This window comes from Microbacterium sp., assembly GCF_052102115.1.
GTDB lineage: Bacteria > Actinomycetota > Actinomycetes > Actinomycetales > Microbacteriaceae > Microbacterium.
Genome location: NZ_JBQDVP010000013.1, coordinates 1 through 56,260, shown reverse-complemented (window position 1 = coordinate 56,260; position 56,260 = coordinate 1). Strand labels below are relative to the sequence as shown.

Annotated in this window: 56 protein-coding genes and 1 tRNA gene (1 of these 57 cut by a window edge); 29 read left to right on the top strand and 28 right to left on the bottom strand. The window is 66.5% G+C overall.

The window, feature by feature from the left end; genetic code table 11:
- The 3 genes in view from mscL to ACTICP_RS06335 are tightly spaced (at most 29 nt apart) and all read right to left on the bottom strand, a layout consistent with a single transcriptional unit that may run on beyond the window.
- Positions 1–360: the 5' portion of a large conductance mechanosensitive channel protein MscL gene (mscL, locus tag ACTICP_RS06345; RefSeq protein WP_441890624.1), read on the bottom strand. It extends 54 nt beyond the left edge of the window; only the first 360 of its 414 coding nucleotides appear in the window; its start codon is at positions 358–360; its stop codon lies off the left edge, out of view.
- A 29-nt stretch (positions 361–389) separates the two neighbouring features.
- Positions 390–662 carry an FmdB family zinc ribbon protein gene (locus ACTICP_RS06340; protein WP_441890622.1) on the bottom strand — a complete coding sequence of 91 codons (273 nt, stop codon included), beginning with the start codon at positions 660–662 and terminating at the stop codon, positions 390–392.
- A 15-nt stretch (positions 663–677) separates the two neighbouring features.
- Positions 678–1,274, bottom strand: a complete 597-nt coding sequence (locus ACTICP_RS06335) for a 5-formyltetrahydrofolate cyclo-ligase (RefSeq protein ID WP_441890620.1) — start codon at positions 1,272–1,274, stop codon at positions 678–680.
- A gap of 50 nt (positions 1,275–1,324) precedes the next feature.
- On the opposite strand from ACTICP_RS06335, the gene galU reads away from it, so the two are divergent.
- The 4 genes from galU (at position 1,325) to ACTICP_RS06315 (ending at position 3,938) form a co-directional block, all read left to right on the top strand.
- Positions 1,325–2,212 carry a UTP--glucose-1-phosphate uridylyltransferase GalU gene (gene galU, locus ACTICP_RS06330; RefSeq protein WP_441890618.1) on the top strand — a complete coding sequence of 296 codons (888 nt, stop codon included), beginning with the start codon at positions 1,325–1,327 and terminating at the stop codon, positions 2,210–2,212.
- A 22-nt stretch (positions 2,213–2,234) separates the two neighbouring features.
- Positions 2,235–2,864, top strand: a complete 630-nt coding sequence (locus ACTICP_RS06325) for a GNAT family N-acetyltransferase (RefSeq protein WP_441890616.1) — start codon at positions 2,235–2,237, stop codon at positions 2,862–2,864.
- A gap of 74 nt (positions 2,865–2,938) precedes the next feature.
- Positions 2,939–3,811: a hypothetical protein gene (locus ACTICP_RS06320; protein WP_441890615.1), complete on the top strand. Its 873-nt coding sequence runs from the start codon at positions 2,939–2,941 to the stop codon at positions 3,809–3,811.
- A 54-nt stretch (positions 3,812–3,865) separates the two neighbouring features.
- Positions 3,866–3,938: transfer RNA gene (locus ACTICP_RS06315), tRNA-Ala, on the top strand.
- A 21-nt stretch (positions 3,939–3,959) separates the two neighbouring features.
- On the opposite strand, the gene ACTICP_RS06310 is transcribed toward ACTICP_RS06315, so the two are convergent.
- Entirely contained in the window at positions 3,960–4,877 is a 918-nt protein-coding gene (locus ACTICP_RS06310) for a magnesium and cobalt transport protein CorA (protein ID WP_441890643.1), read from the bottom strand.
- Between the two features lie 384 nt (positions 4,878–5,261).
- Here ACTICP_RS06310 and ACTICP_RS06305 point away from each other — a divergent pair, with 384 nt between their 5' ends.
- A complete protein-coding gene (locus ACTICP_RS06305; RefSeq protein WP_441890613.1) occupies positions 5,262–5,897 on the top strand; it encodes a hypothetical protein in 636 nt (211 codons plus the stop codon).
- Here ACTICP_RS06305 and ACTICP_RS06300 read toward each other — a convergent pair.
- From ACTICP_RS06300 to ACTICP_RS06285, 4 genes are read right to left on the bottom strand one after another with little or no spacing between them, the layout of a single operon-like run.
- On the bottom strand, positions 5,813–6,196 hold the full coding sequence (locus ACTICP_RS06300; protein ID WP_441890611.1) for a response regulator: 384 nt from the start codon (positions 6,194–6,196) through the stop codon (positions 5,813–5,815). The two genes, ACTICP_RS06305 and ACTICP_RS06300, sit on opposite strands and share 85 nt — an antisense overlap.
- The gene (locus ACTICP_RS06295; protein ID WP_441890609.1) at positions 6,193–7,395 is read right to left on the bottom strand and encodes a sensor histidine kinase; all 1,203 of its coding nucleotides are present in this window, start codon (positions 7,393–7,395) and stop codon (positions 6,193–6,195) included. Before ACTICP_RS06295 ends, ACTICP_RS06300 begins: the two co-directional genes overlap by 4 nt.
- Before the next feature lie 48 nt (positions 7,396–7,443).
- Positions 7,444–8,349, bottom strand: a complete 906-nt coding sequence (locus tag ACTICP_RS06290) for a metallophosphoesterase (protein WP_441890607.1) — start codon at positions 8,347–8,349, stop codon at positions 7,444–7,446.
- 30 nt (positions 8,350–8,379) lie between these two features.
- Entirely contained in the window at positions 8,380–9,300 is a 921-nt protein-coding gene (locus ACTICP_RS06285; RefSeq protein WP_441890605.1) for an AEC family transporter, read from the bottom strand.
- Between the two features lie 143 nt (positions 9,301–9,443).
- On the opposite strand from ACTICP_RS06285, the gene ACTICP_RS06280 reads away from it, so the two are divergent.
- Positions 9,444–9,572, top strand: coding sequence for a hypothetical protein (locus ACTICP_RS06280; protein ID WP_441890603.1), 129 nt, complete (start codon positions 9,444–9,446; stop codon positions 9,570–9,572).
- Between the two features lie 67 nt (positions 9,573–9,639).
- Here ACTICP_RS06280 and ACTICP_RS06275 read toward each other — a convergent pair whose 3' ends face one another.
- Entirely contained in the window at positions 9,640–10,410 is a 771-nt protein-coding gene (locus ACTICP_RS06275) for an IclR family transcriptional regulator (protein WP_441890601.1), read from the bottom strand.
- 58 nt (positions 10,411–10,468) lie between these two features.
- Between ACTICP_RS06275 and hutH the strand changes: the two genes are divergently transcribed.
- Genes hutH through hutI form a run of 3 tightly spaced genes read left to right on the top strand, consistent with a single transcriptional unit; the run spans position 10,469 to position 14,811 of the window.
- Positions 10,469–12,004, top strand: coding sequence for a histidine ammonia-lyase (gene hutH, locus ACTICP_RS06270; protein ID WP_441890599.1), 1,536 nt, complete (start codon positions 10,469–10,471; stop codon positions 12,002–12,004).
- Positions 11,997–13,646 (top strand): urocanate hydratase, encoded by a 1,650-nt coding sequence (gene hutU, locus ACTICP_RS06265; RefSeq protein ID WP_441890597.1) that lies wholly within the window; start codon positions 11,997–11,999, stop codon positions 13,644–13,646. Before hutH ends, hutU begins: the two co-directional genes overlap by 8 nt.
- Positions 13,647–13,656: 10 nt before the next feature.
- Complete coding sequence (hutI, locus tag ACTICP_RS06260) at positions 13,657–14,811, top strand: imidazolonepropionase (RefSeq protein ID WP_441890595.1); 1,155 nt, start codon at positions 13,657–13,659, stop codon at positions 14,809–14,811.
- 1 nt (position 14,812) lies between these two features.
- Here hutI and ACTICP_RS06255 read toward each other — a convergent pair whose 3' ends face one another.
- The 3 genes from ACTICP_RS06255 to ACTICP_RS06245 form a co-directional block, all read right to left on the bottom strand.
- A complete protein-coding gene (locus ACTICP_RS06255; RefSeq protein ID WP_441890593.1) occupies positions 14,813–15,181 on the bottom strand; it encodes a hypothetical protein in 369 nt (122 codons plus the stop codon).
- 89 nt (positions 15,182–15,270) lie between these two features.
- Positions 15,271–16,182, bottom strand: coding sequence for an agmatinase family protein (locus ACTICP_RS06250; RefSeq protein ID WP_441890591.1), 912 nt, complete (start codon positions 16,180–16,182; stop codon positions 15,271–15,273).
- A gap of 2 nt (positions 16,183–16,184) precedes the next feature.
- Entirely contained in the window at positions 16,185–17,462 is a 1,278-nt protein-coding gene (locus ACTICP_RS06245) for a DUF445 domain-containing protein (protein ID WP_441890589.1), read from the bottom strand.
- 43 nt (positions 17,463–17,505) lie between these two features.
- Here ACTICP_RS06245 and ACTICP_RS06240 point away from each other — a divergent pair, with 43 nt between their 5' ends.
- The gene (locus tag ACTICP_RS06240; protein ID WP_441890587.1) at positions 17,506–17,778 is read left to right on the top strand and encodes a metal-sensitive transcriptional regulator; all 273 of its coding nucleotides are present in this window, start codon (positions 17,506–17,508) and stop codon (positions 17,776–17,778) included.
- On the opposite strand, the gene ACTICP_RS06235 is transcribed toward ACTICP_RS06240, so the two are convergent.
- From ACTICP_RS06235 to ACTICP_RS06225, 3 genes are read right to left on the bottom strand one after another with little or no spacing between them, the layout of a single operon-like run.
- Positions 17,779–18,933: an acyl-CoA dehydrogenase family protein gene (locus ACTICP_RS06235; protein WP_441890585.1), complete on the bottom strand. Its 1,155-nt coding sequence runs from the start codon at positions 18,931–18,933 to the stop codon at positions 17,779–17,781. It abuts the gene before it with no gap.
- Positions 18,930–19,685 (bottom strand): alpha/beta fold hydrolase, encoded by a 756-nt coding sequence (locus ACTICP_RS06230; protein ID WP_441890583.1) that lies wholly within the window; start codon positions 19,683–19,685, stop codon positions 18,930–18,932. Before ACTICP_RS06230 ends, ACTICP_RS06235 begins: the two co-directional genes overlap by 4 nt.
- A 4-nt stretch (positions 19,686–19,689) precedes the next feature.
- Positions 19,690–20,607, bottom strand: coding sequence for a sugar kinase (locus ACTICP_RS06225; RefSeq protein ID WP_441890581.1), 918 nt, complete (start codon positions 20,605–20,607; stop codon positions 19,690–19,692).
- A 413-nt stretch (positions 20,608–21,020) separates the two neighbouring features.
- Between ACTICP_RS06225 and nrdH the strand changes: the two genes are divergently transcribed.
- The 4 genes from nrdH to nrdF are packed head-to-tail and all read left to right on the top strand — an operon-like array spanning position 21,021 to position 24,869.
- On the top strand, positions 21,021–21,254 hold the full coding sequence (nrdH, locus tag ACTICP_RS06220) for a glutaredoxin-like protein NrdH (RefSeq protein ID WP_441890579.1): 234 nt from the start codon (positions 21,021–21,023) through the stop codon (positions 21,252–21,254).
- Between the two features lie 10 nt (positions 21,255–21,264).
- Entirely contained in the window at positions 21,265–21,714 is a 450-nt protein-coding gene (gene nrdI / locus ACTICP_RS06215) for a class Ib ribonucleoside-diphosphate reductase assembly flavoprotein NrdI (protein ID WP_441890577.1), read from the top strand.
- The gene (nrdE, locus tag ACTICP_RS06210; RefSeq protein ID WP_441890575.1) at positions 21,681–23,855 is read left to right on the top strand and encodes a class 1b ribonucleoside-diphosphate reductase subunit alpha; all 2,175 of its coding nucleotides are present in this window, start codon (positions 21,681–21,683) and stop codon (positions 23,853–23,855) included. Before nrdI ends, nrdE begins: the two co-directional genes overlap by 34 nt.
- Positions 23,856–23,891: 36 nt before the next feature.
- Entirely contained in the window at positions 23,892–24,869 is a 978-nt protein-coding gene (gene nrdF, locus ACTICP_RS06205) for a class 1b ribonucleoside-diphosphate reductase subunit beta (protein ID WP_441890573.1), read from the top strand.
- 3 nt (positions 24,870–24,872) lie between these two features.
- On the opposite strand, the gene ACTICP_RS06200 is transcribed toward nrdF, so the two are convergent.
- Positions 24,873–25,106 (bottom strand): hypothetical protein, encoded by a 234-nt coding sequence (locus ACTICP_RS06200; protein ID WP_441890571.1) that lies wholly within the window; start codon positions 25,104–25,106, stop codon positions 24,873–24,875.
- Between the two features lie 24 nt (positions 25,107–25,130).
- Positions 25,131–25,754 carry a TetR/AcrR family transcriptional regulator gene (locus tag ACTICP_RS06195; RefSeq protein WP_441890569.1) on the bottom strand — a complete coding sequence of 208 codons (624 nt, stop codon included), beginning with the start codon at positions 25,752–25,754 and terminating at the stop codon, positions 25,131–25,133.
- 184 nt (positions 25,755–25,938) lie between these two features.
- Here ACTICP_RS06195 and ACTICP_RS06190 point away from each other — a divergent pair, with 184 nt between their 5' ends.
- Together ACTICP_RS06190 and ACTICP_RS06185 are read left to right on the top strand one after the other, a co-directional pair.
- Positions 25,939–26,193 (top strand): hypothetical protein, encoded by a 255-nt coding sequence (locus ACTICP_RS06190; protein ID WP_441890567.1) that lies wholly within the window; start codon positions 25,939–25,941, stop codon positions 26,191–26,193.
- Entirely contained in the window at positions 26,190–26,735 is a 546-nt protein-coding gene (locus ACTICP_RS06185) for a hypothetical protein (RefSeq protein WP_441890565.1), read from the top strand. Before ACTICP_RS06190 ends, ACTICP_RS06185 begins: the two co-directional genes overlap by 4 nt.
- Before the next feature lie 12 nt (positions 26,736–26,747).
- Here the strand turns inward: ACTICP_RS06185 and ACTICP_RS06180 are convergent, their stop codons facing one another.
- A complete protein-coding gene (locus tag ACTICP_RS06180) occupies positions 26,748–26,981 on the bottom strand; it encodes a hypothetical protein (protein WP_441890563.1) in 234 nt (77 codons plus the stop codon).
- A gap of 205 nt (positions 26,982–27,186) precedes the next feature.
- Here ACTICP_RS06180 and ACTICP_RS06175 point away from each other — a divergent pair, with 205 nt between their 5' ends.
- From ACTICP_RS06175 to ACTICP_RS06150, 6 genes are all read left to right on the top strand, one after another.
- Positions 27,187–28,332 carry a sensor histidine kinase gene (locus ACTICP_RS06175; RefSeq protein WP_441890560.1) on the top strand — a complete coding sequence of 382 codons (1,146 nt, stop codon included), beginning with the start codon at positions 27,187–27,189 and terminating at the stop codon, positions 28,330–28,332.
- Complete coding sequence (locus ACTICP_RS06170) at positions 28,329–29,027, top strand: response regulator (protein WP_441890558.1); 699 nt, start codon at positions 28,329–28,331, stop codon at positions 29,025–29,027. The genes ACTICP_RS06175 and ACTICP_RS06170 overlap by 4 nt, the downstream gene beginning before the upstream one ends.
- A 50-nt stretch (positions 29,028–29,077) precedes the next feature.
- Entirely contained in the window at positions 29,078–29,287 is a 210-nt protein-coding gene (locus ACTICP_RS06165; protein ID WP_441890556.1) for a hypothetical protein, read from the top strand.
- Positions 29,288–29,394: 107 nt separating this feature from the next.
- Entirely contained in the window at positions 29,395–29,616 is a 222-nt protein-coding gene (locus ACTICP_RS06160; RefSeq protein ID WP_441890554.1) for a hypothetical protein, read from the top strand.
- 15 nt (positions 29,617–29,631) lie between these two features.
- Entirely contained in the window at positions 29,632–37,494 is a 7,863-nt protein-coding gene (locus ACTICP_RS06155) for a glycoside hydrolase family 3 N-terminal domain-containing protein (protein ID WP_441890552.1), read from the top strand.
- 28 nt (positions 37,495–37,522) lie between these two features.
- Positions 37,523–38,146 (top strand): hypothetical protein, encoded by a 624-nt coding sequence (locus ACTICP_RS06150; RefSeq protein ID WP_441890550.1) that lies wholly within the window; start codon positions 37,523–37,525, stop codon positions 38,144–38,146.
- Between the two features lies 1 nt (position 38,147).
- Here ACTICP_RS06150 and ACTICP_RS06145 read toward each other — a convergent pair whose 3' ends face one another.
- Positions 38,148–38,750, bottom strand: a complete 603-nt coding sequence (locus tag ACTICP_RS06145; RefSeq protein ID WP_441890548.1) for a GNAT family N-acetyltransferase — start codon at positions 38,748–38,750, stop codon at positions 38,148–38,150.
- 37 nt (positions 38,751–38,787) lie between these two features.
- On the opposite strand from ACTICP_RS06145, the gene ACTICP_RS06140 reads away from it, so the two are divergent.
- Positions 38,788–39,156 (top strand): PLDc N-terminal domain-containing protein, encoded by a 369-nt coding sequence (locus tag ACTICP_RS06140; RefSeq protein ID WP_441890546.1) that lies wholly within the window; start codon positions 38,788–38,790, stop codon positions 39,154–39,156.
- Here the strand turns inward: ACTICP_RS06140 and ACTICP_RS06135 are convergent.
- Genes ACTICP_RS06135 through ACTICP_RS06110 form a run of 6 tightly spaced genes read right to left on the bottom strand, consistent with a single transcriptional unit; the run spans position 39,153 to position 45,161 of the window.
- Complete coding sequence (locus tag ACTICP_RS06135) at positions 39,153–40,133, bottom strand: epimerase (RefSeq protein WP_441890544.1); 981 nt, start codon at positions 40,131–40,133, stop codon at positions 39,153–39,155. The genes ACTICP_RS06140 and ACTICP_RS06135 overlap by 4 nt on opposite strands.
- A gap of 1 nt (position 40,134) precedes the next feature.
- Positions 40,135–41,091: an NYN domain-containing protein gene (locus ACTICP_RS06130; protein ID WP_441890542.1), complete on the bottom strand. Its 957-nt coding sequence runs from the start codon at positions 41,089–41,091 to the stop codon at positions 40,135–40,137.
- Complete coding sequence (locus ACTICP_RS06125; protein ID WP_441890541.1) at positions 41,084–42,079, bottom strand: Gfo/Idh/MocA family protein; 996 nt, start codon at positions 42,077–42,079, stop codon at positions 41,084–41,086. Before ACTICP_RS06125 ends, ACTICP_RS06130 begins: the two co-directional genes overlap by 8 nt.
- 4 nt (positions 42,080–42,083) lie before the next feature.
- Complete coding sequence (locus ACTICP_RS06120; RefSeq protein WP_441890540.1) at positions 42,084–43,142, bottom strand: LLM class flavin-dependent oxidoreductase; 1,059 nt, start codon at positions 43,140–43,142, stop codon at positions 42,084–42,086.
- A 10-nt stretch (positions 43,143–43,152) separates the two neighbouring features.
- Positions 43,153–44,469 carry an O-acetylhomoserine aminocarboxypropyltransferase/cysteine synthase family protein gene (locus ACTICP_RS06115; protein WP_441890539.1) on the bottom strand — a complete coding sequence of 439 codons (1,317 nt, stop codon included), beginning with the start codon at positions 44,467–44,469 and terminating at the stop codon, positions 43,153–43,155.
- The gene (locus tag ACTICP_RS06110; protein ID WP_441890538.1) at positions 44,466–45,161 is read right to left on the bottom strand and encodes an alpha/beta hydrolase; all 696 of its coding nucleotides are present in this window, start codon (positions 45,159–45,161) and stop codon (positions 44,466–44,468) included. Before ACTICP_RS06110 ends, ACTICP_RS06115 begins: the two co-directional genes overlap by 4 nt.
- Positions 45,162–45,282: 121 nt before the next feature.
- Between ACTICP_RS06110 and ACTICP_RS06105 the strand changes: the two genes are divergently transcribed.
- Genes ACTICP_RS06105 through ACTICP_RS06080 form a run of 6 tightly spaced genes read left to right on the top strand, consistent with a single transcriptional unit; the run spans position 45,283 to position 51,485 of the window.
- Positions 45,283–46,803: an ABC transporter substrate-binding protein gene (locus ACTICP_RS06105; protein WP_441890536.1), complete on the top strand. Its 1,521-nt coding sequence runs from the start codon at positions 45,283–45,285 to the stop codon at positions 46,801–46,803.
- Between the two features lie 2 nt (positions 46,804–46,805).
- Positions 46,806–47,831, top strand: coding sequence for an ABC transporter permease (locus ACTICP_RS06100; RefSeq protein ID WP_441890534.1), 1,026 nt, complete (start codon positions 46,806–46,808; stop codon positions 47,829–47,831).
- Positions 47,828–48,691, top strand: coding sequence for an ABC transporter permease (locus tag ACTICP_RS06095; RefSeq protein ID WP_441890533.1), 864 nt, complete (start codon positions 47,828–47,830; stop codon positions 48,689–48,691). Before ACTICP_RS06100 ends, ACTICP_RS06095 begins: the two co-directional genes overlap by 4 nt.
- The gene (locus tag ACTICP_RS06090) at positions 48,684–49,577 is read left to right on the top strand and encodes an ATP-binding cassette domain-containing protein (protein WP_441890531.1); all 894 of its coding nucleotides are present in this window, start codon (positions 48,684–48,686) and stop codon (positions 49,575–49,577) included. The genes ACTICP_RS06095 and ACTICP_RS06090 overlap by 8 nt, the downstream gene beginning before the upstream one ends.
- Complete coding sequence (locus ACTICP_RS06085; RefSeq protein WP_441890529.1) at positions 49,574–50,356, top strand: ABC transporter ATP-binding protein; 783 nt, start codon at positions 49,574–49,576, stop codon at positions 50,354–50,356. The genes ACTICP_RS06090 and ACTICP_RS06085 overlap by 4 nt, the downstream gene beginning before the upstream one ends.
- 16 nt (positions 50,357–50,372) lie before the next feature.
- Positions 50,373–51,485, top strand: a complete 1,113-nt coding sequence (locus ACTICP_RS06080; RefSeq protein ID WP_441890527.1) for an LLM class flavin-dependent oxidoreductase — start codon at positions 50,373–50,375, stop codon at positions 51,483–51,485.
- Between the two features lie 9 nt (positions 51,486–51,494).
- Here the strand turns inward: ACTICP_RS06080 and ACTICP_RS06075 are convergent, their stop codons facing one another.
- The 3 genes from ACTICP_RS06075 to ACTICP_RS06065 form a co-directional block, all read right to left on the bottom strand.
- Positions 51,495–52,307 carry an alpha/beta fold hydrolase gene (locus tag ACTICP_RS06075; protein ID WP_441890525.1) on the bottom strand — a complete coding sequence of 271 codons (813 nt, stop codon included), beginning with the start codon at positions 52,305–52,307 and terminating at the stop codon, positions 51,495–51,497.
- Positions 52,304–53,248, bottom strand: coding sequence for a quinone oxidoreductase family protein (locus tag ACTICP_RS06070; protein WP_441890523.1), 945 nt, complete (start codon positions 53,246–53,248; stop codon positions 52,304–52,306). The genes ACTICP_RS06075 and ACTICP_RS06070 overlap by 4 nt, the downstream gene beginning before the upstream one ends.
- 23 nt (positions 53,249–53,271) lie before the next feature.
- Positions 53,272–56,260: DUF3418 domain-containing protein (locus ACTICP_RS06065; protein WP_441890521.1), on the bottom strand; the 2,989-nt coding region annotated here is incomplete at its 5' end.

Here is a 56,260-nt window from a genome sequence, read left to right as displayed (position 1 = left end):
TTCCTGCTCGTTCGGCAGCGTGGGCTCCTCGACCGCGGGGTTCTTGGCGGCCTGGCGCTCCTTCCACTTGTTCATCGGCATCACGAAGACGAAGTAGACGACGAGTGCGACGGCGATGAAGCTGATGATCGCGGTGATCAGGTTGCCCAGCGGGAACGTGACTTCCTGACCGTAGATGCCCGGGATGACCGGACCGATGTTGCCGGAATCATCCGGCTGGTAGAACAGTGCCACTAGAGGTGTGATGATGCTGTCGACGACCGCGGTGACGATGGCGGTGAATGCACCGCCGATAACGACGGCGACCGCGAGATCGATGACGTTGCCCTGGGCAATGAACTCCTTGAAGCCCTTGAACATAAGAACCCCCCCGTAGGTGTGATCGAGCCTCAAGTCGAGGCTGGAGCCGCCGCGGGTGCCGGTTTGGCATTCGTCGACGATTCCGTCTTCGATGATGCCGCTGAACCGGACTTTTCGCCACTGCCACTCCGCGAATCGGTGCGATAGAACCCGGAGCCGTTGAACGTCACGCCGATCGATCCGTACTGCTTGCGCAGGGCACCCCCGCACTCGGGGCAGAGGGTCAGTGCGTCATCGGAGAAGCTCTGGACGGCGTCGAAGGCGTGATCGCACGAGGTGCAGGCGTAAGCGTAGGTGGGCATGTTCGTCCGGCTGGTTCAGGGTCGCGGATGCGACAGGTGGAGGGTCCGCGTGGGCGTCACGACGCCGGTGACCGGCTGGTCGTGCAGCTCGCGCGGAAGGGAATCGACTACTTCGGAATCATAGGTCACTGCGAACACCGGCGGGCGGTTCTGCATCGATCCGATGGTCTTGTCGAAGTAGCCGCGGCCCCAGCCGAGCCGGGTGCCGTCGGCATCGACGGCGGCGGCGGGGATGATCATGAGGTCGACATCGTTCACCGCGAGGGGGCTCAACGTTTCCCCGGTCGGCTCGGGAAGTCCGAACAGGCCTTCGGCGAGCTCATCGGAATCGTTCGCGATCGCCCAGTCCAGCAGTCCGTCCGCGCGAGTGATGGGCAGCAGGACGCGGATGCCGCGCTGCACGGCTCCGGTGACGAATGCGCGAGTGCCGGGTTCTGTCTTCGTGGAGAGGAAGCAGGAGATCGAGCGTGCGCCGTGCGCGTCGACGAGAGCGTCGAGCTGCGCGGTCAGTCCGGATGCCGCGTCTGCGCGCTGCTGGTCAGAGAGGGCCCGGCGCTGTGCGCGAAGCTCGATGCGCCGTGCGCGCTTCTCCTGTTCGGCCTCGGACGACATGCTGGGATTCTACGTGTCGGTCCTCTGCGAGACCCCAGTAAGCTGGCCTGATGGGAAAGCAGTCAATCAAGGCGGTCATTCCGGCAGCGGGCCTGGGTACGCGGTTCCTCCCCGCGACGAAGGCCATGCCCAAGGAGATGCTGCCGGTCGTCGACAAACCGGCGATCCAGTACGTGGTCGAAGAGGCGGCGTCAGCCGGCATCGATGACATCCTCGTCATCATCGGACGCAACAAGAACATGATCTCGAACCATTTCGACTCGGTTCCCGAGTTGGAGGTCAAGCTCACGGAGAAGGGCGACATGAAGCGCCTGGAGCGGGTCATGAAGTCGAGCGATCTCGCCGATATCCACTACCTTCGCCAGGGCGAGCCGAAGGGACTCGGTCACGCGGTGCTGCGTGCCAAGACTCACGTCGGCGACAGCTCGTTCGTCGTGATGCTCGGCGACGACCTGATCGATGATCGCGACCCGCTCATCACGACGATGATCGCCGAGCACGAGCGCACGGGCGCCACGGTCGTCGCACTCATGGAAGTAGACCCCGAGCAGATCCACATGTACGGCGCCGCCGCCGTCGAGGCGACCGATCAGGACGACATCGTGCGTGTCACCGGTCTCGTCGAGAAGCCAGCGCGTGAGGATGCGCCCTCGAACCTGGCCATCATCGGCCGCTACGTGCTGCCGGCGTCGGTATTCCCGATCCTCGAGCGCACCGAGCCGGGCAAGGGCGGCGAGATCCAGTTGACGGATGCTCTGCAGGAGCTCGCGGCAGACGAAGACGGCCCCGGAGTGATCGGCGTGATCTTCCGCGGTCGCCGCTACGACACCGGCGACCGGGTGGACTACATCAAGGCGATCGTGCAACTCGCGACCGACCGTGAAGACCTGGGCGCCGACCTGCGCCCCTGGCTCAAGGGGTTCGCCGAGAGCCTGTGAGTGCTCGGGCGACGGGGATCGCATGGACTTCCTGCAGGGGCATCGCCACGGTCCGGTCGAGCTGAGGCTCATCCGGATCCGCGACGCGCGCGTCCTTCAACAGGAGCTGTTGAGGAACCGAGCCTGGTTGCAGCCGTGGGAGGCGACGATCCCGAACGGTGCCTCCGGCTTTGACATGAGACTGAGCATCCGTCGGCTCCTGCAGCAGTACCGTGATGGCGGTGGCTACCCGTTCGTGATGCTGCACGACGGTGAGATCGCCGGGCAGCTGAACGTGTGGGGTGTCTCTCGGGGCTCGCTCAACTCGGCCACGATCGGCTACTGGGTCAGCGAGCGCTTCGCCGGTCGCGGCATCACGCCCACCGCCGTGGCCATGGCGACGGACGCATGCTTCACGGAGTACGGACTGCACCGCATGGAGATCTGCATCCGTCCCGAGAACGCGGCGAGCCTGCGGGTCGTGCAGAAGCTCGGCTTCCGATACGAGGGCTTCCGTCGCCGGTTCATCCACATCGATGGCGACTGGCGCGATCACTACGCGTTCGCGCTGACCCGCGAGGATGTCCCCGACGGCGTGCTCGCCCGATGGGTCAATGGCCGTGCCCCGCAGGATGCCGCCAGCATCCCGCCCTCGGATCGCCTGCCGATCTGAATTTCTCATGAGAGGCGTGCGACACGCGCCCGGAGTCGGGGTCGCGCGGCACGCGGTCGCATACCGTTGAGCCTATGAATGGGCCGGTGCTGAGTGGGGGCGTTATCGTCCTTGTCGCGGTGCTGCTCTGGATGCTGTACCTGCTCCCTTCCTGGCGCGGAAAGTACCAGTACAACGCCGCCGAGCGGAACGCCGTGCGTCTGAATCAGGCGCTGCGTGTGCTCGCGGAGACGAGCGAGACGCCCGACGAGGTGCGGCTGGAGCTCAACGCCCGCACCGCGCTCGCGCAGCAGAAGCTCGCCAAGCGGGTGCAGTCCGAGAAAGAGGCGGCCGAACTCGTGCAACTGCGCGCCGAGCTCGCTGCGACGCGCGCCGATCCTGTGCTTCGTCAGGCGCGTGCGCGGCGCCGAGTGCGGGTCGTCGCCACCGCCGTTCTCGTGCTCGGTCTTGCAGTCGCCGGTCTCGGTGTATGGCTACTCGTCACTGGTGGTGCACAGCTGTTGATCTGGGTCGGCGGGGCGGTCGCCGTCGCCGGCGCGCTCACGCTGCAGAAGATGGCATCCGTCGCTCGCCGCGCTCTTGGCGCCCCGGCAGCGACGGTGCGAGCAGAGACGGCGCCACGGGTCTCGCCGCCCTTGCACGACCAGGGGCGCGCTTCATGGACGCCGCGCCCGCTGCCGGCGCCGATGGCATCGGTGAGTGGATCGCTCACCCAGACCGCCCAGGCAGAGATCCAGGCGAAGCAGGAGCTGCATCGTGCCGAGCGGGTGGCCGAACTCCGCAGGCGCGCTGAGCAGATGGCCCCGGCCGAGCCGGTATCGCTCCCCGCGGCATCCGCCCCTGCCGCCACGCAGGAATCGTCGCCGTATGCGCGGATGGGATTCGTGGATGACGCCGAGATCGAGCAGCACGTTCGCCAGCTGCTGCAGCGGCGCGCCACGGGCTGAGCGCCGTCTCGGCGCATCGCTGCTTTCGAGCGTGATAATCTAGCTGAGGTTCACGGGCCTATGGCGCAGTTGGTAGCGCGCCTCGTTCGCATCGAGGAGGTCAGGGGTTCGAATCCCCTTAGGTCCACCGTGTGTTGAGTTTGCTGGGTCAGATCCATTTGCTGCGTTTGAACACCAGATACAGCACAACGGCAAGCACGAGCATCGCCCCCAAGGCGAAGAGGTACCCGAGATGCCAGCTCAGCTCCGGCATCACCTCGAAGTTCATGCCGTAGATCCCGCCGACCAGTGATGGTGCGAACAGGATCGCCGCCCACCCGGAGATCTTCTTCATGTCTTCGTTCTGGCGTTGATTGACCAGCGTCGCGTTGACACTCAGGATCTGCGTGAGCGCTTCGCGGAGCATCGACACCTTCGTGGCGGCCTGGGTGAGATTGTCGGCTACGGAATCCAGGCGCGTGAGCAGTTCTGGAGAGACCTTCTGATCCTCCGCGTCAGAGCGGAGCATGTCGACGGCATCGGTCAGGGATGCGATTGCCTGTTGGATCTCGATCACTTCCCGGCTCAACCGATATATGCGCTCTGCAACGGAGAGGTCGCCGCTGAAGACCTGCCGCTCGATCTCCTCCTTGTCGTTGGTGATGCCGTGGAGGACGGGCAGGTAGGCCTCGACGATTGTGTCGAGGAGCATGTACACGACCGCGATCGGTCCCATCTTCAATAGGGCCTGGTCGGTGAGCATCGCGCGTTCGCGATCACCGAAGTCAATGTCGTCCGGGTGGTGTCTGACACCGTCCGGGGCACTGATCCACCGGTCGTCCTGACAGATCACTGCCACTGCTCCTGGGCGCAGAAGGACGTGGAATTCTCCGAAATCCACTTCTTCCGTGTCATCGAGATACCTCGCTGCTCTCGCGACGAGAAAGAGAGTGTCACCGTAGCGCTCCAGCTTCGGACGCTGACCGGCATGGATGAGGTCCTCGAACAGCACCGGATGAAGATCCCACGCGGCAGCAAGCTCCTCGATCTGCTCGGCGCGAGGATGTGCGTAGAGGAACAGGGCCATCTGGCCCGGGTTTTCATGAGCGATCTCGGTCGCGGCCGCTACGGTCACGCCGTCGGGAACCGGCGTTGGTATTCCGTCCACCACATATCTGGCGAGCTTGCCGCTCAGGTATGCGACGTCGGAGCGCTCATCAAGGGGCTGACGATGAAACACACCGCCGATCCCGAAGTCATTCGGCCACAGTTTCCGCACCAGATGCCTCCTCAGGCGTGACGATATGTGTCCGCGTTCGGATGCTCCGCAGAGTCATCCCGCGCCTTGCGCTGAGCTTAGCCCAGCGACACGCTGACGACCGCTCGAACCCTTCGCCCGGCCGGAGAGCGTTGCACGCTAGCCTCAGATCAGGCTGAGGAACCGGAAGGTTCGACGGCAGAGGGAGTGAGCATGCAACGTTCCACGACGGAAGCCCTGCCCGTGGGGGGCCGACGCAGCACCGTCATCCTCGCGCTGAAGCTGCTCGCCGGTCTGGTGATCATCGCCGCACCCGTGCTGATCGCTTCGAACTGGGTGCCGGGCGTCAGCGCGGTCGCGTTCTTCGGCGTTCTGGCGGCATCCTTCGGCTGGATCAGCGGTGGCGTGCGCGTCGGGGCACTGGTTGTGGCGTCCTTGACGCTGCTCGGTGTGGTCTCGATCCTCTTGCGAGGTCAGACCTGGGCACTCGCACTGATCCTGGTCCTGCTGGGGGTGGCATACGGGTTCGCGGCAGGCCGCGGCATGGGCAAGGTCGTCCTGCAACTGCCGATCCTCACTCCCTACTTCATGCGCAAACCTCCGGCGCTCCTCAACGATCCGCCGATCATCGACGTCACGTACATCATCGGTCTCGTCGTCATCATGATCGTCACCGGTCTGTGGACGATCCTGATCCTGCACTTGGCCGCAGGACGTCGCACTGTGACGCGCACCGAGGTGACCAACCCGCGTATTCCCTTGATCTACGGCACGATCCTCGGACTGATCTCGGCGGCGGTGATGATCGCCCGGAACAGGTCGGCAGGTCTGCTGTCTTTGACGAGATAGCCGGCAGCGCCCGCATCCAGCGCCCGCACGATGTCTGCGTCGGAGTCGTACGCCGTGAATACGAGCACGCTCGTGGCCGTATTCGCCCGGCGGATCTCGCGGATCGCGTCGAATCCGTCGGGGGCATCGTCACCGAGATCGAGGTCGACGAGTGCGACGTCGATGTCAGGAGCCGCGGCGGCCGCCTCCGCGGCAGAGCCGACATCGGCGACGACCTCGAAGTCGCTCTGAGTGTCGAGCAGCGACCTCACGCCGTGCCGCAGGACAGGGTGGTCATCGAGCAGCAGGATCCTGATCATGATGTGCCCGTCCTCGGGGCAGCGTCGGGGACGATCGCGGACACGACCGTCCCCTCGTTCGGGTACGACTCGACGGTGAGGGTCCCGCCCAGATTCTCGACACGCCACGTCATCGCTCGAATGCCGAAGTCGCCGGAGTCGGGATCCACCATCCCCGAATGGTGTGCCGGGGCGGAGATCCCGCGCCCGTCATCGGCCACATCCACGCCGATCTCAGCGTCGAAGAAGGTGAGGGTGACGCGCGACCACGTCGCCTGCGCGTGCTTGTGAACGTTGACCAGAGCCTCCTGCACGACGCGCTGGAGTGCGTGAGAAACCGCGTCGGAGACAGTGCGTTCATCACCGACGATGGTGAACTCTGCGCCCGCGGTCTGCGCCTGCGCTTTCAGCCCCGTGGCGAGGGGAACCTCGCTCTCGCGTGGATCGGCGAGGCCGTGAAGAAGCTGTCGCGTTTGCACGAGGCCTTCGCGGAGCGCTTCACGCGCCTCGCTCACCACGGGGGACTGCTCGCCGCCGTGCAGGTCATCGGATTCGAGCATGAGGAGAGCTGTCGCCGTGCGCTGGACCACAGTGTCGTGAAGTTCGCCGGCCACACGTTCGCGTTCGGCCAGTGCGCCGGCATCACGCTCGGAACGTGCAAGCTGTTCGCGGGTGTCGACCAGTTCTGCGATGAGCGTCCGCTGCGCGTCGAGCGCCCGATCGAGTGCGGTGTAGGCGTAGGTGAGCACGAGGCCACCGAAGAACGGGCCGAGCACGAGTCCGAGGTCATCGCCACGTGACATGAGGAAGAGCCCGACGCTCACAGCCACGACGATGGCAGCGGAGATGACGATTGCGAGGCGCCCGCGTATCACTCGGTGCACAGCGAAGAAGAGCGCGAAACCGCACCATCCGAAAGAGGGTGCGAGTACGACGAGCGGCAGCCAGAAGCCCGTGGCGACGAGGAGCCCGATCGCCTGTCTCGATCCGACCGCGTCCAGCCCGGCACCGTGCACCACGGGTTCGGGGCTGCGCCGGCCGATCACGGCGATCGCGTAACTCACACCCGCACCGATCGCGAGGACGAGCGCGGCAGAGCCGACGCCCTCGAGTGGATGCCTACTGAAATATCGAATCCCACATACGATGAGCAGCACGGCGAATCCGATGTCGACGACACGATCCATCGCGATCAAGCGCTGACGACGCGAAGCTCCCATGGGATCAGACTACGAGAGATGCTGACGGGGCTGGTTCGAGCAGCGAGCTCAGGGCGCGAGCGACTCCGCGGGATCCACGGGGCGCCCGGCATCCCGGATGATGTCGGCCACAGCATCGGCATCGAAGTGGAAGACGACGTCGTCGGGCGTGAGACGCTCGACGAACGGCACGACACGGACGCGCTCGCCATCGATCGTCACCACCGACCCGCCGAACCCGTCGATCGCCGCTTCTTCAGCGGGATCGCCGAATGCGCACGAGACGTTCGTCACGCCCGGCGCCACGGTCACCGGGATGCCCGCGACGAACTCGGTGATCGGCAGATGGTAGTGGCCGGACAGTACGACGCGCACATCCGTGCCGCGCACGATGTCGATGAGCTCCTGCCCGTCCGCATCATCGAGCGCGAGCGCCTGCACCAGATCGGTCTGCGCGTTCACCGGCGGATGGTGTACGACGACGACCGTGCCGTGTTCGGCCGGCGTCGCAAGCGTCTCGCGCAGAAACTGCTTCTGCTCCTGCTCGAGGTCGCCGTACCCGACCCCGGGGATCGAACTGTCCAGCACGACGACCCGCCAACCGTCCTGATCGGCGACGGATGCGACGGGGCGATCCAGGTCGACGCCGGACAGCTCCTGCTCACCGGCATCCGGCTGCCCGCCGCCGAGCACCGCGCGGAACGCGTCGCGGCGGTCGTGGTTGCCCATCGCGAACACGACTCGCGCGCCGCGCGCCTGCGCCCAGGGTGTGAGCTGCTCTGTGAGGAGGCGGTATGACTCCTCGGTGCCGTCTTCGCTGACATCGCCCGAGACGACCACGAGATCGAACAGCAGATGGCCGACGTGCGCGAGGGCGCGCCGGAGGTGCTCGACCGTGTCGACGACACCATAATGGCGCCCGCCGTCGCCCGAGAAATGCGTGTCGCTGAGGTGAAGGATTCGCAGACCGCTCATGCCTTCACTCTGCCAGAGACCGGCGACATCTCACCCGAGCAGAATCGTCGCCGCGAGAAGCACCGGCACGCAGCCGACCGTCGTGATGAAGACGGTGTCGCGAGAAATCGACTCGCCGATATCGTAGCGCTGCGAGTAGTTGAAGACGTTCTGCGCCGTGGGGAGCGCCGCGAGGATGACCACGATCAGCACCTCATGCGCCGACAGCCCGAACACGAACTCCGCGGTCACCCACGCGATCGCGGGCATCACGAGCAGCTTCAGCGTGCTCGCCAGCAGCACGTCGCGGCGGTGCCCCGAAGCGCCGAGCACCTTCTGCCCGAACAGCGAGATGCCGTAGCTGATCAGCAGTACCGGAACGCAGGCGTTGGCCAGCAGGGTGGCAGGTTCCATGACGATGGGCGGCAGATCGATGCCGAGCACGGAGACCAGCGTGCCCAGTGCCGACCCGAGGATGATGGGGTTCGTCGCCGTGCGGACGAAGGTGCGCCACGCCGAGGTGCGCCCGCTCGTCACGGTGTCGAGGATGGCCAGCGAGATCGGGGTGAACACGAGCAGCTGCAGGAGGATCACCGGCGCAGGGTAGGCAGCGCTGCCGAGCAGATACAGCGACAGCGGGATGCCGATGTTGTTCGAGTTGACCTGGCCCGCCGAGAGGGCGCCGATCACCGTCTCGCCGATGTTGCGCTTCCAGAACAGCTTCGCGACGAGCGCGTACAGGCCGATGACGGCGACGGCAGCGATGGCCGAAACCGGCAGGAGCGACGAGAACAGCACTCGTGCGTCGGCCTGTGCGAGCACGGTGAACAGCAGGAACGGAGAGAGGACGAAGAACGTCAACCGGCCCAGCACATGACGCGCGTGCGGGCCGAGCAGATCGATGCGTCCGATGATGTACCCGACGGCGATGGCGAGCCCCACCACGGCGAATCCGGTGAGAGTCTCGAGCACTGCCCCAGCGTAGCGGCACTCGGCTTCTGGGATTGGCGCAGCATCCGGGTTTTTTCCTTCTCACCGGGAAATTTGACTTCCCTGGGGAACGGGCTATGGTCGGGGTCACACCGCCAACCGCATGAGAGGGGAAGCGAGTTCCGATGGCAGGGAAGACACCGACAGCCAAGGCCGGCAAGAAGACAGCGCAGCTGACGCTCAAGAAGAAGCGGGCAGCCAAGCGCGCCAAGCAGGAGCCGGAGTCCTTCATCAAGACACGCAAGGGCGCGTGACTCGACGAAGTTCCGGCCCCTGAGGGCACGGGGAGTCGCAGGTGTGACCTGCGGCTCCCTTTTTCTGTCAGCGCAGTCGCTGCTGCAGCTGCACCGCCGTCGCCATTACGGCGCTCGCGGCATCCTGCTCAGTCGGCCCGCTGCCGCTGGACCACGTCGCAGCGACCGCGGCGATCGGCCAGTCCGAGGCGTCGAGCACCACAGCGCCCACCGAGCGCGTGCCGTCGGTCACCTCGCCGTCCTCTGACGCGAAGCCGGCGGCGCGGATGCTGCGCAGCAGCTCTCGCAGTTCGCCCGGCCGATCGGGGCCGCGGCCCGTCCGCGTCGAGAAGGCCGACGCATTCGGGTACAGTGCGCGCACCTGTTCGCGCGGAAGCGCGGCGAGCATCGCGCGCCCTGTCGCCGTGAGATGCGCGGGAAGGCGCACGCCGACGTCGGTCACCAGGGCCGGACGCCGCGGTGCACGCTCCTCGACGATGTAGACGACGTCGGCACCGCTCAGTACCCCCAGGTGGGTGCTCTCGCCCAGTCGATCCGCGAGCGCTGCGGCGAGCGGTCGGCCGAGACGGGCGAGCGGCTGCTGGCGGGCGAATCCACCGGCGAGCTCGGACGCCGCGGCACCCAGCGCCCACCGACGCTCTTCGCGCAGGTGCAAGACGAAGCCGTGCTCTGCGAGCGTGTTCAGCAGATGATGCACGGTCGAGCGCGGGACCCCCAGATCGCGGGCGATGGCGGATGCTGCGACCGGGGCGGGGCGCGTCGCCAGATGCCGGAGGATCCGCAGCGTCTGGTCCGCGGCGGGAACCTGGGGTCCGCGAGTGCTCTTGTCTGAGATCACAGACACAGGATGCCACGCGGCCCTGTCTGCCGCCAGTGACGGGGTGTGGAATCAAGTCATGACAGATCCCGTGCGCATCGGCGCCGAAGCTCTCAGCCCTGCAGATGTCGTCGCGGTCGCCCGCGATGGTGCGCAGGTCGTGCTCGCCGACGAAGCGCTCGACCGCATCGCCGAGACCCGGGGCGTGATCGACGCGCTCGCCGCCGACCCGAACCCGCACTACGGCGTATCGACCGGTTTCGGCGCTCTTGCGACGACCTTCATCGCGCCCGAGCGCCGCCATCAGCTGCAGGTGAGTCTGATCCGCTCGCACGCCGCAGGCACCGGGGCCGAGGTGGAGGACGAGGTGGTGCGCGCGCTGCAGCTGCTGCGCCTGCAGACGCTCGCCTCCGGCCGCACCGGCGTCCGCACCGTCGTCGCAGAGACCTACGCCGCGATGTTGAACGCGGGCATCACCCCCGTCGTGCGCGAGTACGGCTCACTGGGGTGTTCCGGCGACCTCGCCCCTCTCGCACACATCGCGCTCGCCGGCATCGGCGAAGGAGAGGTGCGCGATGCGGAGGGTGCTCTCGTCCTGGCATCCGACGCCCTCGCCGCCGCCCGCATCGATCCCCTGATGCTCGTCGAGAAGGAGGGGCTCGCCCTCATCAACGGCACCGACGGGATGCTGGGGATGCTGCTGCTCGCGCTGCACGACCTCGAGGGGCTGCTCACGAGCGCCGACCTCGCCGCAGCCATGTCGATCGAGAGCCAGTTCGGGACGGATGCCGTGTTCGCCGCCGACCTCATGGCACTGCGCCCGCAGGCCGGGCAGGCGCACTCGGCCGCCAACCTGCGGGCGTTCCTGGCCGATTCGCCGATGGTCGCCAGCCATGCCGGTCCCGAAGACGGGCGCGTGCAGGACGCCTACTCGCTGCGCTGCTCGCCGCAGGTGCACGGCACCGCACGCGACACCATGGAGCACGCGGCGATGATCGCCTCCCGCGAGCTGGCCAGTGTCATCGACAACCCGGTCATCACCGTCGACGGACGCATCGAGTCGAATGGCAACTTCCACGGCGCTCCGGTCGCCGCTGTGCTCGACTTCCTCGCGATCAGCGTCGCCGATGTCGCGAGCGTCTCCGAGCGACGCACCGACCGTGCCCTCGACCCGGCGCGCAGCCGCGGCCTGCCGCCCTTCCTCGCCCACGAGGTGGGGGTCGACTCCGGCCTGATGATCGCGCAGTACGCCGCGGCGGGGATCGTCTCCGAGCTGAAGCGTCTCGCTGTTCCGGCATCCGTCGACTCGATCCCGTCCTCGGCGATGCAGGAGGATCACGTCTCGATGGGGTGGGCGGCGGCCCGCAAGCTGCGCCGCGCGATCGACGGACTGACCCGGGTCATCGCAATCGAGGTGCTCACCGCCGCCCGCGCGCTCGACCTGCGCACCCCCATCCAGGCCGGGCCCGCGACCGGCGCCGTGCGCGATCTCGTGCGCACGGTCGCCGCAGGACCCGGCCCCGACCGCTACCTCTCGCCCGAGATCGAAGCCGTCACCGAACTCGTCCGATCGGGCGCCGTCGCCCGGACCGCGAAGGAGTACGCACATGTCTGAGTCACGCATCGTGAGAGCCGCCCGCGGCGCCGAGCGCACCGCCCAGAGCTGGGGCGCCGAGGCCGCCAAGCGGATGCTGATGAACAATCTCGACCCGGAGGTTGCCGAGCACCCCGAAGATCTCGTCGTGTACGGCGGCACCGGGAGGGCTGCCCGATCCTGGGAGGCCTATGACGCGATCGTCCGCACGCTCGACGAGCTCGCACCGGACGAGACGCTGCTCGTGCAGTCCGGCAAACCGGTCGGTGTCTTCCGCACACACGAGTGGGCGCCGCGGGTGCTGATCGCGAACTCGAACCTCGTCGGCGACTGGGCCACCTGGCCGGAGTTCCGCCGGCTTGAAGCGCTCGGGCTCACGATGTACGGACAGATGACCGCAGGGTCGTGGATCTACATCGGCACGCAGGGCATTCTGCAGGGCACCTACGAGACCTTCGCGGCTGTGGCGCGCTCGCTCGGGCGCGAGTCACTCTCGGGCACCCTCACCCTCACCGCTGGCGCGGGCGGCATGGGCGGCGCGCAGCCGCTGGCCGTCACGATGAACGGCGGCGTCGTGCTCATCGTCGACGTCGACGAGACCCGGCTTGCCCGTCGCGTCGAGCACGGATACCTCGACGAGCACGCCACCGACCTCGAAGCCGCCGTGAGCCGCGTGCGCGCCGTGAAAGAGACCGGCGAGGCGCTCTCGGTCGGAGTGGTCGGCAACGCCGCCGAAGTCTTCCCCGAGCTGTTGCGTCGCGGCGTGCCCATCGACATCGTGACCGACCAGACCAGCGCGCACGACCCGCTCGCCTACCTGCCGATCGGCAGCTCGGTCGATCAGTGGAAGGCGGAGGCGGAGCGCGACCCCGAGGACTTCACGCGCCGCTCGCGGGAGTCGATGGCCCAGCACGTGGCGGCGATGGTCGGATTCCAGGATGCGGGTGCGGCTGTCTTCGACTACGGCAACTCGATCCGCCGGGAGGCGGAGCTCGGCGGCTTCGACCGCGCGTTCGCGTTCCCCGGTTTCGTGCCCGCGTACATCCGCCCGCAGTTCGAAGAGGGCAGAGGACCCTTCCGTTGGGCGGCGCTCTCCGGCGACCCGGAGGACATCTACAAGACCGACCGCGCGATCGCGGAGCTGTTCCCCGAAGACGCCGCTCTGCACCGCTGGCTGCAGCAGGCGGGCGAGAAGGTGCACTTCGAGGGACTCCCCGCACGCATCTGCTGGCTCGGCTACCGGGAACGGCACCTCGCGGGGCTGAAGTTCAACGAGATGGTCGCGTCTGGTGAGTTGAAAGCGCCGATCGTCATCGGCCGCGACCACCTCGATGCCGGCTCCGTCGCCTCGCCCTACCGGGAGACCGAGGCGATGGCAGACGGCTCTGATGCCATCGCCGACTGGCCGCTGCTGAACGCGCTGCTGAACACAGCATCCGGGGCGTCATGGGTATCGCTGCATCACGGCGGAGGCGTCGGGATCGGGCGCAGCATCCATGCCGGCCAGGTGTGCGTCGCCGACGGCACGGCGCTCGCCGCAGAGAAGCTCGAGCGCGTGCTCATCAACGACCCGGGAACCGGCGTCATGCGCCACGTGGATGCCGGGTACGAACATGCCCGCGACGTCGCCCGCGACCGCGGGCTGAACGTGCCGATGCTGTGAGGATAGGACCATGCGCACCCTGATCACGAACATCGGTGAACTGAGCACCTGCACAGATGCGGGGATTCTGCGTGACGCGGCCATCCTCATCGAGAACGGCCGCATCGCGTGGGTCGGCCCGGCCGATCATGCTCCCACCGACCCGGCCGGATACACCGAGGTCGATGCCGGCGGTCGCGCTGTCATCCCGGGGTTCGTGGACAGCCACAGTCACCTCGTCTTCGGTGGCGACCGTGCCGCCGAGTTCGAGGCCCGCATGGCGGGGGAGAAGTATGCCGCTGGCGGCATCCGTTCCACCGTCGCCGCCACCCGGGGCGCGACAGACGAGGAATTGCGCGCCCGGCTGCGCGGGTTCGTCGACGAGATGCTCGCGCAGGGCACGACGACGGTCGAGATCAAGAGCGGTTACGGTCTCGACGTCGAGACGGAACAGCGGCAGGTGCGGCTGGCCGCCGAGGTCACAGACGAGGTCACCTTCCTCGGCGCCCACGTCGTGCCGGCGGAGTATGCCGACGATCCTGACGGATACGTCGACCTGGTCACCGGTCCCATGCTGGATGCCTGTGCACCGCACGCGCGCTGGATCGACGTGTTCTGCGAGAGCGGAGCGTTCACCGTCGAGCAGTCCCGACGGGTGCTCGAAGCGGGTATCGCGCGGGGGCTCGCACCGCGCGTGCACGCCAGCCAGCTCGGCCCCGGCGACGGGGTGCGGATGGCGGTCGAACTCGGCGCGGCATCCGTCGACCACGGAACCTATCTGACCGACGACGATGTCGCGGCGCTCGCGGCATCCGACACGGTGCTCACACTCCTCCCCGGAGTCGAGTTCTCCACGCGTCAGCCGTACCCGGATGCACGCCGGCTCATGGACGCCGGGGTCATCGTCGCGCTGGCGTGCGACACCAATCCCGGCTCGAGCTTCACCTCATCGATGCCGTTCTGCATCGCCGTCGCCGTGCGCGACATGGGCATGACGCCCGCCGAGGCGCTCTGGGCGGCGACCGCCGGCGGAGCCAGAGCCCTGCGACGGGACGACATCGGGGTCATCGTTCAGGGCGCTCGTGCCGACCTTGTGCTGCTCGATGCACCGAGCCACGTGCACCTCTCCTATCGTCCCGGGGTGCCCCTCGTGCACACGGTCTGGAAGGACGGCGTCCCCGTTTAGGTCAGGCGACCGCCGGCACCGCCGACCATTCGATCGCCGCGCAGATCAGCAACCCGATCAGGGCGATCGCTGCCATGGCGATCATCAGCACCGCCATGATCCGCAGCCGGCGCTCGCGAATCGCCACGGCCCAACGGCTCACCACCAGTGCCGCGTACAGGGCGATCACGAGGATCGCCGTGATCCAGGCGACCACGGCGGATTCACGCGGATCGATGATGGTGAGAAGACTCAGCGGCACCAGGCAGATGAGCGCGAACAGACCGGCGACCACGATCCAGATCGTGCCCTCTGACGTGCGAAGTGCGGGCTGATTCGCCATGCGCGTGGGATCGCGACGGGCCTGAGCCCGCGATATGCGTTCCGCCATGATGACCTCCTCCGCGGCGATGCATCCATGGTCGAGGATGCGGGCCCACGGCGCGAGGGGGTGGCGTATCCGTGTCAGCAGGCGTATCGTCAGCGGGCTCGGAGAGCCAGGCCCGCCAACAGCTCGAGCACGCACAGCGCGGCCAGCCGCACGGTCCGTCCGTCTTCGGCGTCGGCCGTGGCATCCACCTCGGCGATGTCTGCGCTGACGACCCTGGCATCCGATGCGACCGCGCGCGTGAGGGCGCGCAACTCCCAGGCGGCGAGGCCGCCGGGGACGCTGGCCGGGCACCCGGGTGCGACCGCGCGATCGCAGACGTCGACGTCGATGTCGAGGTGGACGCGCCCCTCCGCAGCCCCCGCGATCTCGAGAGCCTCGACCACCACATCTGCAGCTCCCCGTCGCCGCACCTCATCGAGCGTGATCACGCGGATGCCCCAGTCCGCCGCGCGCTGCGCGTACGCGGCAGAGTTCGCGAAGTCGGCGATCCCGATCTGCACGATCCGAGTCGGATCGATTCGTTCGGTCGGGAAAGTCGCGGCGGCGGGGTCGTCTTCGACGAGTCGCCGCACCGGCGTGCCGTTCGAGACGCCGTCACGCAGGTCGAAGTGCGCGTCGAACGTGATGAGGCCGGATGCCGCAGCGCCCAGCGCGACCGGGTATGTGAGTGAGTTGTCGCCGCCGAGGGCGATCACGAATGCCGGTGCGAGCTCGCGCACCCGGGCGATCACCGCGGCCTCTCCTTCGTCTCCGTCGGGCTCGGCGATGTCGCCGGCATCCCGAATCTCGAGCGCGGCGTCGAGATCGATCACGGGCGGTCCCATCAGGGTCGCGCTGTATCGCCGCAGGGCATCGCGCACCGCCTGCGGGGTGGCATGCGCGCCGGTGGGCGAGAGGGACGTGCGCCAGGTGGGGACGCCGAGCAGTGCGGCATCCGCTGTGCCGTCGAATGCCGGCCAGTCGCTGGCACGCGGCCACAGCGGGTCTGAAGAGAGAGCCATTTTCACACTCCGGGAATGACCGCGTGGGCGATCGAGAAGATCGCGAGCCCGGCGAGGGCGCCGACGATCGTGCCGTTCAGGCGGATGTACTGCAGGTCACGGCCCACCATCAGCTCGATCTTCTCGGTGGTCTCGGCGGGATCCCATCGCTCGACGGTATCGGTGATGATCGAGGCGATGTCGTGCCGGTAGCGATCGACGAGGAACACGGCTGCCTCGGACACCCACGAGTCGACGCGGCTCTGCAACGCAGCATCCGTCGTCAGGCGCACGCCGACCTCTTCGATGGCCTGCACTGCCCGCACGCGCAGGCTGCTCTCGGGATCGGCCAGCGAGCGGATCAGCCCGTTCTTCGCGGTGTTCCAGGCCTCGGCGGCGAGCGCACCCACCCGCGGACTGTCGAACAGCGATGCCTTCGCGTTCTCGAGCTTGCGGCGGGTGACCGGATCGTTCTGCAGATTATCGGCGAGGCGGGCGAGATACCCGTCGATCGCGAGCCGGGCCGGATGCTGCGGGTCAGCCCGCACCGCATCGACGAACTTGATCGCCTCGTGATAGACCGTGTCGTCGACGAACCGGTGGGCGAGCTTGGGCACCCAGCCGGGGAGGCGCCGCGAGACGAGCCCCGAGAAGGCATCCGCGTTCGCGACCAGCCACGTGGCGATGCTGTCGGCGGCGAGATCGACGGCGCCGTGGTGAGCGTCGGATTCGACGATCTTCTCCAGCCAGACTCCCGCCGGCGGACCCCACTCCGGCTCGACGAGATGCTCACGGGCGAGATCGGTGATGAGGTCGCGGACGTCGTCGTCGCTGAGGGCATTGAGCACACCCGTCGCGATCGCGGACCCTTCGGCGGCGACCCGCTCGGCGTGCGGTCGCTGCTGGAGCCATTCACCGGCGCGACGGGCGATCGGGGTGCTCGCGAGCTTCGTGCGCACCACATCGGCGGCCAGGAAGTTCGTCTCGACGAACTCGCCGAGCGTGCGGCCGATCTCGTCTTTGCGGTTCGGGATGATCGCGGTGTGCGGGATCGGCAGCCCCAGAGGCCGGCGGAACAGGGCGGTCACGGCGAACCAGTCGGCGAGGGCACCCACCATGCCGCCCTCGGCGGCAGCACGGACGTAGCCGAGCCAGGGATATCTTCCCTGCAGCCAGAACGCGAGGACGAACACGATCGCCATGAAGACGAGGGCGCCCAGCGCGATCCCCTTCATCACCCGTAGGGCGCGCAGGCGTTCCTGATCGGCGGGGGAGAGCAGGGCCATCGGGGTGCGCGGCATGCTGTCATCCTCGCACGCGGCCTGGCCGGGGTAGCCTCGATGCGTGATCGAAGACATCAAGAAGCGTGCCCTGCATCGCACGAGCATTCTCGAAGGACAGCTGCGCGGCGTCGCGCGGATGGTCGAGAACGAGGAGTACTGCATGGACATCATCACGCAGTCCCGCGCCATCCAGAAGTCGTTGGAGTCTCTGAACCGGTTGCTGCTGGAGAACCATCTGCGCACCCACGTCACGCACATGTTCGAAGAGGGCGGCGACGAACGCGAACAGGCCGTCGACGAGCTGCTGAAGGCCTTCGACTTCGAGCGGAAGTGATCAGTCCAACGGTCCGAGCAGCGCACTCGCCGCAGTGGAGTGCGCCGACTCCGGGTCGGACGGATGGAACATGCCCGCCAGTACGTCTCGGTAGAGGCGCGAGAGCTCGTTCGACGAGAAGTACGAGCCGCCTCCCGCGGTGAGGATCGCCTGATCGACGACGTGCTTGGCCATCACGACCGCGCGGTGCTTCGTGCCGGACAGCAGCGTGAACCAGCGGGCGCCGTTGTCGACCTGTTCGTCGACGTCGCGGGCGAGCGCGGCGATCTGCGGTGGCAGCGCGTCGTAGGCGAGGCTCATGTCGGCGATGCGCCAGCGGATGTCGGGGTCCTGGCTGTACGCCAGGCCGGTCTTCTTCGAGTGCCGCTTCTGCACGGTCAGGACCGCGAGATCGAGCGCCCGGCGGGCGATGCCGGTGTACACCGAGGCGAGCAGCAGCTCGAAGACGCTGAAGATCCCGAAGATGATCGGGTCGGGTGAGGGGCCAGGATCGATGCGCCGTACGACCTGCGACGCCGGGGCGGCCGCGCCGTCCAAGCGCGTGGTGCGGCTCTGCGTCGCGCGCATGCCGAGGGTGTCCCAGTCATTGCTGGTGGTGACGGCATCCGTTCTGTCGACGAACGCGAACACGAGCTTCGGGGCGTCCTCGCTGGTGGTGTCGAGCCCGTGCAGGCCCAGTTTCGTCCATACCGGGGCGAGTGAGGTGAAGATCTTCGTCCCGGTGAAGCCGTACGAGCCGTCCGGGTGGGGAACGGCATCCGTGTCGCTGCCGAACAGCACGAGGTCGTTGCCGCCCTCGCTGATGCCGAATGCGAAGACGTCGCCTTCGACCGCGCCGTCCTGCACGAACTCCAGGCCCGGCACGCCGCGGTCGCTGAATACCTTCGCGACCCCGGTCCACACCAGGTGCATGTTGATCGACAAAGCGGTGGCCGGGGATGCTGTCGCCAGCCGCTGCTGCAGGATCGCCGCCTGCTCGAGGCCGAGCCCCGCACCTCCTCGCCCGGCCGGAACGAGGATCTTCAGATAGCCGGCATCTCGGAGCTCTGCGAGATCCTGCTCGGGGAAGGTGTTCTCCCGGTCGTGGATCGGCGCGCGCTCGCGGATGCGGTCGAGCAAGTCGTCGGGAAGATGATCGGCAGGATCGAAACTCATGACAGTGCCTCCAAGAGCTGGTGGATGGTGTCTTCGGGCTTGTCGCGGTGCGGGGAGTGGCCGGCGCCGGCGATGATCGACATCGTGATGTTCGCATTGGCAGCGAGCACCTCGTCGGCGACGTCGCCGGTGAACAGACTGTAGACCTCCGGGTCTCCGCCGATGATGTGCGTGGGGACGGTCAGGCGCGCAGCATCCGCGCGCACGTCCCACGGCTGGTTCTGCGCGCTGGTCTGCTCGACAGCCCAACGGCTGCCCCGCGCGACCGCGTCGATCTTGAGCTCGTGATCCTGCGGATGCCAGCGCGGATGCTCCTCCTGCACGATCTCGAGCCGGTTGTCTCCGAACGCTCGTTCCTGGCTGCGGCGCACGATCGACGCGTCACGCCCGTCTACGAAGATCGCCGGGTCGATGAGGATGAGCGTCTTCGTCCAGTCGGGTTCGGATGCTGCGGCCACCGTGCTGGACGCGCCGCCCAGCGAGTGTCCGATCACGGCATCCCAGGCTCCGCCCTGCTCGGGGCGCGTGGCCGCGAGGTCGTCGGCGTAGGCGGCGACGGTGTAGTCGAGACTGCGCGGGGCGTCGCCGTGGCCGCGCAGGTCGATGGCGACGGCGTGCCAGCCGGCGTCGGCGAGGGCATCGGCGAGGATCCACATCAGCGACCCGGACGAGCCGAGCCCGTGCACGAGCAGAGCCGTCTTCTCGGAGGCGGGGTCTCCCCACGAGAGGCGGGGAAGAGTGACGGCGGTCATGGGCTCACTCCAATGGTGGCATGTCGGCGGCGATGGCCAGCACTCGGGCTGCGGCGTCGTGCCCAGTCTGGAGGCGCTCGGCGAGCGGCCGGTCTTCGATGGTTGCGGTGAGGAATCCTGCGGCGAAGGCGTCCCCCGCGCCGACCGGCTCGACGACTTCGACTGTCGGGGCCGGGACGAACACGGGGTCTGCGTCGCGGTCGTATGCCGTCGCGCCCACGTCGCCGTCCTTGACGACCAGTAGCGCACACCCGGGCAGGAACGCCCGGATCTCGGATGCCGTCGCCGTGCCCCAGACGCGTTCGGCCTCATCCCGCCCGACGAAGACGATGTCGGCGGCGTTCGCGAGTCGCGCCAGCGTCGCCGCGGCATCTGCCATCGACCAGAGCGGGCGGCGGTCGTTCACGTCGAACGAGACGAGTGCGCCAGCGGCACGTGCGTCGTCGAACAACCGGTCGACCATGGCGCGGCAGGTGGGGGAGAGCGCGGGGGTGATGCCGGTGGTGTGCACGATGCGGACGCCGGTGAGGCGATCTGCTGACACGACGCCGGGCGTCATGCGAGACGCGGCGGATCCGCGCCGGTAGTAGAAGACCGACGACCCCTCGGCCCCAGGGTCCTTGAACATGACGCCGGTCTGTGCATTCTCGTCGCGTTCCGCCCAGACCTGGATGCCACGGCGCGACAGCTCCGATGCGATGCGGGAACCGAGCGGGTCGTCGCCGAGGCGAGATACCCATGCCGCATGGTGACCGGCGGCGGCGATGCCGTCGGCGACGTTCGACTCGGCCCCGGCGAGACTGATCGTGGCCGCGCCGGCGCTGGAGAGCGCGGCATCCGTCGGCGTGATGAGGGCCATCGTCTCGCCGACGCAGACGATGGCCGGGGCGGTGCCGGTGCTGGGAGCTGCAGAAGTGGTCATGGGGGGAGTGCTCGTCGTGATGGTTTCCGTGTCAGGTGAGGTGGGGATCGCGGTGACTTCGACGATAGCGAATGGGGTTGCGGCTGCGTCGGCGGGCGACACGCCGCGACACGCCGAACCACGTTCTCCACAGGAAATCGGATGTCCGAACCCCGGCGTAGCGTCCGACCTGTGGATGGATTTCTGAACGGCTTCTGAGAACCGCGTGATCACGCGCTTCCCAGGGTTCGGAAGTCGTGGCCGGACTGTGGATGAAATGGTGGAGAACCTGTGTTGTAACCAGTGGAGAACGGTGGAAAACTACAGGGATGTAACTACTATCCCTTGTGGTCACTCCTAATGTCCGTACCCATATGTAGTATTGAGTTCCCGGCGGGGGGTCTGCCGGAACATCTGGATCTGAGGGGAAAGAAATGTCGATCACGGTCTACACCAAGCCTTCGTGCGTGCAGTGCAATGCGACCTATCGCGCGCTCGATGCGAAGGGCATCGATTACGAGATCCACGACCTTTCCGAGGATGCTTCGGCACTCGAGCAGGTCAAGGCTCTCGGCTACATGCAGGCTCCGGTCGTCGTCACCGACGAGGGTCACTGGTCGGGCTTCCGTCCCGACAAGATCGACGAGCTCGCCTCCCGTCTGGCATAAGGACGAAATCATGAGCGTCGTCGCGACCGCCGCGCCGCTCCTGGTCTACTTCTCCAGCACCTCGGGCAACACGGCGAGATTCATCGAGAAGCTCGGTCGGCCTGCTCGACGCATCCCTCTGTTCCGGGCAGAAGAGCCGCTCGTCATCGATGAGCCGTACGTTCTCGTCACCCCCACCTACGGCGGAGGCCAGGGCCGGGGCGAAGAGAAGGGAGCGGTCCCCAAGCAGGTGATCCGCTTCCTCAACGATGAGCGCAATCGGCGCACCATCCGCGGAGTCATCTCCGCGGGCAACACCAACTTCGGCGAATCCTTCGGAGCCGCCGGTGAGATCATCAGCCGCAAGTGTCGCGTGCCGCACTTGTACCGGCTCGAAGTGTTCGGCACACAGGACGACGTTGATCGCGTGAGCGACGGATTGGAACGATGGTGGACACCGCAGTTGAAGAGCAGGCAGTGACGGATCAGGTGGCGTTCAAGGTCAACCCTTCTTTCGAGGGGCTCGACTATCACTCGCTCAATGCGATGCTGAACCTCTACGACGCGAACGGCAAAATCCAGTTCGACGCCGACAAGCGTGCCGCGCAGGAGTACTTCCTGCAGCACGTCAACCAGAACACAGTGTTCTTCCACTCCCTCAAGGAGCGCCTCGACTATCTCGTCGAGAAGGAGTACTACGAGGGCGAGCTCATCCAGAAGTACTCGCTCGAGTTCATCCAGAAGCTCAACGACCTCGCCTACTCGAAGAAGTTCCGCTTCGAGACGTTCCTCGGCGCTTTCAAGTACTACACGAGCTACACGCTGAAGACCTTCGACGGCAAGCGCTACCTCGAGCGCTTCGAGGACCGCGTCGTCATGACGGCGCTCGGCCTCGCCGACGGCGACGAGCAGGTCGCCATCGACCTCGTTGAAGAGATCATCTCCGGCCGCTTCCAGCCGGCGACCCCCACGTTCCTCAACGCGGGCAAGGCGCAGCGCGGCGAGCTCGTCAGCTGCTTCCTGCTGCGCATCGAAGACAACATGGAGTCGATCTCGCGCGGCATCAACTCGTCGCTGCAGCTGTCGAAGCGCGGCGGCGGTGTGGCGCTGCTGCTGTCGAACATCCGCGAGTCGGGGGCGCCGATCAAGCAGATCGAGAACCAGTCCAGCGGCATCATCCCCGTCATGAAGCTGCTCGAAGACAGCTTCAGCTACGCCAACCAGCTCGGCGCTCGCCAGGGAGCCGGTGCGGTGTACCTCAACGCGCACCACCCCGACATCATGCGCTTCCTCGACACCAAGCGCGAGAACGCCGACGAGAAGATCCGCATCAAGACGCTGTCGCTCGGCGTCGTCGTCCCGGACATCACGTTCGAGCTCGCCAAGAACGGCGAAGACATGTACCTGTTCTCGCCGTACGACGTCGAGAAGGTCTACGGCGTGCCGTTCGGTGACATCTCCGTCACCGAGAAGTACCGCGAGATGGTCGATGACCCGCGCATCAAGAAGACCAAGATCAACGCACGCGAGTTCTTCCAGACAGTCGCCGAGATCCAGTTCGAGTCGGGCTACCCGTACATCATGTTCGAAGACACGGTGAACAAGGCGAACCCGATCAAGGGCCGCATCAACATGTCGAACCTGTGCAGCGAGATCCTGCAGGTGAACACGCCGACGACGTACAACGAAGACCTCTCGTACGACACGATCGGCAAGGACATCTCCTGCAACCTCGGCTCGATGAACATCGCCCTCGCGATGGATGGGGCAGACCTCGGTGCCACGGTCGAGACCGCGATCCGCGGCCTGACCGCGGTGAGCAACCAGAGCCACATCTCGTCGGTGCGTTCGATCGAAGACGGCAACGACCGCTCCCACGCGATCGGTCTCGGGCAGATGAACCTGCACGGTTATCTGGCGCGCGAGCACGTGCACTACGGCTCGGAAGAGGGAATCGACTTCACGAACATCTACTTCTACACGGTGCTGTACCACGCGCTGCGCGCGTCGAACAGGCTCTCCATCGAGCGCGGTGTCTCCTTCGACGGGTTCGAAGACTCGACGTATGCGTCGGGGGAGTTCTTCGACAAGTACATCGACCAGGCGTGGGAGCCTGAGACCGAGAAGGTCAAGGAGCTCTTCGCCGGGCACCGCATCCCCACGCAGGCCGACTGGACCGAGCTGAAGGACAGCATCCAGAAGCACGGCATCTACAACCAGAACCTGCAGGCCGTCCCGCCGACCGGCTCGATCTCGTACATCAACAACTCGACGTCGTCGATCCACCCGATCGCGTCGAAGGTCGAGATCCGCAAGGAGGGCAAGCTCGGTCGCGTCTACTACCCGGCGCCGTTCATGACGAACGACAACCTGGAGTACTACCAGGACGCATACGAGATCGGCTACGAGAAGGTCATCGACACGTACGCCGCCGCGACCCAGCACGTCGACCAGGGGCTTTCGCTGACGCTGTTCTTCAACGACACCGCCACGACCCGCGATATCAACCGGGCACAGATCTACGCATGGCGCAAGGGCATCAAGACGATCTACTACATCCGTCTGCGTCAGATGGCACTCGAGGGGACTGACATGTCCGAGTGCGTCTCGTGCATGTTGTAATTGTTTTCTGATCAGGGACTTTAGGCAGGAAGAATGATGACCCCCGAATCGCTCAAGTTGGTCGATCACGTGCAGGCGATCAACTGGAACCGTATCCAGGACGACAAGGACCTCGAGGTCTGGAACCGTCTGGTGAACAACTTCTGGCTGCCCGAGAAGGTGCCGCTGTCGAACGACGTGCAGTCGTGGAACACGCTGACGCCCGAAGAGCAGCTGATGACGATGCGCGTCTTCACCGGTTTGACGCTGCTGGACACCATCCAGGGCACGGTCGGCGCGGTATCGCTCATCCCCGACGCGATCACCCCTCACGAGGAGGCGGTGTACACCAACATCGCGTTCATGGAGTCGGTGCACGCGAAGAGCTATTCTTCGATCTTCTCGACCCTCGCGTCGACGAAGGAGATCGACGAGGCGTTCCGGTGGTCTCGCGAGAACGAGAACCTTCAGAAGAAGGCGCAGATCATCATGGACTACTACCAGGGTGATGACCCGCTCAAGCGCAAGGTCGCATCGACCCTGCTGGAGTCGTTCCTGTTCTACTCGGGTTTCTACCTGCCGATCTACTGGTCGTCCAAGGCGAAGCTGACGAACACGGCCGACCTCATCCGCCTGATCATCCGCGATGAGGCCGTGCACGGGTACTACATCGGGTACAAGTACCAGAAGGGTCTCGAGAAGGAGACCCAGGAGCGTCGTGACGAGCTGAAGGACTACACCTTCAATCTGCTCTTCGAGCTCTACGAGAACGAGGTGCAGTACACGCAGGACCTCTACGATGGCGTCGGTCTCACCGAAGACGTCAAGAAGTTCCTGCACTACAACGCCAACAAGGCGCTGATGAACCTCGGCTACGAGGCGATGTTCCCCTCCGACGTCACGAACGTGAACCCGGCGATCCTCTCGGCCCTCTCACCGAACGCCGACGAGAACCACGACTTCTTCTCGGGGTCGGGATCGTCGTACGTGATCGGCAAGGCCGAGGCTACCGAGGACGAGGACTGGGACTTCTGAGACTTACGTACGTACGCGAAGCCTCATCTCAGAGATCGAGTCCACGCCGTTTTCCGTGTAATCCGTGACGCGCAAGATATCGATGGGCCTGAGATCTTCCAGATCATCAGTATGGTCGGAGTTGAGTCCCGCGGTCGCGGTGTGGGCCGAACGCTGCTCCGCTCCGAGGGATTCGAGGTCCTCGGCACCGCGCGCCGCGCGTTCCGCCATGCCGGCCACGGGTTCGTTGGTCTTCACATCATGTGGAAGGACCTCGCGTTTCTAAGAGTTCTGCTCTGAAGCATCGGTGATATTCAGGGCGGCGACAAGCCGGTGAGCGAGGGCCATGGGGTTGTCTATCGCCTCCCCGGCGTAGCTGGCCAGAAACGCTTCATGAAGCGCTGCGCCCGTCAGCAAGCGCGCGATGGCGTCAGTATCGAGAGCGCCCAGCCGCTCGAGCAGGATCTCCTGGTCGAGATAACGCGCGACGATGCGTGATGGTCCCTGTGGCCCGACGCCGCGTTTCGTCATCGCCTCTCGGTGGCCAGCCAATAACTCGGCACTGCTGAAGATCGACGCAGCGATCGGGAAGCCCTGTTCATAGAATTCCAGCAGATTCGTGACCAGTCGCTCCAGATTAGCGACAACAGTTTCGGTGCCGGGCAAGTCGGCCGCAAGGTCGAGGCGCGGCGACCGTTCGGTCAGCACGCGCAAGAAGATATCGCGCTTGTCCGGGAAGTGCTTATAGAGCAACGCTTCTGAGCATCTGGCTTCCCGTGCGATCACCTTGGTTGTGGCTCGCGCCAGCCCGTCACGGCGCATGATCGTGGCCGCAGCATCCAAGATGCGATCGCGGGCCGGCGCGGAATCGCCGCTGGGATCGGGGGTTGACGCTGGTGTGGGCATACTGACATTCTAGGGGTGAGTAAATACTCACCCACCCCTAGAGTCGCCCTATTTCCGGAGGACCATGCCACCCTTAGAAATTGCACGCCTCGCGCTGCTGATCGCACATTTCGTTGGACTCGCGGCCCTGATCGGTCCGTTTCTTCTCCAGGTGCGCAGTCGTCAAGCCCTGCGCCTGCGACTCATGCTCACCGGCGCGATTGTTCAGGTCATCACGGGAAACGCCCTCATCGCCGCCAACCGTCTTCAAGGGCTCGAAGTTGATGAGGTCAAGATGATCCTGAAACTCGGCATCGCAGTGGTGACGCTCGGTGTCCTTATCGCAGCGGTGATCGTGCAACGCAGACGAGGAGCACGCGCCGCATCTGTGCGCCCGCTGTTCGTCGGTGCCGGAGGGCTTGCCCTCGCTGAAGTCGTTATCGCGGTGGTGTGGAGATGAAACGTCGCACTCTTGTCTGGGCCGTGGTTGCGGCCGTTGTTCTGATCATCGAGCTCGGGGCAACCATCGGTGCTGTGACCGGTGCACCGTTCTCACCAGTCAGCGGATGGGGGCAGACGCACCCCATCGACGTGTTCACATTCGTTGTCGTGGTCGTCGGATGCCTGGAGCTCGCTCTGCTCGGCCGGTTCCCGATCACCGCCGCGATCATCGCGACCGCATCCTATGTCGTCTTCGCTCTACGCGATCACGAGTTGGGTATGTTCCTTCCGCCGATGGCCGCGATCTTCGCTTCGGCAGCGTTGACCCGGCACCGTATCGTCGCGATCCTCTGCGCCCTGGTGAGTCTCGCAGTTGCCCTGATCTGGGTCGCCCACCGCGCCGCCGCAATCGTAGAACCGGGAGTCGCGTTGTTGGTCTGGGTCGCGTTCGGCACCGTGTTCGCCGTGTTCTACCTGGGGCCTCTGCTCGTCGGCGAGCTCATTCGTACGCGATCATTGCTCCGTGAAGCTCGATCATCCGTCCCTGCCGCGCATGATTGATATGCAGTGAGCTCATTCTTCGGTCGAGATTCGTTCAGCAATGATGAGGATCACTGCGCCGAGGACCACAACGATGAGGTTCGCGAACAACGCATAGTTCGAGATCCATTCCACTTTGGTGAAGATCTCGCGGTTGAAGAAGTTCAGCACCCATCCCATGAGAGGTTGACGCCACAGGTGATCGATCGTTCCGCTGATGCCCATGACGGTGACGATGAATCCGACTGCTCCGAGCGTTTTCTTCATGTTTTCAGGCTATGAACGCTCTCATGTCTTCCGGATCAGACTGCGGTCGCGAGCACCGTGACTTTGCGGTCTTCCTGTTTAAGATCGAGCATGCCAAAGCCGCGGTGACGGGAACTTTAGTATCGGAAACTGCACCGCATCGGGAGTCGGTCCGTACCGCTGAGTACCCTTGACGTGCACGACGTCAACCAAGAAGGTGAGGGCCGTGGAGCCGCGAAGTCGCAGGGAATGGCTGCTCGATGTGGTTTTATTCTTGTGCGCGGCAACATACGGCGTCGTCATCTCCGGGCTCGTCGTCACGGATCCGGTGATGTCACCTGGAGCAACTTTATTCACACTCGATCAAATTATTGGGGCTCTCGCCTGCTTGAGTTTATGGTGGTGTCGTCGTTGGCCGTTGCAACTCGGTATCGCTCTCACTGGCGCTTCAGCATTTTCTGAAACCTCTTCGGGAGCAATGGTTGTCGGCCTGTTCTATGTGGCCCTATATCTCGGGTTCCGGTCCGGGGCAGCGGTGTTTGCATTGAGCTTACTTTCAGCGTTGATCTCAGTGAGCTGGCGGGTCGAGGGCTCCGAAGAACGATGGATGATCTTCGCCATCGGTTGCGCCGTTCATGCAGCCGCGGCCGGATGGGGAGTTGCGCTACGTCAGCGCCGCGAACTTCTTGAGGCGCTGCGCGAGCGAGCGGAACAGGCTGAGGCGCAGGTCGAACTTCGCACCGAGCAGGCTCGGCGCGAGAACCGTGACGAGATCGCTCGGGAAATTCACGATGTTCTCGGCCACAGGCTCTCGCTACTGAGCGTCCATGCTGGAGCGTTGGAGTACCGTACCAACCCCAGTCCGGCCGAAGTTCATCAGGCAGTCGGAACCATCCGCGTCAACGCCCACCAGGCACTACAAGACCTGCGCGATGTCATCGGGGTGCTACGTGCCCCGTCGCTGCATGCGCCTCAGCCTTCGTTCAAGGATCTGGAAGAACTCATCGACCAGGCACGCGAGGCCGGGGACAGCGTGACGATGAGGCTACGCATCGACGGAGAGCCTCCTGGAATTCAGCAACGCACCGTATACCGGATTATTCAGGAAGGGCTGACGAACGCACGCAAACACGTTCCCGGATCTGACATTGAGGTCGTCGTGGAGGGAAAACACGAAGACGGCATCTGTGTGACCGTCCGAAACGACAGGGGGGCTCTCCTTGGCACCGGACGGTCGATGACTCCGGCTCAGGGGCATGGCCTCCTCGGACTGAGCGAACGCGTGAGGCATCTGCATGGTCAGATTCAGTACGGGACCGTCACAGATCGCGGCGGATGGAAACTGAAGGTGTGGATACCTTGGGCATCATGACTCCCGTCCGTGTACTAATCGTCGATGACGACGCGCTCGTCCGTACCGGGCTGGTCATGATGCTCCGTGAAGCGCCGGACATCGAAGTCGTCGCAGAGGCAGCCGACGGGCAAGAAGCGCTGAGCGCTTTGGCCCATACTGACGTTGATCTGGTGCTGATGGATATCCGAATGCCGCACTTTGATGGGCTGAGCGCCACCGAGATGATTCGTGCTGCACCGCGACCACCTGAGGTCGTTGTGCTCACGACTTTTGATGCCGATGCTCATGTCCACCGGGCGCTGAGAGCCGGAGCGGCTGGGTTTCTCCTCAAAGACACACCACCGGAGCAGATTGTTGATTCCATCCGACGGATCGCCGATGGCGAACCAGTATTGTCATCCTCGGTATTGAAGGCGCTCATAGAGAGAACCTTTACGGGTGAAACTGCGGCGCGAGCGGCAGAAGCGCGCGATTGGCTTGCCGTGCTCAATGAGCGGGAAAGAGATGTCGCTGATGACGTCGGCTCAGGCATGACAAACGCAGAGATTGCCGACCATCTCTATATCGCTGTTCCCACAGTCAAAACGCACGTCTCGGCCGCCCTGACCAAGCTCGGACTCAGCAACAGAGTGCAACTTGCGCTATTTGTCCACGAGGCGAAATCGACGGGAGCAGGCGTGGCCGCCCCACGACGTGGCCGTGGCAACTCGTGACCACGGCGGGCGGGCTATCCTGGAGTGAGCATTCACAACAGGAGGCACCCGTGATTCTCAGCTTCATCTTCTTCTTGATCATGTTCGTCGGCGGGATCTGGATGATGGGCATCTCGTTCGAGGTCGCCGGCCTGGAGGCGCTCGTCTTCTGCGGCGGACTCGCGGTGGTCTGCCTGTCGATGGCGTGGATCATGCGCGCAGACCGCAGCGGTGCGACGCGTCGTTCGGACAATTGGGATGGCGGCCCCGCCACCAACTGAACGCGCTGCAACATCCGGCAATCGTTTGCCGCGCATGAACGCTCCTATGAAGCTAGGGGGCACTCGGACTCAGATCCGTAGCCCCCTGTTCGAAGGAGAACCCCGTCATGCGTGTCCATCCCCATGGAATCCGACGTCGGGGCCTGACGTCGCTCGCCATCGCCATACCTGTCGCCCTGGTCGCGGTCGGCTGCACCGCCGCCTCGGCGGAGGACGCCGAACCTCCAGTGCTCGAATCTCGAGTGAAGGACATCATCGAGCTCGACGGCCAGTCCTTCAAGGACCTCAACGCGAACGGTGAGCTCGACGCATACGAAGACTGGCGCTAACCCGTCGACGAGCGCGTGGCAGACCTCGTCGGGCAGATGACGCTCGATGAGAAGGCCGGTCTCATGCTCATCGACACGCTCAACGCGGAGTGCGACGTCGAAAGCGGCGAGTTCGGCACGGTGCCCGAACTCGCGGATGACTACATCGGTGAGCAGCAGATGCACCGTTTCATCTTCCGCAACGTCGTCGACGCCGGTGAACGAGCGGAGTGCGCTCCCAGTGAGGACGGCTTCTCCACGAGCATCACGGTCACACCGGCAGAGGCCGGAGAGTTCATGAACACCGTCCAGGAGAAGAGCGAGGCGACTCGCCTCGGCATCCCGGTGGTGTACAAATCCAACGCCCGCAACCACATCGACCCGCAGGCGCGAGCGGGCATCAACGAGTCGGCCGGCGCGTTCTCGCCCTTCCCGAAGGAAGCCGGCATCGCCGCCGCAGCCCTGGGCGAGCAGGCATTGGAAGACGGCGAGGCCACCGACGGCGATATGTCGGTCGTCGAGGAGTTCGCCGAGGTCATGGGCGCGGAATGGTCCTCGATCGGCCTGCGCGGCATGTACGGCTACATGGCCGACCTCTCCACCGAGCCCCGCTGGTACCGCACGCACGAGACCTTCACCGAAGACGCCGATCTCGGCGCCAACATCATGGGCGAGCTCGTCGAATCGCTGCAGGGCGACGTCGATGAGGACGGCGTCTCGCTGAGCCCCGAGAGCGACGTCGCGCTGACGATGAAGCATTTCCCGGGCGGCGGTCCGCAGGAGCTGGGCCTGGACCCGCACTACTCGTTCGGCAAGGCGCAGGTGTACCCGGGCGACGCGTTCGGCTATCACCTGAAGCCGTTCGAAGCCGCGATCGAGGCGGGTGTCTCGTCGATCATGCCGTACTACGGCGTGCCCGTCGACGTCACCCACGAGGGGGTGGACTACGACGAGGTCGGCATGGCCTTCTCCGACCAGATCGTCAACGGTCTGCTGCGCGACCAGATGGGCTTCCAGGGGTACGTGAACTCCGATACCGGCATCATCAACGACCGGGCCTGGGTGCTGGAGGATGCCACGGTGCCGGAGCGCGTCGCCGCGGCCGTCAACGGCGGCACCGACACGCTGTCCGGCTTCCACGACGTCGCGACGATCACCGACCTGGTCGATGCCGAGCTCGTCAGTGAGGAGCGCGTGACGCTCGCCGCAGAGCGCCTGTTGACTCCGATGTTCCAGATGGGCCTGTTCGAGAACCCGTACGTCGACCCCGAGGCCGCCACGGACACCGTCGGCAGCGAGGATCACCTCGCGACTGCACTTGACCTGCAGCGGAAATCGACCGTGCTCCTGCAGAACGACGATTCGCTCCTCCCTCTCTCGGGCGGCGAGACGGTCTATGTGCTCGGCAATGTCGACGCGGCAGAGGTCAAGGCCGCCGGATACGAGGTCATCGACGGCAACGACGCGGATGAGAAGCGCACCGCCGCCGACGCCGATGTCGCGCTCATCTCGATGACCGCGAGCAATGCGAACACGGACAGCTACGTCAGCAATGATCCGGAGGGCGGGATGAACCCCGACCACACCAACCCGAGCGTGATCGAGGGGATCGACGGACTCGATGGCGAGAGCCCGTTCGGCGCTGCCGACGCCTGTGTCGCGGCAGGGGCGGAAGAATGCACGGACGATGGTCTGCGCTTCGGTGGCTCACTGCCGTGGGAGTCCAGCATGATCGACTTCACGGGTATGTCGCAGTCCGAGTCGTGGGAGGTCACCCCTGGCCTGGACACCGTGCAGCAGGTGATGGCCGAGGTCGGCGCCGAGAACACCGTCCTCGACATCTACTTCCGTCAGCCGTTCGTGCTCGACGAGGAGAGCGGCCTGCGCGACGCCGGAGCGGTCCTCGCCAACTTCGGCAACACCACGGCATCGCTGATGGATATCGTCTCGGGCGATTTCAACCCGCAGCGCGCGCCGAGCGATGTGATGCCCCAGAGGCGTCGTGTCCGGAGTCCCCGTGACAACGGGGTGGAACAACACGCACGCCGGCTCGTTCTCGGACATCTGCGCGGCACTCGAGGACTGAGTTCACCTCCCGTTCGCTTGGGCGACGGCGGCCGTTTCGCCCTCGACCCTAACTTCGAGCGAGTGCGTGCTCCCACCTCTTCCTCTCCGTCCATCCCGACCCGTCGCCTCTTTAGGAGTTCACGGCCCGGCATCGCGGCAGCCGTCGCACTCGGCGTCGTCGCCGCGCTGCTGCCCGCGGCGGGAGCACAGGCGGCAGCCCCGGCGATCGACGGCACCGACGTGCACCCCACGTTTCTGAACAAGACGCACTACACCGGCGAGTTCCACTCGCACACATCGATCAGCGACGGTGTCGAGTTGCCGGAGGATGCCTACGCGTACGTCGCGGAGAACACGGACGTCGATTTCTTCTCGGCGAGCGAGCACGACGTCACGATGGATGTCCGTTCGGCGGATGACTGGACCGAGAACCACGAGCACGCGCACTCCGACGAGTGGAACCATCTCAAAAGCGGAGCCGTGCGGCACAACGAATCCGGTGACAGCGACCTCGTCGCAGTACCGGGCGAAGAAGTCACCTGGTACGACGCGACCGGCCACATCAACCTCTTCAACGCGGAGTGGTTCGTTACCGCCCCGGGCTACGTCCGAGGCTCGGGAGACAATCTCGGGGGAGCCTTCCCCGTCGGCGACTTCATGTACGACCTCCCGACCTTCTACGCTCGCCTCGCCCTGGATCCCGACGTCATCGGCCAGTTCAATCACCCCTCTCCCACGGGCAAGGGCAACTTCGACGGCTTCAACAACCTCACCCGCCAAGCGGACGAGCGCATGTCGCTCTTCGAGCACAAAGGTGCGTCGTACGACGGGCAGTGGCAGCTTGCTCTCGACAGCGGCTGGCACCTCGCACCCGTCTTCAACGGCGACGAGCACAGCGCCAACTGGGTGACTTCCAACCCTGCGCTGACGGGTGTGTGGGCTGATGAGAAGTCATTGGATGCCGTGCACAGGGCCATGCGCGAGCGCAGCATGTACTCCACGCTCGACGAGAACGCCATTCTGGCGTTCGCCGCGAACGATCAGATGATGGGTTCTGTCCTGTCGGCAGACACCGATGCGCTCGATGTCGTCGTCCAGGCCGCCGATCCGGATGCTTCGGACTCTTTCACCAGCATCCAGATCGTCACAAACAAGGGTGAGATTGCCCACGATTTCGGAGCGCTCGACGGCAACGTTCAGGACCTCTCCGCCTCGCTTGACGTCGCTGACGGCGACTACTACTTCGTGAAGGCGAAGCAGGCAGACGGCGCCCAGCTGGTCTCCGCGCCGATCTGGATCGGCGAGACGGTGCGCGGTGCGAACTACGCACCGGAGATCACCGTCGAGCCGGGGGCGCCCGAATTCGCCGCAGCCGGTGCCCGCATCGACCTCCCGCGCTTCACCGCGATCGATGACAGCGGCAAGACCCCGACGACCACGGTGGAGGTGTACAACTCCGAGCACCGCGTTGATGTCGACGGCGACGCTTTCACGATCGAGGGCTACGACGATCACTTCATCGTGATCAAGGCTACCGACGCCGACGGCAGCACCTCAGCCGAGGTGCACCGCATCCAGGTCCGCGATGACAGCCTCGACCCCGAGGAGGTGTTCCGACACCTCGGTGCGGTCGCCACCGTCGGTGCCGAACCCGGAGATGCCGGACTGAGCGTCGCCACGGACATCAACGTCGAGAAGACGTGGGCGAAGATCACGCCGGTCGGGTCCTTCTTCGACCTGGGATCGGAGACGATCGCGTCGTCGAACGATCACGTCTTCGAGGTGGATTCGGTCGCCACCGAAGCAGACACCTACCTCGACAGCATCACGGCGCACGCACTGCGCAGCCACGAGTTCGACCTGACAGGTCTCGAGCAGGGCACTCGCTACGAGTACCGTTTCGGCGTCGGCGAAAACGGGCCATGGACCGATATCCGGGGCGAGTTCGTCGCTGGCGGTGCTGAGGATGCTCCGGTCTATGTGCTGGGCGATGTCCAGGTCAACAGCGGTGAGCAGGCCGATTTCGAACTCCCTGCGCAGATGCTCGAACAGCTGCGCGAGCAGCGTGGCGGCGGCGACACGGTCATTCAGGTCGGAGATCTCGTCGACAACGGCGGCAACTCGGCGGAGTGGACCGACACGTTCGAATACTCCCTGCGCGACCTGGATCTGCAGTTCGCGACGATGGTCGGCAACCACGAGACGTACGGCGACCACGAGGTGAACACGGCGCTCTCACCGGAGCGAAGCCGCATCTTCACCTCGATGTTCAATCTGCCGAAGAACGGCAGCGCGGTTGGCGAGAGCAATTACTCCTTCGACCGCGGCAGCATCCACTTCTCGGTCCTGAACTCGAACTACGATCTTGATGCGCAGTTGGCGTGGCTCGAAGACGATGTCCGTGCAAGCGACGCGGAGTGGAACGTCGTCATGGGGCACTTCCCCTACTACGGCGGACGGCACAGCAGCGACGCCGGGATGTCGATCTCGCGTGCCACGATCACTCAGACACTGCAGCAGCTCGGGGTGGATCTGCACATCGGCGGGCACGATCACGTCTACAAGCGCAGCACGATCCTCGATGGGGCGATCGTCACCGACGACACGCAGCGGGATCTCGGCACGACCTTCGTCACGATGGGCTCGAGCGGACCGAAGTTCTACGACAACCAGGTGCAGTGGTGGGATGACACCGTGTACGACGTCGACACGCAGACCGGACTCGTGCTCGAGGCCGCAGACGGCGAACTGCAGGCACGCGTTTACACGATCGACGGCGAGCTGGTCGACGAGTTCGCCGTGGACAAGCCCGAGAGCATGTTCCGCGTCACGTCGCACGCTGTCGAAGACGGCGAACTCCGCGAGGTCGGCGTGCTCAGCACAGCTGGAGCACCCGAAGGGGCGACGCTCGTCGCCGCCGCGTACGACCTCAGCGGTGAGCAACTCCTGGACGTCAGGACCGCGACCGTCGAGCTCGATCACCGCGGCATCGAGCAGCTTGTCGCCTTCGATTCTCCGCTGCCGGTGCGCTCGGACAGCACGATCCGCCTGTACGCATGGGATGGACTGGGCACCGGACGGCAGCTCGCACCGGGGATTCTCGTCCGTGAGGGAATGCCCGGTGAAGGCACGGCGGACACTCCGTACGAACTGCATACGTGGGCGGACATCGAGAAGATCAGCCAAGAGCCGCAGGCGCACTACGCGCTCATGAACGACCTCGTCCTCGACGAGACGGAGCGCGTGCAGATCGGTGCGGGGGCGACCCCGTTCGCCGGAGTCTTCGATGGCCGTGGACACACCATCAGCGGCTTCGCAGCGGAGCCGTCCAGCGGATCCGGCCTGTTCCAGACGAATGACGGGACGATTCACGACCTTGCCGTCGTCGATGCCGACATCACCGCACTCGTCGGCACCGCTGGCATCCTCGCCGACGTCAACAACGGCACGATCGAGCGCAGTTGGACCAGCGGTTCGCTCTCTGCGCCCTCGCGGGCCGGCGGTCTCGTAGGAGACTCGACCGGCACGATCCGCGACAGCTACTCGACGGCGCAGGTACGGGTCTCCGGCACCGAGGCCGGCGGCCTGATCGGTGTGGCTCTCGGGGGATCGCTCACCGAGAACGTCTACGCGTCGGGCGGCGTCGGCGCCGACACCCGCAACACCGGCGGCGTCGTCGGCTACGGCTACAACGAGACCACTATTCGCAACGCGATGTCACTGAACGTCGCTGTCACAGCACCGAGCTACGCGCACGCCGTCCTCGGCCGCGTGATTTCAGGCCAGGCCGCGACGCTGGAGAACAACCACGCTTCCGAGGAGACGTTCGTCTCGGCCGAGTCTCTGAGCGAAGCTCCGGCCGCGGACAATCTGAAGGGCGCTCGTGTTCCAGCATCCGTCGCTACGACGCCCGAGCACTTCACAGGTACCCTCGGCTGGAATCTTGACGACACCTGGATGTGGAACCCGGATGCCGAACGACCCGTGCTGCGCTCGAACCCGGAGGAGTACGTCAAGCCCGCACCCGAGCTGCCGACGAACGAAGAAGGTTTCTTCGAGATCGCCACAGCGGAGGAGCTGCGTCTGATCGATGAGTTCCCCACCGAGCGCTTCACTCTCACCACGGACATCTCGCTCGCCGGTTCGACGTTCAGTCCGCTCGGCGCTCTGGTGCCCTTTTCCGGCGAACTCGCCGGTGCCGGTCACACGATCAGCGGAATGCACTCGGAGTCGGGCGGACTGTTCAACCTCAACGGCGGACACATCCATGATCTCGGCATCGAGGATGCCCAGGTGAGCAGCACCGTGCCACGAGCGGGCATCCTCGCGAACGTCAGCACCGGCGTGGTCGAACGGGTCTACACGACAGGAGAGATCACAGCTCCGAGTCGGGTCGGCGGCATCCTGGGCGATTCCAGCGGCGAGCTGCGCAACGCATACACGACCGCGAATGTGCACGGAGACGCGACCGAGGTGGGAGGGGCCGTAGGAGTGGCGCTCGCCGGATCCGTCAGTGAGCACGTGTACACGACAGGGGCCGCCGCCGCTGACTTGCGCAACGTGGGAGGCGCCTTCGGGTACGGCTACACCGGCACGGTGATCCGTAACAGCGTCTCACTGGCACCGACGGTGACCGCGCCGTCGTGGGCGCACCGCTTCCTCGGGCGCGTGCTGAGCGGCAACACCGCCACGCTCGAGAACAACTGGGCATCGGCCGCGACGACGGCGACAGTGCCCGCGGACGCGTCGGCACCATCGACGACGAATCTGCACGGTGCGACGGCGACGACCGAGCAGCTGGACGGCTTCGGCTTCTATCGCGACACGCTGGGCTTCGATACCGACACCTGGCAGTGGAGCAATGCGGAGACGCGCCCGCTCCTCAGCGGCGTCGGCGAGGCGCGCGGGCGTGACGAGGGCGATCAGGAGAGCCCCGACGACGAGTCGCCCGCGGCGCCGAACCTGCCCATCGGCCCAGAAGGGGAGTTCCTCGTCGACGAGCCGTCGGACTTCGCTGAGATCGGTGCGTACCCGGCGGAGAGCTACCGGCTGGTCTCGGACATCGACGTAGCGGGTGCTGACGTACGCGTCGCATCCCTGTTCACAGGTGTGTTCGACGGCGACGGATACTCGATCACCGGATACCGTTCGGAGACGGGCGGGCTGTTCGGGGAGGTAACCGGCACTGTTCGGCGGCTCGCGCTCGTAGAAGCCGACGTGACATCTGCGGCGTCCAACGTCGGTCTGCTGGTGGATCGCCTTTCTGAGAGCGGCGAGGTGGTCGAAGTGCGCACCAGCGGTTCGATCACGGGCGCTGCCACGGTCGGTGGCATCGTTGGCTATCTCTACGGCACGATCAGCGATTCATACTCCCAAGCCGACGTCACCGTGAACGCGGGGCGTCAATCGGGCGGCATCGCGGGCATCGCCGGACGCGGCAGCACGACGCAACGGGTGTATGCCACCGGGGCGATCGAGTCCGTGGCCGATCAGAATGCCGGAGGTGTCGTGGGCTACTCCTACGCCACGACCACCGTGAAGCAGTCGGTCGCCCTCAACAGTGCGATCACCGCATCGTCGCATGCCGGACGCGTTGCGGCACGCGAACTCGGCTCCGAGCGGGCGACATTCGAGGACAACTTCGCAGTGGACTCGATCATCCTCACCGGCCAGACGGTCACCGACGAGGGTCGCCAGACACGCAACGGCGAGACCATCTCCGCTGATGCCGCAGCACAGCAGAGCACGTACGAGGCGATCGACTGGGACTTCAGCGCTGTCTGGGAATGGGATGCCGATGCCTCCCGTCCTGCGCTGATCCACGCCCGATGACTGCCGCAGACTCCAGGAGAACAGAAACATGAACGTAAAGAAGGCTGTGGCGCGTACGTGCGGCGCGTTCCTGCTCGGAACGGTGATGGCGGTCGCCGGAGCGGGTATGGCGATCGCCGCTGAGCACGATGCCACCACCACCGATGGCGTCGCAGAAGTGCAGGTCGACTTCGGAACCGATTTCGCGGACCGATCGGCGACAGTGTTGGTGCTGGATGCAGACGCAGACCCGGATGCCCCCGCCGAGTCGGACATCGCCTACGTCGCCGAGGTGCTCACCAACGCCGAAGGCGTCGCCGCGTTCCGAGCCTCGCTGCCCGACGGCCTGGACTACTGGCTTGCCAGCACGGTCGACGGGGGAGACCGCTACGTCGCGATGCTCGATGGCAGCGGGGACGGAGACGACGGCGGGGACGGCGGAGGCGATGGCGGAGGCGGAGGCGGAGGCGACGGCGAGAGCGAGGGCAAAGACGACGGCGGGTCCGCGGATGGCGGGTCCGGCGGCAACGCCGAAAACGATGCGGCATCGACCGATGGTGATCTGGCGACGACCGGAATCGCCTCCTGGGTACTGCCTTCGAGCCTTCTCGCCGCCTGCGGGCTGATCGCTGCCGGCACGGCGCTGGTCCGTCGGCGACGCGCACGACTTTGAGTCAGCGCCGCTTCGCGAGCCGTGCTTCGAGGTTCGCCTCGACGGCCGGCCATTCCGGTTCGATCACCGAGTACTCGACAGAGTCGCGCAGAGCCCCGTTCCGGTAGCGTGACATCGCACGCATCACACCGTCCTGTTTGGCACCGAGCCGCTCGATCGCGGTGCGGGACTGGAAGTTCACCCACTGGGTGGTGAAGCCGACGCGGAACACTCCGAGATCCTCGAACGCGTGCCGCATCAGCAGCAGCTTCGACTCGGCATTGGTTCCGGTCCCGTGGGCAGACGGACGATTCCACGTGTACCCGATGTGCAGCCGCGGCGCAGACTCGTCGAGGTCGTAGAACGTCGTCATCCCGAGCACACGACCGGCCGTATCGATCGCGGTGAACGGTACCATCTCACCCTTCTCGCTCAGCACGAGGCGGCGTTCGATCTCCGCGACGACGCCGTCCGGCGCGGGCACCGAGGTGTACCAGGCCTTCTCCCAGAGGTCGTCTTCGCGAACGGCATCCATGAGCCCGTCGAGATGCGAGCGGGCGAGCGGACGCAGCTCGACCAGGTCGCCGATGAGGGTCACGGGGGAGGGCCAGACGCGGAAAGCCATACCCTCATCAAACCACCCGCTCGTCTACGCTTGAGCCATGCCGCTCCTCTCGATCCTCGTCCTCGCACTGATGATCGGTGCGATGGTCGACATCATCATGCGCGACGAATCGCAGGTGAAGCACCTGCCGAAGCTGGTCTGGGTGCTCCTCGTGGTCCTGCTGCCGCTGATCGGCGCCATCCTGTGGTTCCTCCTCGGGCGCGAATACGGCGAGGGCGGCATCCCGTTGCCGAAAATGCGGCGACGCGAGCCGCGCACGAACGCTCCGGCACCCGCGGCACCACAGGCTCCGCCGGCCGATAACCGCACGACCGAGCAGCAGATGGCCGACCTCGACCGCGAGATCGAGGAGTGGAAGCTGCGCGAAGAGATCGCCAAGCGCAAGCGCGACGAGACGTCCGACTAAGCGCGGTCGAACGACTCCCGCAGCGCCGGCTCGAGCGTCGGGTACTCGAATGCGAATCCGGCATCCGTGAGCTTCCCCGGCAGCACCCAGCGGCTCTTGAGGATCAGCTCGGTCTCGGTGCGGATGCCGATGGCGCCGAGCTCCAGCATCCATCGGGGCATCGGCGGGCCGAAGCGCACGCCGAGCACGCTGCGTACCGTCGCCATGAACGTCGTGTTGTCGACCGGGTTCGGAGCCGCGGCGTTGATCGGCCCGGCAAGCTCCGGATGCTGCTCCACGAAGTCGATGATGCGGGCGATGTCGTCGATGTGCACCCAGCTGAACCGCTGCGCGCCCCGCCGGGCACCGCGATAGTGGGCAGTGCCCGCCGCCCTGCGCGCCCGGTTCATCGGCCACCGGCCGTCGTGCTGCGCGCCGCCGAGTCCGACGCGCGCGAGATTCTTCAGCGGGCCGAGCACACCGCCGTGACCGAGCACGATCGCACTGCGCAGCGCGACCCGGCGTGTGCCCGGGAGGTCGTCGGCGAACAGTGCCTTCTCCCACGCCCTGGCCACCTCGACCGAGAACCCGGTGCCGATCTCGCCATCCGCCTCCGTCATCGGCCGGTCCTCCGCGTGCCGGTAGATCGTCGCCGTCGATGAATTGATCCACAGCGGCGGCGGGTTCTCCGCTCCCGCGATCGCGTGACTGAGGGATGCCGTGGTCTCCAGGCGCGAACGGAAGATCTCTGCCCGGTTCTCCGGGGTGTAGCGGCAGTTCACGCTCTTGCCGGCGAGCCCGATGACCATGCTGGCACCGTCGACAGCCTGATCGATGCCGGCCTGGTCGGCCCACCCGAGGTCGGCGCCGGAGCGGGAGATCGTGACGACCTCACGTCCTTCGTCGCGGTACTTCTGCTGGAGCCGGCGGCCCATGAAGCCCGACGAGCCCCCGATGACGACCCGGCCGTTCGTGCGCTCTCGGCCCGTGCTGCTCATCTCAGCTCTCGCGCAGTCGGACGAGCCGCTCGTGCCCGGTCTCCTCCAACTCGGCGATCTGGTCGCGGGACTTCAGGAAGTCCGAGAACGAGCGATACCCGAGCGCCTTCTCGCTGAAGGACGGATCCATCCGCCGCATGTGCGTCTTCACCGCTGAGCTGTGCAGCCAGTCGTCGGCATCCGCCTTGTCATGCCCTAGGCGCAGCGCGCGCTGCAGCAGCGCGGTCGCCTCATCCTGTTCCGTGAGCGGAGACTCGGCTTCGACGGGTTCCGCCGCCTTGCTCGGTTTCCGGGCGCGTGTCTTCGGGGCGGGCTTCGCCTTCGCCGGCGGCTCCGCCGCGTCATCCCCGGCACTCGCCGTCACTGCTGGTGCGCTCTTCTTGGGCTCAGGGCGGGTGACACCGGCCAACGAGTCGTACGACTCGAACTCGTCGCACGCGGCGGCCAACGACTTCGCCGTCGACCCGGCGACACCGACGCCGATGACATAGCGACCGAGCCGCTTGCAGCGCTGCGCGAGCGGCACATAGTCGCTGTCCCCGGCGACCAGCACGACGTGGGTGAGATCGGAGAGGCGGAACATGTCTTCCACGGCATCCACGGCCAGGCGGATGTCGGCGCCGTTCTTCGCATACGCCGCCGCGGGGAAGAGCTGCACGAGATCCACAGCCCTGGCGACCAGCTGCGAGCGGTACTCGGCGTTCACCGGCGAGGACCAGTCGGCGTAGGCGCGGGTGAGCACGAGCGTTCCGAACGAGGCCGCGTAGTCGATGATCGCGCCGACCTCGATCATCGCGTCCTTGAGGCGCTCCGAGACCTCGGGATCGTGCGGGTCGTCAGCGATGCGCTGCCGGTCCTTGCTGTACGCGTTCCGACCGTGCACGCGGTCGTACCAGGAGATGACGATGTTGTCGAAGTCCAGATAGACGGCGACGCGGACGTCCTGGGCATCAACCATTGTCGTACTCCTCACTCGGGTATCGGACACCGATCTGCGCCCGGATCTCATCCAGCGTTCCCATGATCGCGACGCTCTCCGCAATCGGCAGGACGTCGCCCTGCAGGATGCCGTCACGAACGAGCCGCTCGGCGGCGAACGCCTGATACTGCATGCCGCGACCGTCGACCTGCGACTCGTAGCTCTCACGCACCTCGCCGTCCGCCGCGATCACGCGGAACGAGGTCGGCACGTACCAGACGCGGTCGATCTCGATCCGTGCATCCGTGCCGATGATGGCGGCGGTGTTCGGGCCGACTGCGCGTGAGGACGTCAGGGTGGTCGAGATCGCTCCGCCGGCATGCGTCATGATCGTTGCGAGCTCGGTGTCGGCGCCGGTCTCTCCCAGCCGCGCGGTGGCGGTTACCTTCTCGGGCGCACCGAGGATGTCCCAGAGGAACGAGATCGGATAGATGCCGAGATCGAGCAGCGCCCCGCCGCCGAGTTCGAGCGCGTTCAATCGGTGTCGGGGGTCATCGCTGATCTTCTGGGTGTGCTCGGCGGTGACGGCGCGGATCTCGCCGAGCACACCGCTGTCGACGATCTCGCGGATGCGGATCATGTGCGGCAGATATCTGGTCCACATCGCCTCCATCGCCAGCAGCCCGCGCTCCTGCGCGATGCGCTGCAGGTCGGCCGCTTCGGCCCGCGTGACGGTGAACGGCTTCTCGACCAGCACGTGCTTGCCGTGCTCGAGAACGAGCTTCGCGGCGCTGTGATGCATCGGATGCGGCGTCGAGACGTAGACGATGTCGACATCCGGGTCGTTCACCAGTGCTTCATACGAGGCATGTGCGTGCGGGATGTCGAACTTCGCCGCGAACGCGTCGGCCGAGGCCTGGGAGCGCGACCCGACCGCGACGAGGTTGAGCCCCGCGGTGCGCAGATCGGCGGCGAAGGCGGACGCGATACCGCCCGTGGCGAGGATTCCCCAGCGAAGATCGGTCATGTTCTCAGCGTAGAGCAGTTGCCAGTGCCTCCTGCGGTACGAGGGGGAAGACCTGCTCGGCGATGCGCTCGAGCTCTTCGTCCAACGGCGACGCCTGGATCAGCAGCAGCGTGATGCCGGCCTCGGCATATTCGTTGATGCGCTCGGCGACCTGCTCTGCGGTGCCGACGAGGTTCGGGCGCAGACCGCGCGTGCCGACGGAGTACTCGCGGCGACTGACCTCGAGCGACAGGTTCGAGTGCCGCTTGAACTCCTCGAACGATGCGTAGCCGGGAGAATCGGGATCCACCGTTGTGATCCGGTCGAGCTCTCGCTGCGCCTCGGCCTCGGTGTCGCGGACGATCACATACGCCGGCATCCCGAACTCGGCGATCGGACGGCCGTGGATGCGCTCGGATCGAGTATTCATATCTGCGACATTGCGGCGCGCCTCGTCAACCGTGCCGCCGTGCATGACGTACGCGTCGGCGAAGTCGGCGATGGCCTCGCGTCCGGACTCGCTCTCCCCGCCGGCGAAGACGACGGGGTGCGCGGACGGCTTCGGCTCGACGATCGTGTCCTCGAACGCGTAGTGGCGGCCCGCGTACGAGAACGGTGTCTCCTGCCACAGCCCGTTCAGCACGTCGACGAACTCTTTGGCCTGCGTATAGCGCTCGTCGTGCGCCGGGAAGTTGCCTCCGAACTGGCGGGCTTCCTCGGCCCACCACGCCGCGACGACATTCAAGCTCACGCGCCCGGGGGCGATGCTGTCGAGGGTGCTGACGGTCTTCGCGAGCACTGCCGGGAGATGGAATCCGGGCCGCACGGCCGTCATGACGCGCAGACGGTCGGTGACCGCCAGGATCGCCGCCGACAGCGACCAGGCTTCCAGACTGGGTGCCTCGACGCCCTTGCGGTCGTTGAGGTACAGCTCCGGCACGAGAGTGGTGTGGAAGCCGAGTCGATCGGCTCTCACCGACACGTCGCGGATGTGATCCCAGGTGGCGGCCATCCGCCCTTCATCGGTGACGTTGCGGAGGAACCCGCCGTAGACGGGTGTCCAGTATCCGAGGTTGATGCTCATGATGCTCCGGTCATATGCGCGCGAGTGCGCGGTCGAGGTCGGCGATGAGGTCGGCGGGATCCTCCAGTCCCGCACTCACGCGGATCGTGTTCAGCGAGATGCCGGCGGCAGCGCGCTGTTCGGCGTTCAGGTGCGAATGGGTCATGGATGCCGGATGGGCGACGAGGCTGCGCGCATCGCCGATGTTCGCGACCAGCCGGAAGAGCTGCAGGGAATCGATCACTTCGGCGACACGGTCCTGGGCGCCGGCATCTTCTGCTCCGTCGAGATCGAACGAGAAGACCGAGGGGACCCCGCGCGGCAGGTACTGCTCGGCGAGCGCATGCCAGCGGTTGTCCACCAGTCCCGGGTGGTGGACGGCTGCGACCTTCGGATGCTGCGCGAGATGTTCTGCGATCGCGAGCGCCGACGCGCTCTGCCGCGCCACGCGCAGATCGAGCGTCTCGATCCCCTGCAGGATCTGCCAGGCGTTGAACGGAGACAGCGACGGCCCGAGATCGTGGACATACTTCGTCTTCACCAGGACGGCGAACGCCTGCCCGATGCCCGATCGCTCCCACAGCACGAGGTCTCCGAACCGCGGATATGCGGTGGTGAACTGCGGCCAGCGTTCGGGCTCCGCACCGAAGTCGAACGTCCCCTGGTCGACGACCACGCCCCCGAGGGAGGTGCCGTGACCGGCGAGGAACTTCGTGGCGGAGTGCACGACGAAGTCGGCACCGTGGTCGCCGGGGCGCACGAGATACGGCGTGCCGACGGTGTTGTCGATGACGAGCGGGACGCCGGCCCCGTGGGCGATCTCGGCGACCGTCTCGAAGTCGAGCACCTGCGCGATCGGGTTCGCGATCGATTCGGCGAACAGTGCGCGCGTGGCCGGACGGATCGCAGCCCGCCAGGCATCCGTGTCGTCCTGGTCGACGAACGTCACCTCGATCCCGAAGTCGGCGAAGGTGTCCTGAAACAGGTCGACCGTGCCGCCGTACAACTGGTGCGCCGACACGATGTGCCCGCCGCGGCCGACGAGTGCCAGCAGTGTCACGGTCACGGCCGCCTGGCCCGATGCGACGGCGACGGCTGACGAGCCCCCTTCGAGCGCGGCGACCCGCTGCTCGAGGATCAGCTGCGTCGGACTGCCGCTGCGACTGTACAGATTGCCCGGCTTGCGGAGCGCGAAGACATCGGCGGCGTCGGCCAACGAGGCGAATTCGTACGCGGCCGTCTGATGGATCGGCGGGACGGCGCTGTTCTCGGGAGTGCGGGAGTCGTACCCGGTCTGCACCTGCAGTGTGGCGAAGGTGCCTGTCGGAACCGAGGAGTGAGCCGTCACAGGGTCGCGCCCTGCCGGAGCGGACGCACGATCGGTTCGTGCACGTTGCCGCCGCGCAGACGCTCCAGCCACAGCACGATGGTGGCAGCGACGCTGCGGTGCGTTTGGTCGTTGAGCGCGTCGTGCAGGCCGTCGATCGTCTCGACGATTTCGATATCGGGTACGGAGTCGAGAGCCGCCGATGCCTCGGCGACGGGCGAGACCGTGTCGGCCGAACCGTGGAACGCGAGGACCGGCACAGAGACGGCGGCGAGGTCAGCGGCATCGGGGACGGCATCCGCCGCCACGTGCTCGGTGCGGGCGTCGGCCGAGTCGAGCACGCCCAGGTGGAGGGGGCAGGCGGTTCGTTCAGCGTCCTGCGGTTGGGCAGAGGAGACATCCACCGGGGTGCCCGCGATGATCGCGGCATCCACGGGGGTGCTCTGCGCGAGCACCCGGAGGACGGAAGCCGCGCCGGTATCGGAGCCGACGAGAACGCGCGGTCCGTCCGGAACCGATTCGGCGTCGGAGATCCAGGATGCCGCGGCATCCGCGTCTGCCTCGAAGATCGCGACGGTGTATCCGTCGGAGCTCAAACGCCGACCGAAGCGCTCGTACACGGGGGCGCGTTCGCCACGGCCGGTGACGACGGCGATCGTGCCGCGCACGCGGGCGGCCGGCCAGACGGCAGCGGGGGAGAGATCGTTGCTCATGCCGACCATCTTGGGGCCGGTGAGGTCGCGACGGCACCGATGTGTCGAACTGTTGCGTTCTGTTTCCTCCGACATCGACGACTCTCGCGGAGGTCGTCATCGACCCCCTACGTTCGCATTCATGACCCCACGACACCGACTTGCACCGCTCGCCGCGCTCGCCGTCGCCGCGCTCGCCCTGACCGCCTGCTCCGCGGCGGAGGGAGCGGACGGAGCGGGCGACAGCGACAGTTCGCTCACGTGGGGGTGGCGCCTGCCGACCAGCTGGGACCCGGTGACCTCCACCGCCGGATGGGACACCCACGCCCTCGCCCTGGTGTACGACGGGCTCACTCAGCTCGATACCGAGGGAGAACCTGTTCCCGGTCTCGCGGAGTCGTGGGAGTACAACGACGATGGCACTGCGATCACTTTCCATCTGCGCGAAGATGTTGCCTTCAGCGACGGCACGCCCGTGACGGCCGAGGCTGTGAAGCTCAATCTCGAGCGGGGTCGTGATCAGGAGAATTCGACGCTCGCGGGGCAACTGCGGATCGTGACCGAAGTGGACGCGACCGACGATCAGACCGTGACGGTGCACCTCGATCAGGCCGACTATCAGGTGCCGTATCTGTTCGCCGGCAAGACCGGTTTCATCGTCAACCCCGCCGCCTTCGACGACGTCACCACCCTTGCCACCCAGCCCGAGGGCGCTGGCCCCTTCGCCCTGACCGAGTACGTCCCGAACGCGCAGGCCAGCCTCGAGAAGAACGACGAGTACTGGAACGCCGACCACATCTTCATCGACGAACTCTCGGTCGTTCTCGTCGCCGATGACGCCACGGCCGTGGCCGGCGTCAACGCCGGCCAGTGGGATGTCGCGCACATCCCGGCATCACAGGCCGAGGCCGCGGAGAACGCCGGCCTCGAGGTCGAGGTGATCAAGGCGCTCACCGTCCGCGCCCTCGACGTGAACGGCACCGTCGCGCCGTTCGATGATCAGCGGGTGCTGCAGGCGATCAGTCATGCCACCGATCGACAGGCGCTGATCGACTCCACCTACTTCGGTCACGGCACGGCGAACTGGCAGCCCTTCCCTGATGGCTACGTGGCGCACAGCGCAGAGCTGGACGACCTGTACCCGCACGATGTCGAGGCGGCTGAGGACTTGCTCGCCGAAGCCGGCTACCCGGACGGCGTCGACATCACCCTCACCCTCGGTGAGGACGACACGGCGTTGGCCGAGCTGCTGCAGGCGCAGTGGGCGGAGGCCGGCATCCGCGTGACGCTGAACGTGCAGGCGGCGGCTGCGATCTCGCAGAACTACGTGCAGCGCACGTTCCCGTTCGTGCTCGATAGTTACTCGGGCCGTCAATCACCGCTGCAGGGATTGGAAGTGCTGTACGGACCGGAGGGGCTCATGAACCTCGGTCGCGAGACGCCGCCAGAGCTCACCGAAGCCATTGACACGGCGCGGGCCACGCCGACGGATGATCCCGCCTACGCCGAGACGATCCAAGATGCCGTCGAGATCGGGGTGAAGCTCCAGCCGAACACCTTCCTGTTCAGCTGGCCGCGCATCCTGATCCACCCCGCAGGTGTCACCGGCATCCAGCACTGGCTCGATGTGCAGCGCTGGGAAGACGTGAAGGTCGAGGGCTGAGGATGACGACGACCGCGACTGCCGAGGCGCTGCCTGCGCCGGAGGCCGAGGAGGCGGTGAGCGTGCGCCGCGTGTGGCCGGTGCTGCGCACGACGCTTGCGACCCTCGGCACGGCTGTCACGGTCTTCGTGCTCGCCACCTTCGCCACCTTCGCGCTCGGGGCTGCGAGCGGCTCCAACCCTGCCGCGGTGGCACTCGGTGAGGTCGCCACCCAGGAAGATGTCGACCGGCTCAACCACGTGTTCGGGCTGGACCGCCCATTCCTCGTGCGCTATTTCGATTGGATCTCCGGCGCCGCGACCGGCGACCTCGGGACGAGCTGGTTCACGACCATCCCTGTTGCCGACAGCGTCGCCCAGGCTTTCCCGGTGAGCCTGTCGATCGCGAGCGGCGCGATCCTGCTGGCACTGCTGTTCGGTTTCACCGGCGGCATCCTGGCAGCGGTCAGTCGCGGCAGCATCCTCGACCGCGCGGTGACGCTGCTGACCACCGTGTCGGCGACCGTCCCGGCATTCGTCGCTGCGATCGCGCTCATTCTGCTGTTCGCCTACGCGATCCCGATCTTTCCGGTCGCGGGCTACGTGCCGCCGGAGCAGAACCTGGGCGCCTGGCTGATGTGCCTCGTGCTGCCGTCGGTGGCGCTGAGCCTCGACGCCGGCGCCGACATCGCCAGACAGCTGCGCACATCGCTGGTCGGCACACTGCGGGAGAACTTCGCCATCGGTGCGCGCGTGCACGGCCTGGCGCCGGCCAGGATCGTGCTCCGGCACGCGCTGCCGATCGCGTCGACGCCAGCGCTGTCCGTGCTCGGCGTGCATGCCCCGCGCCTCATCGGCGGAGCCGTCATCACCGAAGTCATCTTCGGGATGCCCGGCCTCGGGCAGCTCGCCAACCGCGCGGCACTGCAGGGCGACATCCCGGTGGTGCAGGGTGTGCTGCTCGTCACGATCGCCATGGTCGTCATCATCGGCGTGATCATCAACCTCATCATCGCCCGCACCGGCGGCACCGATCGGAGCGCCGCATGAACGCCCTCGCCCGCCTGTGGGCCGCCGGATGGACCGTGCGCATCGCGCTCCTCGTCGTCGTCGGCGTCTTCGTCATCGCGGTCACCGGTCCCGCGCTGGCACCCTACGATCCGCTCGGACAGGACACCGCGAGAGCCCTGCAGGATCCGTCGCTCCAGCACCTGTTCGGCACCGACTATCTCGGCCGCGACGTTCTCTCCAGACTGCTGGCCGGCGCTCCTGCCTCGCTGCTCAGCGCTCTGGCCGCCGCTCTCATCGGTCTCGTGATCGGTGCGGTGCCCGGTGCGCTCAGTGCGTTCGCGCCGAAGATCGGCGAGTGGCTCTCACTGCGCGTGGTCGACGCGCTGCTGTCGCTGCCGTTCATCCTGTTCGCCATCGTGTTCGCGGCTCTGCTGGGGAACGGACTGATTCAGGCGACGCTGGCGATCGGCATCCTGATCGCACCGAGCTTCTTCCGCATCGCGCGTGCCGCGACGCTCCGGGTCCGCGACTCGCAGTACGTCGAAGCCGCCACCTTCCTGGGCGGATCGGCCTGGTGGGTGCTGCGACGGCATGTGTGGCGTCAGGTGGCACCGAACCTCATGGTCGCATCCGTGTCGGCACTCGGCGGGGCACTCCTCGCCGTCGCATCGCTCACATTCCTCGGCATCGGCGTGCAGCCCCCGGCACCCACCTGGGGCGGGATGCTCTCCAGTGATCTCGGATACCTCAGCCAGCGACCGCTCGGACCGGTCGCGCCCGCGCTCGCCATCATCATCACGGTCGGTGCGTTGAATCTGCTGGCTGATGCCGCGCGCGACGTGCTCGGAGCGGATGCCGTAGTCGCCCGCGTACGACGCAAGGAGGCCGCCCATGTCTGACGTGCGCATCACCACACCCCCGGTAGTCATGTCATCGAGCAGGGCCGCGGAGTCGCTCTCGCCGTCATTCGACGAGAACTCCTTGGTCAGGCCCGCGGTCGCCTCGACCGAGAACCTGGTGATCACGGCATCCGATGGCACGGAGCTCGTGCACGGCGTGTCGGTCACGGTGCGCCCGGGGGAGGCCGTCGGCATCGTCGGCGAATCCGGCAGCGGTAAGACCCTCACCTGCCGTGCGCTGCTCGGCATCCTTCCCGACGGGCTCGAGATCACCGGCGGGACGGTCCACATCGACGGCCAGGACCTGACCCACGCGCCGGAGAAGACCTGGCGCCGACTGCGCGGCACTCACGTCGCGGCGGTGTTCCAGGATCCGGCCTCGTACCTGCATCCCGCCATCCCGGTCGGTGCGCAGCTCGAAGAGACGCTGCGGCTCACCGCGGGGGTCCCCCGACGGCGGGCACGGGAACACGCCCGCGAACTGCTCGATGATCTCGGCATCCGCCGTGTCGACCTCGTCCTGCGCCAACGGGTATCACAGCTGAGCGGCGGGATGCTGCAGCGCGTGCTCATCGCGATGGCGCTTGCCGCAGACCCGGCCGTGCTCATCGCGGATGAGGCAACCACCGCGCTGGATGTCACCGTGCAGGCAGAGCTGCTCGAACTGCTGAAGAGACTGCGGCTCGAGCGCGATCTCGCCCTCATCCTCGTCTCGCACGACCTCGCCGTCGTGTCGCAGGTCTGCGAACGCGTGCAGGTCTTCCGCGATGGCCGCGTCGTCGAGGCCGGCGCGACAACCCGCGTACTGCGAGCACCAGGCCACCCCTACACCCGAGAGCTCTTGTCGGCGCACGCCGCCTACGGCCTGGAGAGGTACCTGGCATGAGCGCGCTCGAATTGGACGGTGTCTCGGTCGACTACGGTCAAGTGCGCGTGCTCGACAGCGTCTCGTTGACCGTGCGACCCGGCGAAGTGGTCGGCGTGGTCGGCGAGTCAGGCTCGGGCAAGACGACGCTCGCCCGCACGGTGCTGCGCGCCGTCGCCCCGGCCGACGGGCGCGTGAGTGTGGCCGGGCGCGACGTCACCCGGCTGCGCGGTGCTGCTCTGCGCGCATGGCGGCGCTCGGGCGCCGTGCAGTACGTCTTCCAGGACCCGCTGCGGTCGCTGGATCCTGGCATCAGCGTGACCGATTCCATCGGGGAAGGACTGCGCATCGCCCGCGTACCCGTGGCGGATGCTGCGCGTCGCCGCGCCGCGGCCCTCGATGCCGTCGGCCTCGACGACGAGCTCATCGCCCGCCTGCCGTCCGGGCTCTCCGGCGGGCAGCGGCAGCGGGCGGCGATTGCGCGCGCCCTGGTCGTCGAACCCCGGCTGCTCGTGCTCGACGAACCGGTGAGCGCGCTCGATGCCGCGAGCCGCGACCGGGTCGTCCAGGCACTCATCGCGCTGCGCGACCGGCGGGGCTCAGAACTTGCGATGCTCGTGATCTCGCACGACATCGGCTCGCTCGCTGCCATGAGTGACCGGCTCGTCGTGCTCAACCGCGGCCGCATCGTCGAAGACGGCCCGACGAGGCGCGTCGTCGCGAGCCCCGAGCATCCGTACACGCGGCGCCTGATCGATTCCGTTCCCCTCATCCGCACGCCATCCGCCAACCGACCTTGACATTGGAGCTGCTCACATGCCCATCGAAATTCTTGGAATGATCGCCACGACTGCAGGGTCCGAGTCGAAGGCGCTCGCCGGTCCCGTCGTCGATCCCGCCTATGTGCGCGAGTTCTCGCGTGCGCACGAAGATGCCGGATTCGACCGGGTGCTCATCGGATACAGTGCGAGCTCACCGGACGGCTTCGCCGTGGCATCCGCCGCTCTGCACACGACCGAGCGACTGAAGGTGCTCATCGCGCACCGCCCCGGCTTCGTGCCGCCGACGATCGTCGCCCGCAAGCTGGCCACGCTCGATCACCTCACCGGCGGAGGGCGCGTCGCGATCCACCACATCACCGGTGGCAGCGAGGCCGATCAGCGCCGCGACGGTGACTACAGCGAGAAACAGGATCGCTACCGCCGCACTGGGGAGTTCATCGACGTGCTGCGCAAGACGCTCACCGAAGATGAGCCCTTCGACCACGACGGCGAGTTCTACCGCTTCGAGGGTGCCTATTCGGCGGCGAAGCCCGCGACGGATGCCGGGATCCCGATCTTCTTCGGCGGGCTCTCCGGCGGCGCTGTCGAGGTCGGAGCGAAGAACGCCGACGTCTACATGCTGTTCGGCGAACCGCTCGCCGAGGTCGCGGACCACATTCGCACCATCCGCGCCGCCGCGGCGAAGGAGGGGCGGACGATCGAGTTCAGCCTCTCCACCCGCCCGATCATCGCCGACACCGAAGAGGCGGCGTGGGCGAAGGCCGAGCGGATCTACACCGAGACCGAAGAGCTGATCGCGGCCCAGAAGGAGGGGAACACGCTGTCGTTCGCGCGCTCTCGTGGAGAGGAGCGCAACGCCGTCTCGGCGGATCGTCTGCAGCAGATCGCACAGCGCGGCGACGTGCACGACGAGCGGTTGTGGACGGGCATCACCCGGCTCACCGGTCCGTCCGGCAACTCCACGGCGCCGGTTGGCACGCCGGAGCAGGTGGCCGAGGCGCTACTGAAGTACTACGACCTCGGCGTCACACGGTTCCTCATCCGCGGGTTCGACCCGCTCGGCGACGTGCGCGACTGGGGCCAGGAGCTGGTGCCACTGCTGCGCGAGGGGGCGCGCCTTCGTGATGAGGCGCGTGCAGCGGCGTGAGTGGCGGACTCACGTCTGGGGCGCGATGAAGTCGGCGATCGCGCCCAGCGCTGACGGCGTCCCCTCCAGCTGCGGGAGGTGAGCGGCAGCGGGCAGCTCGACGAACTGTCCGTCGCGGACGGAGGCTGCGGCCTCGCGTGCCTGCGTGCGGAAGTGCTGCAGATCCCATTCACCGACGAGGAACAGCGTCGGCACAGTGATCTCGCCCCGCCGATTCCACGCGTCCGGCGCCTCTGCCGGCGTACCAGGATCGTCTGCGGCGATGGCGCGTCCGTTCATATCCAGGAAGAGGTCGCGCACGGCACCGGTCACTCGCCCCTCGTGCCCCGGCCCGTCCAGCCAGAAATGTGCTTCGAGTCCGTTGACGGCATCGAGATCCGCCGCGGCGTCAGCGGCATCGATCTCGGCGTCAAGCGCTTCGACGAGAGGCTCGAGTTCGGGTTCCGGTGCGCCGCTGATCGCGGGGGCGAGCAGCACGAGCGCCGACACCCGCTCCGGATGTGCCAGCGCGAGGTCGACGGCAGTGCCGCCGCCGATCGAGCTGCCGATCACGACCGCTGAATCGACATTCGAGGCATCGAGCACGGCGATGGCGTCGGCGACCGGGGACCAGCCGTCCTCGGCCTCGTATTCGGTGTCGCCGTACTCGCGCCTGTCGTAGCGGATGCAACGGACGGCTGTGCCCAGGTGATCTACGACGGGTGCCCAGGACCGCTTGTCCGTCACACCGGCGTGCAGCAGCAGCACGGACTGACCGTCCGTTGGACCGGACTCTTCCACAGCGAGTGACGCTCGGCCGGACGCGACGCGCAGAGAGGTCACGGCACCAGCGTGATCTTGCCGCGGGCTGCGTGCGCCTCGATGAGCTCGTGCGCCTGGGCGGCTTCGGCGAGAGGCAGTTCAGGCCCGAGCTCGACCTGGAAGTCGCCGGCGGCGATGAGATCGGCCGCGACGCCGACGGCTTCGCGTCGCCAGGCGAGTTCCTGCTCAGTCAGGGGAGTGGGCGAGCCGCCGCTGAAGGCGCGGATGCCGAGCTTCTCGGCATCCGGACCGCGGACGATCGTCGCGATGCGGGCGTGGTCGGAGACCAGCTCCTTCGACGCTTCGATCGCCTCGTCAGTGCCGATGCAATCCAGCGCCACGGTCACGCCATCGGGCGCGGCAGCGCGTACCCGATCAGCGAGACCGTCGCCGTACGCAACGGGGATCGCGCCGAGCTCGCGCAACTGTTCGTGGCGGGCGGGGCTGCCCGTAGCGATCACCTTCGCCCCGGCGTTCACGGCGAACTGGATGGCAGCCTGTCCGACAGCACCGGAACCGGCGTGGATGAGAAGAGTGTCGCCCGCGCCGACGTCCAACGAGCGCACGCACTGATAGGCCGTTCCCACCGGGATGCTGAGTGCGGCGCCCTCGGCGGCGGTGACGGCATCCGGAAGGCGCGTGAGATTCGCCACGGGCACGACCAGGTGGGTGGCGTATGTGCCGGTGGTGTCGCCGATCGCGACCCGGTCGCCGACCGCGAACGCGCTCACACCCTCACCGAGGGAATCGACGACGCCGGCGCCGTCGAGGCCGACACGGCGCGGCTCGGTGATCGGAGGCATCGGCCGCTTGCCGCTGCGCCGCTTGGCATCGAGCGGGTTGACGCCCGCGGCTTCGATGCGCACGACCACTTCGCCGGGACCGGCGACAGGGTCGGGGATGTCCACGAGTTGAAGGACATCAGGGGAACCGAGTTCTGTGTAGACGATTGCACGGGCCATGCCGCCAGGCTACCCGGCTGCGCTCAACGGGAGGACAACACTTTTTGGATGCGTTGCGGAGACACCGGCCCGGCCGTACCCAGGCGCTGGGCGAAGACGCTGATGCGGTACTCCTCGAGCAGCCAGCGCACCTCGATCAGCGCCGGCGCGGCATCTGCAGGGAGGGGGATCGTGCCGCCGGCATCTTCGAACGCCTGCGCGACGCGTTCGTACTCCGTCATGCGCGTGCGGTCCTTGCCCGGTTCGTTCTCGAGCGTCTTCAGCCGGTCGAGCATGCCGTCGAGGTACCGCGGGAAGTGCGCGAGTCGCTCGGTGCCAGCCGTCGAGATGAAGCCCGGGTGCAGCAGGCCGCTGAGCTGTGAGCGGATGTCGTTCAGTGGACCGAGCAGCGCGAGCGAGTTCTGCGATTTGATCCCGCGCTCGACCTCGCGCGCCTTCGTCAGGATGCGGGCGACGAGCGACACGGTCTGGAACAGGTCGTCGACGAGTTTCGCGTTGACAGCACCCCGAGCCTGTACGAAGGCGGCCTCCGTGCGGATCGCGGTCTCGGGCAGCAGGGAACGAGCGACGGCCGTCCGCGCGTCTTCGATGAGTGCCGCGACCGACGGATACGGCGACGCCGCCAACGCGAGCTTCTCGGGAGCGGTGAGATGATCCTGCACGTATGACGCGGGGGAGGGCACGTTCAGCAGCACCAGCCGCAGCACGCCGTCGCGGGTCGCCCGCTCCGCGGCATCCGCTGTCGCCTCGACGCGCACCGAGACGGTCTTGCCCCGGTCGACGATCGCGGGATACCCCCGCACAACGCCGCCGGCGACCTTCGTGTCGAGCACCTCGGGAAGATCGCCGAACGTCCAGGTCGTGAGGTCGTCCTGTTCGATCGAGGTACGGGTGGATGCTGCGGCCACGGCCGTGACATCGGGCTTCGCCGGCCGCGCGATGGAACGGGCGACACTCGCCCGGGCGCGATCGGACAGCGACCGCTGCAGCTCGCCGAGATCCCGTGCGGATCCGGCGACACGACCGCGCTCGTCGACCGCGCGGAAGTTCATCAGCAGGTGCCCCGGCACGCGTTCGTCGTCGAAGTCGTCGGCCGACACCGGCTGGTTCGCGAGCGGCTGGATGAGCCGGGCGAGCGCCTCCTTCAGGGAGCGCTCGGGGAGCCCGGCGCGACCCTCAGGGCCCTGCTCGACGAGCTCGGCACCGAACCTGTCGGCCCAATCCGCGGCGGGGACGATATGCCGCCGAATCGTCTTGGGCAGCGCGCGCAGCAGAGCGGTCACCAGCTCGGCGCGCAGGCCGGGTACCTGCCAGTCGAACCCGCGGTCCTCGATCTGGGCGAGGAGTGCGAGCGGCACGACGACGCTCACACCGTCATCGGCCGACCCCGGCTCGAACCGGTAGGCGAGGCCGAGCACCTGGTCGCCCTGCGTCCAGCGGGTCGGGAACTCATCCTTCTCCGACCTCGCGTCGTCTTCGATCAGGTCGCTCTCGCGCATGACGAGCAGCTTCGGCGTCTGCTGCAGCGCGTCGCGCCACCAGCTCTCGAAGGAGCGCACATCGAACACGTCGGCGGGGATCCGCTCGTCGTAGAACCCGAAGACCGCCTCGTCGCCAGCGAGGATGTCGCGTCGCCGCTCGCGCTCTTCGAGCTTCTCCAGCCGGCGGCGCAGCTCGTGATTGCTGCGCCAGAACGCACTGACCCGCTTGTCGATCCGCCCCGGATCCCACTCGCCTTCGACGAGTGCGTGCCGCACGAACAACTCGCGAGAGGCCGCCCGATCGATGCGTGCGAACTGGATGCGTCGCCGGGGGATGACCTCCACCCCGTACAGCGTCACCTTCTCGTAGGCGACGGCGGCGCCGGCATCCTTCGACCAGTGCGGCTCTGACACCTGGCGCTTGGCGAGGTCACCGGCAAGCGACTCCGCCCAGGCCGGATCGATCGCTGCGACCGTGCGGGCGAAGGTGCGTGAGGTCTCCACGATCTCGGCGGCCATCACCGCGCGCGGGCTCTGCTTGCGCAGGCCCGAGCCGGGGAAGATCGAGAAACGGATGCCGCGTGCGCCGCGGTATTCGGCAATGCGGCGCTTCGCGTCCTTCTGACGCTGGGACTGTCCCTTCGGCGGGGTCTTGGAGTTCCGCTCATCGAGGATGCCGATCTGGGAGAGGAGTCCGGCGAGGAGGGAGCGGTGGATGGCGTCGGCGTGATGTCCGGGGAAGGACGTTTCGTCTCGCTGCGCTCGCTCAACGCGTTTCGTCTCGCTTTGCTCGCTCAACGACCCGCGGGGGGTGCTTGGCACGTCGATGGGTCTGCGGGGGGTGCTGCGCTCGTCGATGGGTCTGCGGGGGGTGCTGCGCTCGCCCAACGATCCGCGGCGCTCCTGCGGGGCGTTGAGCGGAGCGGCCGCAGGCCGCGCAGACGAAACGGGCTGAGCGACCGAAGGGAGTCGAAGCCGATCTCCCTTCGACGTCTTCACCAGCGACCGCAGCTGACGGTGCACGTCGAACCACTCGCGCACACGCACATAGTTCAGGTGCTCCGAGCGGCACAGCCGTCGGAACGCGCTGGAGCCGAGCTCGCGCTGCTGCTCGCGCAGATAGTTCCACAGGTTCAAGATTGCGAGGAAGTCGCTCGTCGGGTCGGTGAACCGGGCGTGCATGCGGTCGGCGGCATCCCGCACCGCCTGCGGGGCATCCTGCGACGGGCGCTCGCGGACATCCTGAATCGTCATCCCTGCGACGATCGCCAGTACGTCGTCGACGACGCCACCCTGTTGTGACGCGAGCAGCATGCGCGCGAAGCGCGGGTCGATCGGCATCCGCGAGATGTCCCGACCGATCTTCGTGAGGCGCGGGGTGTCGCGAGAGGTATCGACGGCGCCGAGTTCGGTGAGCAGGTCGAACGCCGCCTTGATGCCCCGCGAATCGGGAGGGGTGAGGAACGGGAAGGCCGTGATGTCGCCGAACCCGAGCGACAGCATCTGCAGCACGACCGAGGCGAGCGAGGTG

Bases quoted from the DNA above. Each gene is read 5' to 3' on its own strand.
- ACTICP_RS06340 (WP_441890622.1), bottom strand. From the start codon at position 662: ATGCCCACCTACGCTTACGCCTGCACCTCGTGCGATCACGCCTTCGAC.
- ACTICP_RS06335 (WP_441890620.1), bottom strand. From the start codon at position 1,274: ATGTCGTCCGAGGCCGAACAGGAGAAGCGCGCACGGCGCATCGAGCTT.
- galU (WP_441890618.1), top strand. From the start codon at position 1,325: ATGGGAAAGCAGTCAATCAAGGCGGTCATTCCGGCAGCGGGCCTGGGT.
- ACTICP_RS06325 (WP_441890616.1), top strand. From the start codon at position 2,235: ATGGACTTCCTGCAGGGGCATCGCCACGGTCCGGTCGAGCTGAGGCTC.
- ACTICP_RS06320 (WP_441890615.1), top strand. From the start codon at position 2,939: ATGAATGGGCCGGTGCTGAGTGGGGGCGTTATCGTCCTTGTCGCGGTG.
- ACTICP_RS06310 (WP_441890643.1), bottom strand. From the start codon at position 4,877: ATGGCCCTGTTCCTCTACGCACATCCTCGCGCCGAGCAGATCGAGGAG.
- ACTICP_RS06305 (WP_441890613.1), top strand. From the start codon at position 5,262: ATGCAACGTTCCACGACGGAAGCCCTGCCCGTGGGGGGCCGACGCAGC.
- ACTICP_RS06300 (WP_441890611.1), bottom strand. From the start codon at position 6,196: ATGATCAGGATCCTGCTGCTCGATGACCACCCTGTCCTGCGGCACGGC.
- ACTICP_RS06295 (WP_441890609.1), bottom strand. From the start codon at position 7,395: ATGGGAGCTTCGCGTCGTCAGCGCTTGATCGCGATGGATCGTGTCGTC.
- ACTICP_RS06290 (WP_441890607.1), bottom strand. From the start codon at position 8,349: ATGAGCGGTCTGCGAATCCTTCACCTCAGCGACACGCATTTCTCGGGC.
- ACTICP_RS06280 (WP_441890603.1), top strand. From the start codon at position 9,444: ATGGCAGGGAAGACACCGACAGCCAAGGCCGGCAAGAAGACAGCGCAG.
- hutH (WP_441890599.1), top strand. From the start codon at position 10,469: ATGACAGATCCCGTGCGCATCGGCGCCGAAGCTCTCAGCCCTGCAGAT.
- hutU (WP_441890597.1), top strand. From the start codon at position 11,997: ATGTCTGAGTCACGCATCGTGAGAGCCGCCCGCGGCGCCGAGCGCACC.
- hutI (WP_441890595.1), top strand. From the start codon at position 13,657: ATGCGCACCCTGATCACGAACATCGGTGAACTGAGCACCTGCACAGAT.
- ACTICP_RS06255 (WP_441890593.1), bottom strand. From the start codon at position 15,181: ATGGCGGAACGCATATCGCGGGCTCAGGCCCGTCGCGATCCCACGCGC.
- ACTICP_RS06250 (WP_441890591.1), bottom strand. From the start codon at position 16,182: ATGGCTCTCTCTTCAGACCCGCTGTGGCCGCGTGCCAGCGACTGGCCG.
- ACTICP_RS06245 (WP_441890589.1), bottom strand. From the start codon at position 17,462: ATGCCGCGCACCCCGATGGCCCTGCTCTCCCCCGCCGATCAGGAACGC.
- ACTICP_RS06235 (WP_441890585.1), bottom strand. From the start codon at position 18,933: ATGAGTTTCGATCCTGCCGATCATCTTCCCGACGACTTGCTCGACCGC.
- ACTICP_RS06230 (WP_441890583.1), bottom strand. From the start codon at position 19,685: ATGACCGCCGTCACTCTTCCCCGCCTCTCGTGGGGAGACCCCGCCTCC.
- ACTICP_RS06225 (WP_441890581.1), bottom strand. From the start codon at position 20,607: ATGACCACTTCTGCAGCTCCCAGCACCGGCACCGCCCCGGCCATCGTC.
- nrdH (WP_441890579.1), top strand. From the start codon at position 21,021: ATGTCGATCACGGTCTACACCAAGCCTTCGTGCGTGCAGTGCAATGCG.
- nrdI (WP_441890577.1), top strand. From the start codon at position 21,265: ATGAGCGTCGTCGCGACCGCCGCGCCGCTCCTGGTCTACTTCTCCAGC.
- nrdE (WP_441890575.1), top strand. From the start codon at position 21,681: ATGGTGGACACCGCAGTTGAAGAGCAGGCAGTGACGGATCAGGTGGCG.
- nrdF (WP_441890573.1), top strand. From the start codon at position 23,892: ATGACCCCCGAATCGCTCAAGTTGGTCGATCACGTGCAGGCGATCAAC.
- ACTICP_RS06195 (WP_441890569.1), bottom strand. From the start codon at position 25,754: ATGCCCACACCAGCGTCAACCCCCGATCCCAGCGGCGATTCCGCGCCG.
- ACTICP_RS06190 (WP_441890567.1), top strand. From the start codon at position 25,939: ATGCTCACCGGCGCGATTGTTCAGGTCATCACGGGAAACGCCCTCATC.
- ACTICP_RS06185 (WP_441890565.1), top strand. From the start codon at position 26,190: ATGAAACGTCGCACTCTTGTCTGGGCCGTGGTTGCGGCCGTTGTTCTG.
- ACTICP_RS06180 (WP_441890563.1), bottom strand. From the start codon at position 26,981: ATGAAGAAAACGCTCGGAGCAGTCGGATTCATCGTCACCGTCATGGGC.
- ACTICP_RS06170 (WP_441890558.1), top strand. From the start codon at position 28,329: ATGACTCCCGTCCGTGTACTAATCGTCGATGACGACGCGCTCGTCCGT.
- ACTICP_RS06160 (WP_441890554.1), top strand. From the start codon at position 29,395: ATGCGTGTCCATCCCCATGGAATCCGACGTCGGGGCCTGACGTCGCTC.
- ACTICP_RS06150 (WP_441890550.1), top strand. From the start codon at position 37,523: ATGAACGTAAAGAAGGCTGTGGCGCGTACGTGCGGCGCGTTCCTGCTC.
- ACTICP_RS06145 (WP_441890548.1), bottom strand. From the start codon at position 38,750: ATGGCTTTCCGCGTCTGGCCCTCCCCCGTGACCCTCATCGGCGACCTG.
- ACTICP_RS06140 (WP_441890546.1), top strand. From the start codon at position 38,788: ATGCCGCTCCTCTCGATCCTCGTCCTCGCACTGATGATCGGTGCGATG.
- ACTICP_RS06135 (WP_441890544.1), bottom strand. From the start codon at position 40,133: ATGAGCAGCACGGGCCGAGAGCGCACGAACGGCCGGGTCGTCATCGGG.
- ACTICP_RS06130 (WP_441890542.1), bottom strand. From the start codon at position 41,091: ATGGTTGATGCCCAGGACGTCCGCGTCGCCGTCTATCTGGACTTCGAC.
- ACTICP_RS06125 (WP_441890541.1), bottom strand. From the start codon at position 42,079: ATGACCGATCTTCGCTGGGGAATCCTCGCCACGGGCGGTATCGCGTCC.
- ACTICP_RS06120 (WP_441890540.1), bottom strand. From the start codon at position 43,142: ATGAGCATCAACCTCGGATACTGGACACCCGTCTACGGCGGGTTCCTC.
- ACTICP_RS06110 (WP_441890538.1), bottom strand. From the start codon at position 45,161: ATGAGCAACGATCTCTCCCCCGCTGCCGTCTGGCCGGCCGCCCGCGTG.
- ACTICP_RS06105 (WP_441890536.1), top strand. From the start codon at position 45,283: ATGACCCCACGACACCGACTTGCACCGCTCGCCGCGCTCGCCGTCGCC.
- ACTICP_RS06100 (WP_441890534.1), top strand. From the start codon at position 46,806: ATGACGACGACCGCGACTGCCGAGGCGCTGCCTGCGCCGGAGGCCGAG.
- ACTICP_RS06095 (WP_441890533.1), top strand. From the start codon at position 47,828: ATGAACGCCCTCGCCCGCCTGTGGGCCGCCGGATGGACCGTGCGCATC.
- ACTICP_RS06090 (WP_441890531.1), top strand. From the start codon at position 48,684: ATGTCTGACGTGCGCATCACCACACCCCCGGTAGTCATGTCATCGAGC.
- ACTICP_RS06085 (WP_441890529.1), top strand. From the start codon at position 49,574: ATGAGCGCGCTCGAATTGGACGGTGTCTCGGTCGACTACGGTCAAGTG.
- ACTICP_RS06080 (WP_441890527.1), top strand. From the start codon at position 50,373: ATGCCCATCGAAATTCTTGGAATGATCGCCACGACTGCAGGGTCCGAG.
- ACTICP_RS06070 (WP_441890523.1), bottom strand. From the start codon at position 53,248: ATGGCCCGTGCAATCGTCTACACAGAACTCGGTTCCCCTGATGTCCTT.